Annotated in this window: 51 protein-coding genes and 1 pseudogene (2 of these 52 cut by a window edge); 46 read left to right on the top strand and 6 right to left on the bottom strand. The window is 40.8% G+C overall.

All coding sequences use genetic code 11. The annotated features are described in order from the left end of the window. The 3 genes from CWM22_07140 to CWM22_07130 all read left to right on the top strand — a co-directional run. Window positions 1-67, top strand: the 3' portion of a protein-coding gene (locus tag CWM22_07140; GenBank protein AUC91678.1) for a KH domain-containing protein. Its footprint begins 176 nt before the window's first position; 67 of the gene's 243 nt are visible here — the last part of the coding sequence; its start codon lies off the left edge, out of view; its stop codon occupies window positions 65-67. Window positions 68-142: 75 nt separating this feature from the next. Further along, on the top strand, window positions 143-1,879 hold the full coding sequence (locus CWM22_07135; GenBank protein AUC91677.1) for an ABC transporter ATP-binding protein: 1,737 nt from the start codon (window positions 143-145) through the stop codon (window positions 1,877-1,879). Window positions 1,880-1,887: 8 nt separating this feature from the next. Next, entirely contained in the window at window positions 1,888-3,657 is a 1,770-nt protein-coding gene (locus tag CWM22_07130; protein ID AUC91676.1) for an ABC transporter ATP-binding protein, read from the top strand. A 57-nt stretch (window positions 3,658-3,714) separates the two neighbouring features. Here the strand turns inward: CWM22_07130 and CWM22_07125 are convergent, their stop codons facing one another. After that, window positions 3,715-4,638, bottom strand: a complete 924-nt coding sequence (locus tag CWM22_07125) for a polysaccharide deacetylase family protein (GenBank protein AUC91675.1) — start codon at window positions 4,636-4,638, stop codon at window positions 3,715-3,717. 104 nt (window positions 4,639-4,742) lie between these two features. Between CWM22_07125 and CWM22_07120 the strand changes: the two genes are divergently transcribed. The 8 genes from CWM22_07120 to CWM22_07085 all read left to right on the top strand — a co-directional run bounded on the left by CWM22_07120 (window position 4,743) and on the right by CWM22_07085 (window position 13,505). After that, window positions 4,743-6,029: a homoserine dehydrogenase gene (locus CWM22_07120; protein ID AUC91674.1), complete on the top strand. Its 1,287-nt coding sequence runs from the start codon at window positions 4,743-4,745 to the stop codon at window positions 6,027-6,029. A 3-nt stretch (window positions 6,030-6,032) separates the two neighbouring features. After that, on the top strand, window positions 6,033-6,893 hold the full coding sequence (locus tag CWM22_07115; GenBank protein ID AUC91673.1) for a homoserine kinase: 861 nt from the start codon (window positions 6,033-6,035) through the stop codon (window positions 6,891-6,893). Window positions 6,894-7,127: 234 nt separating this feature from the next. Then, window positions 7,128-8,036, top strand: a complete 909-nt coding sequence (locus tag CWM22_07110) for a UDP-N-acetylenolpyruvoylglucosamine reductase (protein ID AUC91672.1) — start codon at window positions 7,128-7,130, stop codon at window positions 8,034-8,036. 38 nt (window positions 8,037-8,074) lie between these two features. Further along, window positions 8,075-9,229, top strand: a complete 1,155-nt coding sequence (locus CWM22_07105; GenBank protein AUC91671.1) for an ABC transporter ATP-binding protein — start codon at window positions 8,075-8,077, stop codon at window positions 9,227-9,229. Next, on the top strand, window positions 9,213-10,013 hold the full coding sequence (locus CWM22_07100; protein AUC91670.1) for an ABC transporter permease: 801 nt from the start codon (window positions 9,213-9,215) through the stop codon (window positions 10,011-10,013). The genes CWM22_07105 and CWM22_07100 overlap by 17 nt, the downstream gene beginning before the upstream one ends. After that, a complete protein-coding gene (locus tag CWM22_07095) occupies window positions 10,013-10,783 on the top strand; it encodes an ABC transporter permease (GenBank protein ID AUC91669.1) in 771 nt (256 codons plus the stop codon). Before CWM22_07100 ends, CWM22_07095 begins: the two co-directional genes overlap by 1 nt. Next, window positions 10,783-11,853 (top strand): spermidine/putrescine ABC transporter substrate-binding protein, encoded by a 1,071-nt coding sequence (locus CWM22_07090; protein AUC91668.1) that lies wholly within the window; start codon window positions 10,783-10,785, stop codon window positions 11,851-11,853. Before CWM22_07095 ends, CWM22_07090 begins: the two co-directional genes overlap by 1 nt. A 113-nt stretch (window positions 11,854-11,966) precedes the next feature. Continuing rightward, a complete protein-coding gene (locus CWM22_07085; GenBank protein ID AUC91667.1) occupies window positions 11,967-13,505 on the top strand; it encodes a ClC family H(+)/Cl(-) exchange transporter in 1,539 nt (512 codons plus the stop codon). Between the two features lie 48 nt (window positions 13,506-13,553). Here CWM22_07085 and CWM22_07080 read toward each other — a convergent pair. Further along, window positions 13,554-13,903, bottom strand: a pseudogene (locus CWM22_07080) (IS110 family transposase). A gap of 75 nt (window positions 13,904-13,978) precedes the next feature. Further along, complete coding sequence (locus CWM22_07075) at window positions 13,979-14,077, bottom strand: hypothetical protein (protein ID AUC91666.1); 99 nt, start codon at window positions 14,075-14,077, stop codon at window positions 13,979-13,981. A 315-nt stretch (window positions 14,078-14,392) separates the two neighbouring features. On the opposite strand from CWM22_07075, the gene CWM22_07070 reads away from it, so the two are divergent. Further along, window positions 14,393-15,514, top strand: a complete 1,122-nt coding sequence (locus CWM22_07070; protein AUC91665.1) for an IS110 family transposase — start codon at window positions 14,393-14,395, stop codon at window positions 15,512-15,514. Window positions 15,515-16,155: 641 nt separating this feature from the next. Further along, window positions 16,156-20,913 carry a serine protease gene (locus tag CWM22_07065; protein AUC91664.1) on the top strand — a complete coding sequence of 1,586 codons (4,758 nt, stop codon included), beginning with the start codon at window positions 16,156-16,158 and terminating at the stop codon, window positions 20,911-20,913. Window positions 20,914-21,145: 232 nt separating this feature from the next. On the opposite strand, the gene CWM22_07060 is transcribed toward CWM22_07065, so the two are convergent. Beyond that, complete coding sequence (locus tag CWM22_07060; protein ID AUC91663.1) at window positions 21,146-21,997, bottom strand: NAD(P)H-hydrate dehydratase; 852 nt, start codon at window positions 21,995-21,997, stop codon at window positions 21,146-21,148. Between the two features lie 97 nt (window positions 21,998-22,094). Here CWM22_07060 and nth point away from each other — a divergent pair, with 97 nt between their 5' ends. Further along, window positions 22,095-22,718, top strand: coding sequence for an endonuclease III (nth, locus tag CWM22_07055; protein ID AUC92862.1), 624 nt, complete (start codon window positions 22,095-22,097; stop codon window positions 22,716-22,718). A 46-nt stretch (window positions 22,719-22,764) separates the two neighbouring features. On the opposite strand, the gene CWM22_07050 is transcribed toward nth, so the two are convergent. Continuing rightward, the gene (locus CWM22_07050) at window positions 22,765-23,613 is read right to left on the bottom strand and encodes an XRE family transcriptional regulator (GenBank protein ID AUC91662.1); all 849 of its coding nucleotides are present in this window, start codon (window positions 23,611-23,613) and stop codon (window positions 22,765-22,767) included. Window positions 23,614-23,888: 275 nt separating this feature from the next. On the opposite strand from CWM22_07050, the gene CWM22_07045 reads away from it, so the two are divergent. The 29 genes from CWM22_07045 to CWM22_06905 all read left to right on the top strand — a co-directional run bounded on the left by CWM22_07045 (window position 23,889) and on the right by CWM22_06905 (window position 55,264). Then, entirely contained in the window at window positions 23,889-24,215 is a 327-nt protein-coding gene (locus CWM22_07045; protein ID AUC91661.1) for a bacteriocin, lactococcin 972 family protein, read from the top strand. Window positions 24,216-24,306: 91 nt separating this feature from the next. Beyond that, window positions 24,307-26,277 carry an ABC transporter permease gene (locus tag CWM22_07040; protein ID AUC91660.1) on the top strand — a complete coding sequence of 657 codons (1,971 nt, stop codon included), beginning with the start codon at window positions 24,307-24,309 and terminating at the stop codon, window positions 26,275-26,277. Continuing rightward, window positions 26,274-26,882: an ABC transporter ATP-binding protein gene (locus CWM22_07035; protein AUC91659.1), complete on the top strand. Its 609-nt coding sequence runs from the start codon at window positions 26,274-26,276 to the stop codon at window positions 26,880-26,882. The genes CWM22_07040 and CWM22_07035 overlap by 4 nt, the downstream gene beginning before the upstream one ends. A 310-nt stretch (window positions 26,883-27,192) precedes the next feature. After that, window positions 27,193-28,176: a GMP reductase gene (gene guaC / locus CWM22_07030; GenBank protein ID AUC91658.1), complete on the top strand. Its 984-nt coding sequence runs from the start codon at window positions 27,193-27,195 to the stop codon at window positions 28,174-28,176. A gap of 69 nt (window positions 28,177-28,245) precedes the next feature. Then, window positions 28,246-29,583, top strand: coding sequence for an MATE family efflux transporter (locus CWM22_07025; protein AUC91657.1), 1,338 nt, complete (start codon window positions 28,246-28,248; stop codon window positions 29,581-29,583). 69 nt (window positions 29,584-29,652) lie between these two features. Beyond that, entirely contained in the window at window positions 29,653-30,033 is a 381-nt protein-coding gene (locus CWM22_07020; GenBank protein ID AUC91656.1) for a hypothetical protein, read from the top strand. Window positions 30,034-30,124: 91 nt separating this feature from the next. Beyond that, window positions 30,125-30,643: a ribosome maturation factor RimM gene (locus CWM22_07015; GenBank protein AUC91655.1), complete on the top strand. Its 519-nt coding sequence runs from the start codon at window positions 30,125-30,127 to the stop codon at window positions 30,641-30,643. Beyond that, complete coding sequence (locus tag CWM22_07010; GenBank protein ID AUC91654.1) at window positions 30,633-31,358, top strand: tRNA (guanosine(37)-N1)-methyltransferase TrmD; 726 nt, start codon at window positions 30,633-30,635, stop codon at window positions 31,356-31,358. The genes CWM22_07015 and CWM22_07010 overlap by 11 nt, the downstream gene beginning before the upstream one ends. A 3-nt stretch (window positions 31,359-31,361) precedes the next feature. Continuing rightward, complete coding sequence (locus CWM22_07005; protein ID AUC91653.1) at window positions 31,362-32,444, top strand: aspartate aminotransferase; 1,083 nt, start codon at window positions 31,362-31,364, stop codon at window positions 32,442-32,444. 104 nt (window positions 32,445-32,548) lie between these two features. After that, complete coding sequence (locus CWM22_07000) at window positions 32,549-33,298, top strand: DeoR/GlpR transcriptional regulator (GenBank protein ID AUC91652.1); 750 nt, start codon at window positions 32,549-32,551, stop codon at window positions 33,296-33,298. Next, the gene (gene pfkB, locus CWM22_06995; GenBank protein AUC91651.1) at window positions 33,295-34,206 is read left to right on the top strand and encodes a 1-phosphofructokinase; all 912 of its coding nucleotides are present in this window, start codon (window positions 33,295-33,297) and stop codon (window positions 34,204-34,206) included. The genes CWM22_07000 and pfkB overlap by 4 nt, the downstream gene beginning before the upstream one ends. Beyond that, complete coding sequence (locus tag CWM22_06990; GenBank protein AUC91650.1) at window positions 34,203-36,158, top strand: PTS fructose transporter subunit IIC; 1,956 nt, start codon at window positions 34,203-34,205, stop codon at window positions 36,156-36,158. Before pfkB ends, CWM22_06990 begins: the two co-directional genes overlap by 4 nt. Before the next feature lie 191 nt (window positions 36,159-36,349). Continuing rightward, window positions 36,350-41,944 (top strand): hypothetical protein, encoded by a 5,595-nt coding sequence (locus CWM22_06985; GenBank protein ID AUC91649.1) that lies wholly within the window; start codon window positions 36,350-36,352, stop codon window positions 41,942-41,944. A gap of 131 nt (window positions 41,945-42,075) precedes the next feature. Further along, window positions 42,076-42,450, top strand: coding sequence for a DUF1149 domain-containing protein (locus CWM22_06980; protein AUC91648.1), 375 nt, complete (start codon window positions 42,076-42,078; stop codon window positions 42,448-42,450). A gap of 1 nt (window position 42,451) precedes the next feature. Continuing rightward, window positions 42,452-43,303, top strand: a complete 852-nt coding sequence (locus CWM22_06975; GenBank protein ID AUC91647.1) for an EDD domain protein — start codon at window positions 42,452-42,454, stop codon at window positions 43,301-43,303. 8 nt (window positions 43,304-43,311) lie between these two features. Further along, entirely contained in the window at window positions 43,312-44,079 is a 768-nt protein-coding gene (locus CWM22_06970; GenBank protein AUC91646.1) for a 4-hydroxy-tetrahydrodipicolinate reductase, read from the top strand. Beyond that, entirely contained in the window at window positions 44,076-45,287 is a 1,212-nt protein-coding gene (locus CWM22_06965; GenBank protein ID AUC91645.1) for a CCA tRNA nucleotidyltransferase, read from the top strand. The genes CWM22_06970 and CWM22_06965 overlap by 4 nt, the downstream gene beginning before the upstream one ends. Next, window positions 45,280-47,148, top strand: coding sequence for an ABC transporter ATP-binding protein (locus tag CWM22_06960; GenBank protein ID AUC91644.1), 1,869 nt, complete (start codon window positions 45,280-45,282; stop codon window positions 47,146-47,148). The genes CWM22_06965 and CWM22_06960 overlap by 8 nt, the downstream gene beginning before the upstream one ends. Beyond that, window positions 47,149-47,484 (top strand): hypothetical protein, encoded by a 336-nt coding sequence (locus CWM22_06955; protein ID AUC91643.1) that lies wholly within the window; start codon window positions 47,149-47,151, stop codon window positions 47,482-47,484. Window positions 47,485-47,577: 93 nt separating this feature from the next. After that, a complete protein-coding gene (locus tag CWM22_06950) occupies window positions 47,578-48,537 on the top strand; it encodes a glucokinase (GenBank protein ID AUC91642.1) in 960 nt (319 codons plus the stop codon). A gap of 124 nt (window positions 48,538-48,661) precedes the next feature. Beyond that, window positions 48,662-48,940 (top strand): hypothetical protein, encoded by a 279-nt coding sequence (locus CWM22_06945; GenBank protein AUC91641.1) that lies wholly within the window; start codon window positions 48,662-48,664, stop codon window positions 48,938-48,940. A gap of 11 nt (window positions 48,941-48,951) precedes the next feature. Further along, on the top strand, window positions 48,952-49,254 hold the full coding sequence (locus CWM22_06940; GenBank protein AUC91640.1) for a hypothetical protein: 303 nt from the start codon (window positions 48,952-48,954) through the stop codon (window positions 49,252-49,254). A 52-nt stretch (window positions 49,255-49,306) separates the two neighbouring features. Further along, window positions 49,307-50,146, top strand: a complete 840-nt coding sequence (locus tag CWM22_06935) for a thymidylate synthase (GenBank protein AUC91639.1) — start codon at window positions 49,307-49,309, stop codon at window positions 50,144-50,146. 175 nt (window positions 50,147-50,321) lie between these two features. After that, window positions 50,322-50,834, top strand: coding sequence for a dihydrofolate reductase (locus CWM22_06930; protein AUC91638.1), 513 nt, complete (start codon window positions 50,322-50,324; stop codon window positions 50,832-50,834). Between the two features lie 2 nt (window positions 50,835-50,836). Beyond that, a complete protein-coding gene (locus CWM22_06925; GenBank protein AUC91637.1) occupies window positions 50,837-51,010 on the top strand; it encodes a hypothetical protein in 174 nt (57 codons plus the stop codon). 21 nt (window positions 51,011-51,031) lie between these two features. Beyond that, a complete protein-coding gene (locus CWM22_06920; protein ID AUC91636.1) occupies window positions 51,032-52,258 on the top strand; it encodes an ATP-dependent Clp protease ATP-binding subunit ClpX in 1,227 nt (408 codons plus the stop codon). 54 nt (window positions 52,259-52,312) lie between these two features. Further along, window positions 52,313-52,900, top strand: a complete 588-nt coding sequence (engB, locus tag CWM22_06915) for a YihA family ribosome biogenesis GTP-binding protein (protein ID AUC91635.1) — start codon at window positions 52,313-52,315, stop codon at window positions 52,898-52,900. Between the two features lie 22 nt (window positions 52,901-52,922). Further along, window positions 52,923-53,336 (top strand): nucleoside-diphosphate kinase, encoded by a 414-nt coding sequence (locus tag CWM22_06910; protein AUC91634.1) that lies wholly within the window; start codon window positions 52,923-52,925, stop codon window positions 53,334-53,336. 95 nt (window positions 53,337-53,431) lie between these two features. Continuing rightward, window positions 53,432-55,264 carry an elongation factor 4 gene (locus CWM22_06905; GenBank protein AUC91633.1) on the top strand — a complete coding sequence of 611 codons (1,833 nt, stop codon included), beginning with the start codon at window positions 53,432-53,434 and terminating at the stop codon, window positions 55,262-55,264. Window positions 55,265-55,312: 48 nt separating this feature from the next. Here the strand turns inward: CWM22_06905 and CWM22_06900 are convergent, their stop codons facing one another. After that, window positions 55,313-55,495: a 4-oxalocrotonate tautomerase gene (locus tag CWM22_06900; protein ID AUC91632.1), complete on the bottom strand. Its 183-nt coding sequence runs from the start codon at window positions 55,493-55,495 to the stop codon at window positions 55,313-55,315. Window positions 55,496-55,630: 135 nt separating this feature from the next. Between CWM22_06900 and CWM22_06895 the strand changes: the two genes are divergently transcribed. The 3 genes from CWM22_06895 to CWM22_06885 all read left to right on the top strand — a co-directional run. Continuing rightward, window positions 55,631-56,953, top strand: coding sequence for a calcium-binding protein (locus tag CWM22_06895; protein ID AUC91631.1), 1,323 nt, complete (start codon window positions 55,631-55,633; stop codon window positions 56,951-56,953). Window positions 56,954-57,014: 61 nt separating this feature from the next. After that, entirely contained in the window at window positions 57,015-57,239 is a 225-nt protein-coding gene (locus tag CWM22_06890; protein AUC91630.1) for a hypothetical protein, read from the top strand. Between the two features lie 98 nt (window positions 57,240-57,337). Continuing rightward, window positions 57,338-57,671, top strand: partial view of a thymidine kinase gene (locus CWM22_06885; GenBank protein AUC91629.1) — the 5' portion only. It continues 248 nt past the right edge of the window; only the first 334 of its 582 coding nucleotides appear in the window; its start codon is at window positions 57,338-57,340; its stop codon lies beyond the right edge, outside the window.

Below are 57,671 nucleotides of genomic sequence, written 5' to 3'. Positions count from 1 at the left end.
AACGATTGTCTACTCTGTTCCAACAAGTGATAAAAAAGTTCGTTTAGTGATCGACGAGAAAGAATAGAAAGTCACCATTTGGTGGCTTTTAACGTTGACAAAGGGGCCTAGCCCCTTTTTAACATATAGAAAGGAAGAAATGATGAATCTGATTTGGACCTATTTGAAAAAATACCCCAAGTGGATTGCTTTGGACTTGTTGGGGGCTTTCCTATTCATTGTAGTTAACTTGGGCTTGCCGACATTTTTGGCAAGAATGATTGACCAAGGGATTACAAAAAACAATGTTGATCAATTATATTTCTGGGCAGGCATGATGGGCTTGATTGTTTTGCTCGGTATTGTTGGTCGAGTGACACTTGCCTATGCAGCTGGAAAGTTGACTACTAACATCGTCAAAGATATTCGAAATGATCTGTACGAAAAAATTCAGGACTATTCTCATCATGAATATGAGCAGATTGGTGTTTCTTCTCTTGTGGCTCGCATGACCAACGATGCTTTTGTTTTGATGCAGTTTGCGGAGATGGTATTGAAACTGGGAATTATCACACCTTTAATGATGATTGCCTCTGTCATCATGACCTTGGTAACCAGTCCAAGTCTGGCTTGGACAGTAGCAGTAGCCATGCCATTTTTGGTTGTTGTTATTTTCTACGTAGCCACTAAAACTCGTCCTCTTTCTGAAAAGCAACAGAAACGATTGGATACGATTAACCAATATGTTCGTGAAAATCTCATGGGCTTACGGGTCATTCGTGCCTTTACGCGTGAAGAGTTCCAAGAAACTCGTTTTGCAGAGGTCAATGAAGAATATACTGAAACATCCAAAAAACTCTTTAATTTGACAGGGCTGACAGAGCCACTATTTGTACAGATTATTATTGCCATGATAGTGGCTATTGTCTGGTTTGCCCTGCCTCCTTTGAAAGGTGGCAGTCTGCAGATTGGGGATTTGGTAGCCTTTATTGAATACAGTTTCCATGCACTTTTCTCATTCTTGCTCTTTGCTAACTTGTTTAACATGTATCCGCGTATGTCGGTGTCTAGTCAGCGTATCCAAGAAGTTTTGGACATGCCTATCTCTATTTCTAAGAATGAGGACGGTATTACTGAAACAGATACTCGTGGTTATCTGGAATTTGAAAATGTGACCTTCGCCTATCCTGGTGAGACTGAGTCGCCTGTGCTACACAATATTTCCTTCAAAGCTAAGCCTGGTGAAACGATTGCCTTTATTGGTTCAACGGGTTCTGGTAAGTCTTCCTTGGTCAACTTGATTCCACGTTTCTATGATGTGACACTAGGACGAATCTTGGTAGACGGGGTGGATGTCAGACGTTACAATCTAAAGGCACTCCGCAGCAAGATAGGCTTTATTCCGCAGAAAGCTCTGCTATTTACTGGAACCATCGCGGAAAATCTCAAATACGGGAAGATGGACGCAAGTTTGGCAGAGTTGCATGAGGCGGCGGATGTGGCCCAGGCCAGAGACTTTATCGAGAGCAAGGAAGAGCAGTTTGACACCCACTTGGCAGAGGGCGGAAGTAACCTTTCAGGTGGTCAAAAACAACGTTTGTCCATTGCCCGTGCCATTGTCAAGCAGCCGGATATCTACATCTTTGATGATTCCTTCTCTGCCTTGGACTATAAGACGGATGCAGTTTTGCGGGCTCGTTTGAAGGAAGTGACAGAGAATGCGACGGTACTGATTGTGGCTCAGCGGGTCGGGACCATTATGGATGCTGACCAGATTATCGTGCTGAACGAAGGTGAAATCGTTGGCCGCGGCACCCACAATGAATTGATGGAAAGCAATGAGATTTATCGAGAAATCGCCAATTCTCAGCTTAACCGTCAATCGTTAACAGAAGAATAGGAGGAATTATGAAGAATAGATCAGTATTTACCCGTGTTTGGGACTATTTGCGTCGTTACAAATCTTCTGTATTTTTAGCCGTTTTTCTAAAGACCATTAGCGCAGTTATGAATGCCTTAGAACCCTTTGTACTGGGACTAATCATTACAGAATTGACCAAGAATTTGTTAGACATAGCAAATGGAGTAGAAGGAGCGCAGATTAACTATTCCTACATTGCTATCATGCTTGCCATCTATGCCCTTCGCGCCCTTCTATATGAAATCGGTGCCTACGGTTCTAACTATTTTATGACCAAGGCAGTGCAGGGAGCAACTAAGGAACTACGTCAGGACTTGAGCCACAAAATTAACAAGATTCCAGTATCTTATTTTGACAAGCACCAGTATGGTGATTTACTCGGACGTTTTACAAGCGATGTGGAGACTGTTTCAAACGCCCTGCAACAAAGTTTTCTCCAGCTAGTCAATGCCGTTCTGACCCTCTCTCTAGCCATTTTCATGTGTTTCTGGTTGGATGTATCCCTAGCACTTGTAGTCGTAACCTTGGTTCCAGTGACCTATTTTGGTTCTAAGTTTGTCATGGGCAAATCCCAGCCATATTTCAAGCAGCAGGCTGATGCCCTAGGTCGTTTGAACGGCTTTGTCCAAGAAAATCTGACTGGTTTTAACGTTCTCAAACTTTACGGCCGTGAAGAAATTTCTACAGAAGAGTTTCGCCAGATTACCGCAGATTTGCAGGAAGTTGGTTTCAAGGCTAGTTTCATGTCTGGTTTGCTCATGCCTCTAGTTCACGGCTTCTCAAACATCGCCTATGTTGTCGTCGCCCTGCTATCTGGATTGAAAGTTCTTGCAGGCACATTGACGGTCGGTAATATGCAGGCTTTCGTCCAATACGTCTGGCAGATTTCTCAGCCAGTCCAAACCTTGACCCAGTTGGCACCACAGTTGCAGTCTGCCAAATCCTCCCTTGAACGCATCTTTTCAGTCTTAGATGAACTTGACGAAGAAGACGCCAATGCACTAGAGTTGACAGCTAGTCTGACCGGACAAGTTAGCTTTGAACAGGTCGAATTTGGTTATTCAGAAGACAAGCCGCTTATCCGTAACTTTAATCTGGATGTTCAACCCGGTGAGATGGTGGCCATCGTTGGTCCAACAGGGGCTGGTAAGACTACTCTTATCAACTTGCTCATGCGTTTCTACGATGTCACATCAGGTTCTATCAAGGTGGATGGTCAGGACATTCGAAATATTTCCCGTCAATCCTACCGTAGTCAATTTGGTATGGTCTTGCAGGATGCTTGGCTTTATGAAGGGACCATCAAGGAAAATCTGCGTTTTGGACGTCTGGATGCGACAGATGAGGAAATTGTGGAGGCTGCCAAAGCTGCCAACGTTGACCACTTTATCCGTACCCTGCCTGGCGGTTATAATATGGAAATGAACCAGGAATCCAGCAATATTTCCCAAGGTCAGAAACAGCTTTTGACTATTGCGCGTGCCTTGTTGGCGGATCCTGCTATTCTGATTCTTGACGAAGCGACTTCCTCAGTTGATACCCGTTTGGAACTCTTGATTCAAAAGGCCATGAAACGGTTGATGAAAGGGCGGACAAGTTTCGTTATTGCTCACCGCTTATCAACCATTCAGGAAGCTGATAAGATTTTGGTCTTGAAAGATGGACAGATTATCGAACAAGGTAACCATGAAAGTCTTTTGGCAGACAAAGGTTTCTATTATAATCTGTATCAAAGTCAGTTTAGTGAATCCAAATAAAAAAACGAACTCCCTTGTCAGTGACAGGGAGTTTTCTCATATACATGTTTGTGAAAATTAATAGGAAATTTCGGATAATAGTCCCTCAGCGGTAGTGGTTGGGAGGATGCGGACACGATTGAGAGTCAGTAATCCGTCACTAGCAGAAGCCAAGCCGTTGTTAGTAGTCACACCAAGTTTGTAGCCAGCTTGTTCAGTTAAGGCTACTGTATCTGCTGAGTATCGTCCACCAGGGTAGGCGATAGCGATGGTTTCTTGATTTAATTGGCTGTCAAGATAGGCTTTAGAGGAAGTAAGTTCATTTGTTTGATCCTCGATAGAACTATACTCTAAATCAGGATGGTTGACGGTATGCCCTTGGAAGGAGAACCCTGCGGTCTGCATTTCCTTGATTTGTTCAAGAGTAAGGTGCCCTGCTTGTCCATATTCAGTAAATCCTGTAATGACATTGTTGGTTGCCTTCATTTGATATTGCTTAAGCAATGGGTAGGCATAACTATAAAAATCCCAGAGGCTATCGTCAAAGGTTAGCCATACAACCTTTTTGCCAGCAGGAAGGACATTTTCTGTCAATACTTTATAAGCCTCTTCAGGTGATAAAGTATAGTAACCTGCATCTTGCAATGCTTTTAGATGACTTTCGAAAGTCGTTGGATCTACGATAAGATTCGCATTAGCTTCTTCCTCAGGAGCCATTACGTGAATGGCATGATACATGAGGATTGGAAGTCTGATAGGTTCAGTTTGTTGTTCCCAAATGATTTCTGTTTGTACTTCACTACTTTCTGAAGTCATAACACTCGAACTGGTTGTTGTCTCTACCGTTGAAGCTTTGGAATCACTTTGTTGCTTAGATGGCTGTTTTAGAAAGATTAGAAAAATAGATAGTAGAGTCACTACTAATAATGCGATACCAAGTAGCATTGGCACAAGTTGTTTCTTTTGTGTGCGGCTTCGACGGGCTCTTCTTGAATGTTTCATTATCTTATCTCCATAATCATATATTAAAACAATTATATCAAATTTTTTGCCAAATAGTCAGAATATTTGTTATAATGGGAGAAATACATTTTAAAGGAGAGCACATGGTAGTTAAGATAGGATTATTAGGATTTGGAACCGTTGCGAGTGGTGTGCCATTTTTATTAGAAGAAAACCAGGAAAAAATAGAGAAAGCTGCGCATGATAGTATTGAAGTTGCTAAGGTTTTGGTCAAGGATGAAGCAGAAAAAGACCGTCTCTTGGCTGCAGGTCATGACTATCATTTTGTAACAAACATTGATGACATTTTGGCTGACGAAGACATCGCCATTGTCGTTGAGCTGATGGGACGTATTGAGCCAGCAAAAACATTTATTACACGTGCCTTGGAAGCAGGCAAGCATATTGTAACAGCCAACAAGGATTTACTTGCTGTTCATGGTAGCGAACTACGTGCCTTGGCTGAAGAGAAAGGTCTTGCGCTTTATTATGAAGCTGCAGTTGCAGGTGGTATTCCAATCTTGCGTACCTTGGTTAACTCATTGGCTGCTGACAAGGTGACTCGTATCCTCGGTGTATTGAATGGTACTTCAAACTTCATGTTGACTAAGATGGTTGATGAAGGCTGGACTTACGAAAAAGCTCTTCAAACAGCACAGGAACTTGGTTATGCAGAATCTGACCCAACAAATGACGTTGAGGGGATTGATGCGGCTTACAAGGCTGTTATCCTCAGTCAATTTGCTTTCGGGATGACAGTTGATTTTGAACACGTAGCACACAAGGGTATTTCAAATATCACGCCAGAAGATGTAGCAGTGGCACAAGAGTTGGGCTATGTCATCAAACTTGTGGGTGATATTCAAGAAACTACCTCTGGTATTGCTGCCGAAGTATCTCCAACCTTCCTACCGAAAAATCATCCACTTGCAAGCGTGAATGGTGTGATGAATGCTGTATTTGTCGAATCTATCGGCATCGGCCAGTCTATGTACTATGGACCGGGCGCTGGGCAAAAACCGACTGCAACAAGTGTTATGGCTGACATTATTCGTATCGTTCGTCGCTTGAAAGACAATACTATCGGCAAAGCCTTCAATGAATACAGCCGCCCACTTCAATTGGCAGCCCCAAGCGATGTGAAGAGCGAATATTATTTCTCAATTGATGCGCCTGATAAAAATGGAAAAATGCTTCGTTTAGCAGAAATCTTCAATTCTGAAGAAATTTCCTTCAAGCAAATTCTGCAACAAGCTGCAGATGGAGAAACAGCCCGTCTAGTGATTGTGACCCATGAAATGAGTAAGACTCAGTTGGAAAATGTAACAGACAAATTGAGTAAAGAAACAGACTTTACTGTCTTAAATACCTTTAAAGTACTGGGAGAATAAGCAATGAAAATTATTATTCCAGCAACTTCAGCTAATATCGGTCCAGGATTTGATTCAGTAGGTGTTGCCCTTTCGAAATATCTAACGATTGAAGTGTTTGAAGAGACTGATGAATGGGTGATTGAGCACAATCTTGAACATGTTCCATCAGACAAGAACAATCTTTTGATCAAGACAGCTTTAAAGATTGAAAAAGGATTGCGGCCGCATCGTATCAGAATGATTAGTGATATTCCCTTGGCACGTGGTTTGGGTTCATCCAGTTCCGTTATCGTAGCTGGTATCGAATTGGCTAATCAATTAGCAGGTTTGAATATGACAGCGGATGAAAAATTGCTCAAAGCGACAGAAATTGAAGGACATCCTGATAATGTAGCCCCAGCGATTTTTGGTAATTTAGTCATCTCTAGCTATGTTAATAAGAGAGTACAGGCAGTTGTAACAGAATTCCCAGAAGCAAGTTTTGTTGCCTTTATCCCAAATTATCCTCTTCGTACAGTTGAGAGCAGGGGTGTGCTGCCATCTCAGATGGGCTATAAGAAAGCAGTGGCTGCTAGTGCCATTGCAAACGTTGCTGTTGCCAGTTTGATGGCAGGTGATCTGGAAAAAGCTGGGAAATCAATTCAGTCAGATATGTTCCATGAACCATTCCGTCAGCTACTTGTTAAGGAGTTTTGTCCAATCAAGCAAACTGCACAGGAGTTGGGAGCCTATGCAACCTACTTGTCAGGTGCCGGTCCAACAGTGATGGTATTAGCGCCCAAAGATAGGGAGGACGCTATTGTTCTAGCATTAGAGGAACTAAATCTAGACGGAACTGTCCACCGCCTTCAAGTAGATACCAAAGGGATTGCTATTGCATAGATAGTGAGAATCTATCATTTGCAAAAGTAAAAATGTTTATTTTGTTGGAGTTCGCCATCGCTACTATACGCGGTAGAAAGGGAACTCCTTTTTTGGTGCATTCCATTCTCCATTACAAAATATTGGAGCAAATTAATTTGGCTTGTGAAAGTATTTTTGTTGAATTTTATTCGTTTTCTCCTGTAATTTTTGGTATAATAAATCCTGTATATCTTAAATTGAAATGAGAAGGTTATGAAAGATAAAATTAGGCTTGAATTAGAAGGCATCGATATCCGATTCGATGAGCCTTTAAAAGAATATACCTATACAAAAGTAGGAGGAGCTGTTGATTATCTAGCTTTTCCGCGGAATCGTTACGAGATTGTTCGTATAGTAGAATTTGCTAAACGCGAAGGTATTCCATGGCAAGTATTAGGAAATTCAAGTAATATCATTGTCCGAGATGGCGGTATTCGTGGTTTTGTTATCCGTATGGATAAACTTAACTCCGTTACTGTATCAGGATACACCATTGAAGCGGAAGCAGGTGCCAATCTGATTGAAACGACAAAAGTCGCACTTTTTCATTCTTTATCAGGATTTGAATTTGCTTGTGGTATTCCGGGAAGCATTGGTGGTGCTGTCTATATGAATGCAGGTGCTTACGGAGGTGAAGTGGCACACATTCTAGTTTCAGCGCAGATTTTGACTCCAGCAGGTTATGTCGAAACGTTGGACAATCGTGAGTTGCGATTTGGCTACCGTTCTTCTATTTTGCAGGAAAACGGTGCGATTGTTTTGTCTGCAAAATTTGCCCTCAAGCCAGGAAATCATACGGTTATTCAACAAGAAATGGCTCGTTTGACACATTTACGCGAGCTCAAGCAACCTTTGGAATATCCATCTTGTGGTTCAGTCTTCAAACGTCCACTTGGTCACTTTGCAGGTCAGTTGATTATGGATGCGGGGTTAAAAGGTTATCGAATTGGTGGTGTTGAAGTATCTGAAAAACACGCAGGTTTTATGGTCAATGTCGACAATGGTACAGCAAAGGATTATGAAAATCTGATTGCACATGTGATTGATGTTGTTGAAAAATCTTCAGGAATTACACTGGAGAGAGAGGTTCGTATTATCGGTGAACTTGCTGATAAACTCTAGCCATCTGGCTCTGTTTTAAAAGAAGGAATTTATGAGAATTGAAAAAGCCAATTATTGAATTTAAGAACGTTTCAAAAGTATTTGAAGACAGTGGAACAACTGTATTAAAGGATATTAGTTTTGAATTGGAAGAAGGGAAATTTTATACCCTATTAGGAGCTTCTGGCTCAGGTAAATCAACAATTTTGAACATTATTGCTGGTTTATTGGATGCGAGTTCAGGTGATATTTATCTGGACGGTCAACGGATTAATGATGTTCCGACTAATAAACGGGATGTCCATACGGTTTTCCAGTCCTATGCCCTTTTCCCACATATGACTGTCTTTGAAAATGTGGCTTTTCCTCTTAAATTAAGAAAGGTTGATAAGGCTGAAATTGAACGCCGTGTGACAGAAGCCTTACAAATGGTCCGGCTCTCTGGTTATGAAAATCGTTCCATTCAGAAATTGTCTGGTGGTCAACGCCAGCGGGTTGCTATTGCACGTGCGATTATCAACCAGCCTCGCGTCGTCTTGCTAGATGAACCACTTTCTGCCCTGGACTTGAAACTAAGAACAGAAATGCAGTACGAACTGCGTGAATTGCAACAACGTCTAGGAATTACCTTCGTCTTCGTTACCCATGACCAAGAAGAAGCTCTGGCCATGAGTGACTGGATTTTTGTCATGAATGAAGGTGAAATTGTTCAGTCAGGAACGCCTGTAGATATTTATGATGAGCCAATCAACCATTTTGTTGCTACCTTTATTGGCGAGTCCAATATCCTGTCTGGTCGCATGATTAGAGACTATTTAGTTGAATTTAACGGCAAACGCTTCGAAGCTGTGGATGGTGGTATGCGTCCAAATGAAGACGTTCAAATCGTTATCCGTCCAGAAGACTTGCAGATTACACTTCCAGAAGAAGGTAAATTGCAGGTAAAAGTAGATACCCAGCTCTTCCGTGGGGTTCACTATGAAATCATTGCCTACGATGATTTGGGCAATGAATGGATGATTCACTCAACTCGTAAAGCTATTGTGGGAGAGGTCATCGGTCTAGACTTTGAGCCAGAAGATATTCATATCATGCGTCTTAATGAAACAGAGGAAGAATTCGATGCCCGTATCGAAGAATATGTGGAAGTGGAAGAAGTAGAAGATGGCTTGATTAACGCCATTGAGGAGGAACGCAATGAAGAAAACCTCTAGGCTTTTTGCAATTCCCTACGCCCTATGGGTCTTTCTCTTTGTACTAGCTCCAGTTGCCTTGATTATCTTCAAATCTTTCTTTGATATTCATGGCAATTTCACTTTGGCCAATTATCAGACCTATTTTAACTCGCCCAATATGACCTATCTGCGAATGAGTTTTAACTCCATTTTTTACGCAGGTATTATCACTCTGGTCACGCTTTTGGTTTCCTACCCAACAGCCTATTTCTTGACCAAACTCAAGCATAGACAGCTCTGGTTGATGCTTATTATCTTGCCAACCTGGGTCAATCTTTTGCTAAAAGCCTATGCCTTTATCGGTATTTTTGGGCAACACGGCTCTATCAACCAGTTCCTAGAATTTATTGGTCTAGGAGCTCAGCAAATTCTTTTTACAGATTTCTCCTTTATTGCTGTTGCAGCCTATATCGAGATTCCGTTTATGATTTTGCCGATCTTTAACGCCTTGGATGATTTGGATAAAAACCTAATCAATGCGAGTCGTGATTTGGGGGCAACTCCTTGGCAGACCTTCACAAAAGTTATTTTTCCTCTTTCTATGAATGGTGTCCGTTCTGGTGTACAGGCGGTTTTCATTCCAAGTCTGAGCCTCTTCATGTTGACCCGTTTGATTGGCGGTAACCGAGTGATCACGCTTGGTACAGCTATCGAACAACACTTTCTCACAACACAAAACTGGGGAATGGGCTCAACCATTGGTGTGGTCTTGATTTTGGCCATGCTCTTGATTATGTGGATGACGAAAGAGAGGAAGAAATAATGAAAAAATTTGCAAACATTTACTTAGCGGTTGCCTTCCTCCTTCTTTATTTGCCGATTTTCTATCTGATTTTCTACGCCTTTAATGAAGGTGGGGATATGAATGGATTTACAGGTTTTACCTTGGAGCATTTTTCATCTATGCTTGGCGATAGCCGACTAATGCTGATTCTGGCTCAAACCTTCTTGTTGGCCTTCTTGAGTTCTTTGATGGCGACCCTTATCGGAACTTTCGGTGCCATCTATATCTATCAGGCAAAACCTCGTTTTCAAAATGCACTCTTGTCTGTCAATAATATCTTGATGGTCGCTCCAGACGTCATGATTGGGGCAAGTTTCCTAATTCTCTTTACCATGATTGGTTTCCAGCTAGGCTTTGTCTCAGTATTGCTCAGTCATATTGCCTTTTCTATTCCAATCGTAGTATTGATGGTTTTGCCACGGCTGAAAGAGATGAACGCAGATATGATTTCAGCAGCTTATGACTTGGGTGCAACTCAGCCACAAATGCTGAAAGAAATCATGTTGCCATACCTAACACCAGCCATCATTGCAGGCTACTTCATGGCCTTTACCTATTCCTTGGATGACTTTGCTGTGACATTCTTTGTTACGGGAAATGGTTACTCAAACCTATCTGTAGAGATTTATTCTCGGGCTCGTCAAGGGATTTCTCTAGAAATCAATGCCTTGTCAACCCTAGTTTTCCTTTTCTCTATCTTATTGGTAGTGGGTTATTATTTCATCTCACGTGAAAAGGAGGCCAACTAATGAAACGATTGTATTCATTTTTTGTAGGAATTATAGCTATTGTCCTAGTTTTATGGGGAATTAGTTCAAAATTAGAAGCTGATTCAACCCAAGGGACAACTGATAAACTTGTCATCTATAACTGGGGCGATTATATTGACCCAGAATTACTCGCAGAATTCACGGCTGAAACAGGTATTCAGGTGGATTACCAGACCTTTGATTCTAACGAATCCATGTACACTAAAATCAAGCAGGGTGGAACTACCTATGACCTGGCTGTTCCTTCTGAGTATATGATTTCCAAAATGACGGAAGAAGATATGCTCGTGAAACTAGATAAATTAAAAATTGAAGGGATAGAAAATATCGATCCACGATTTATGGGCTTGAGTTTTGATAAGAACAATGACTATTCTATTCCATATTTCTGGGGGACCTTGGGGATTGTTTACAATGAAACTATGGTTGACAATCCTCCTCAAGAATGGGAAGATTTGTGGTCAGAAGAATACCGTGACAATATCATGTTAATCGACGGTGTTCGTGAGGTCATGGGCTTCGGTCTGCAATCTTTGGGTTACAGCTTAAACTCTAAAAATCCTGCAGAGATTGAAAAAGCAGCTGAACATCTTTATAATTTAACTCCAAATGTCAAAGCAATTGTTGCTGATGAGATAAAAGGTTATATGATACAAGATGCGGCAGCAATTGCTGTTTCGTTCTCAGGTGAGGCGAGTGAAATGTTAGATGGAAATGAAAATCTGCGCTATGTTGTACCATCAAAAGGTTCTAACCTTTGGTTCGATAACATGGTCATTCCAAAAACAGCAAAAAATATTGATGGAGCTTACGCCTTTATGAGTTTTATGCTTCGTCCTGAAAATGCGCTTCGCAATGCAGAATATGTTGGTTATTCAACACCAATTCCTGCAGCCAAGGCTATGCTGGATGAGGAGACTCAGAGCGATGAATCTTTCTATCCATCTGAAGAAACGATGAAGAAGATGGAAGTTTATGATAATCTTGGACCAGAGATACTTGGAATGTATAATGACCTCTATCTCCAATTCAAGATGTATCGGAAATAGTCTGATTGGACAGGTAGCAATATAAATAAAAGAATGGGAGTGAGGTTCTTTACTAAGTACTTATTGCTCCTATTTTTTGGTTATACATACTATAGAAAGGAAGGGAAATCCCAATGGAAAATCACCGGAAAGAAGTTAGTTTTATTTCTCAATCAATCCTCTACTCGGTTCTGCGTGGTAGTTTAGTTGGCATTGTCGCCGGTTTAGTGGTCGTTGCATTTCGCTTAGCCATTGAAAAACTATTTTCTGTCTTTACGCACCTCTATTCTCTGGCAACAGACAATGCAATCTATTTACTTCTTATTGGAGGGCTTTATCTGGTCATAGCTTTACTTGTTGGCAAGTTGATCAAAGACGAGCCAAATACAAAAGGTTCTGGTATACCTCAGGTGGAGGCAGAACTAAAAGGAATTATGGATTTAAACTGGTGGTCAGTCCTTTGGAGAAAATTTATCGGCGGTGTTTTATCCATTGCATCTGGTCTAATGCTGGGGCGTGAAGGTCCCAGTATTCAATTAGGAGCTGTAACGGCTAAAGGTATATCAGTTCTTCTTAAATCCAGTGAAATGGAAAGAAGGAGTTTGATTGCTAGTGGCGCTGCGGCAGGTTTGGCAGCAGCTTTCAATGCACCAATAGCAGGCCTTTTATTTGTTGTGGAGGAAGTCTATCATCAGTTTTCACGTCTGGTATGGGTCTCAGCCCTGGCAGCCAGTATCACTGCGAACTTTATTTCCTTACATTTTTTTGGATTAATGCCTGTTTTGCATATGCCGAAGGACTTACAGTTACTATCTCTTGACCAATATTGGATCTATATCTTACTTGGAGTTTTCCTTGGACTTGCTGGATATGTGTATGAAGTTGTTATCCTCAATATACAAGGTTTCTATACCCTCCTCTCAAAAATCATTCCTCTCCCAGTTCCATACTACAGTGTATTTGCCTTTTTGTTTATTATACCGATTGGTTATTTTTTCCCTAATCTGTTGGGTGGCGGGCATCATTTGATTTTAGAGCTCCCATATTTGGAACAAGGACTACTGACATTGGCAATCTTAATTTTAATTCGATTTGTATGGAGCATGATTTCCTATGGTTCTGGTCTACCAGGGGGCATCTTTTTGCCCATATTAACCTTAGGAAGTCTCCTTGGGCTTTTTGTCGCACGGTTCTTCCTTGATATTGGTTTCATCAGTCAGGAGCAGATGCTATTGTTTATTGTATTGGGAATGGCAGGCTTTTTCGCAGCGATTTCCAAAGCACCTCTAACTGCTATTATTTTAGTAACTGAAATGGTTGGAAGTTTGAACCAATTGATGGTCATCGGGTTGGTAGCTTTGAGTTCCTATGTGATGATGGACCTCTTAGGTGGCGCGCCAGTCTATGAAGCAATGTTGGAAAAAATTCTGCCAGAAGAAGTAGAACAGCAAGAACACATGACCTTAATAGAGGTTGTTGTCAACGAAACATTGGACAGAAGATTTGTTAGCGAGTTACGTTTACCGGATTCATGCTTGATCACCAGTCAAATTCATCATGGTAAGTCAAGGATTGTGAAAGGAAATAGCCAACTTTCTATGGGTGATTCCTTGCTCGTTGCAGTTCCAATCTCTCAAATTCATACCGTTCGTAGGATATTTGAGGGAGATTAGCATTTTTTTAGATTGTCTTAACAAAGAGATGAGAAAAGTCCCAATATTATAATGTTTCTGCTGTCTGGTCAACTCTCTCAATTCAGGAATGATTTCATCGGGAACGAAACTCCGAGGAAGCAGACCAATCCGCCTTCATTTGGCAATCCAGTAAGCATCTTTCTTGTCAGTTTTCTGACCTGTAGCCTTCATATGGGCTGGTTGAGCAAGTATTAGCTCGAAGTCATCACATAGAGCATGCTAGACAGGACACCAATAGACACCTGTGCTTTCCATACCAACAGCTTCCACATGAAATTGACTGAGAAAATCGTGGTAAGCACGTAGACCTTTAGTCGTTGTATCAAATGTAGCTAAGTAATGCCTTTGGACAAGTTGAGGGGAATACAAACGACAATGTCGACTTGATCTACACATGATTATCTATGACAATTCCTTCCTTCTTGTAAGTTAGAGAGCCTATCTACTGAATTTTATACTCTTCGAAAATCAAAATCAGACGTTGTTGACTTGATTTGATGAACTTCAGTTCTATCTGCATCTGCGTCGCCTAGTCTGTTTTTGATTTTCATTGAGTATTAGTCATATTCTTGAGTGTATATTGTGGTTCTTATCAGTAGGCTGGAGCAGTTTTGTCATCATAATTAACATCAATAATGCACCAACCGCAAGGCCCTCACGAGGTATATAATCTTAGTGAGGGCTTTATGCTCATTCTCATTATTCTGTGGGTAAGGACGGAGCCATCATGGATGTCTTGCTCACTCCCTTTTTATAGACAATATGTAAAGACCCCCAGTTGAGAATTCGTGGATTTACCTGTACACTAGAATAAAAAAAACAATCAACTTCTAACAGGAATTACCACACTCAATTGGAGGTCTTATATGTTTCATTTTACCACACTTTTCATCGGAATGGATGTTCACAAAGAAAGTTTTTCACTCTGCTATTATGATATGATGGCGAATCAATTCAAACATAGCACTAAAGTTGGTCCAAATGTTAGCTATATTGTGAACTATGTGAATGAGCTTCGTCGTTTATATGGTCAAGATGCAGAAGTGTTATGTGGCTACGAAGCCGGATGTCTTGGATTTACCCTATATCACCAGCTACAAGCTCACGGGATTCCCTGTATCGTGATGGCGCCTACAACGGTGATGAAGGAAGGATCTAAGCGTGTTAAGACTGATAAAAAAGATGCAGCTCAGCTCGCAAAAGCTCTGGCCTTTCGTAGCTATCGGCCTGTTCATGTTCCTACTGTTGAGGATGAACAAGTCAAAGAATATATCCGCATGAGAACAGACCACAAAGTGGCTCTGAAGAAAATCAAACAACAAATTCTTGCCTTCTGTCTCCGACATGATTTTCGCTATACCGAGGGAAGCAGTAATTGGACACAGAAACATGTCCGCTGGCTCCATTCCCTAAATCCTGATGGACTTTACGCAGAGATTTTGACAGAATACCTATTGACCTATGAGAAATTAGTAGATCAAATAGAACGGTATGATGCGCGAATTGAGCAACTGGGTCAAAGCGACAGTTATCAAGAGAAGGTCTCATGGCTCTCTTGCTTTATTGGCGTTAAAACACTAACCGCACTTTCCATTGTGACGGAAATCGGTGATTTTAACCGCTTTGCGACAGCTCAACATTTTGCTTCCTATCTTGGGCTAACTCCTAACGAAAATTCTAGCGGTGACAAGGAGAGAAGAGGTGCTATCACCAAAGCTGGGAATAGCCATGTGAGACGACTTCTGATAGAAGCTGCACAATCATTGGCTAAGGGGACGATTGGGTATAAATCCAAAGAATTGAAACGGAGACAAAGTGGAAACCGAGTGGAGGTGATTGCTTATGCGGATAAGGCTAATGAACGCTTAAGAAGACGTTATCGCACACTTGTTCTAGGAAAAAATAAGAAACAAAATGTTGCTAAAACAGCTATTGCACGAGAATTGTCTGGTTTTATTTGGGGGATGATGACAGGAAGAATAGCTTGAAGTTAGCGCTTGTTTTCATGTACACTTTTGACCATTAAGTTTTATCATCGCAGAGCGATGAGGAATCCCTATTTCTATCCAAAATCACTGGGTGAATTTGGACAGAAATAAGGATTGAAATCATGTTTGAATGGAAAGTATCTTGAAGGAGTTTAGGACTTCAAGGTTTGAGTCATCTACGAAATGACTAAGTGGCACAATTGTGATCCACGCTTATAGAGAGTAGGACTCGCGGCAGAACCATTGACCTGTAGGTAACCAATCCACGAATATCAGAGTGGCCAATGCCCGAAGCTAAGAACTAGGCTCTTTCTAGATACTTTTCATTTTTTAATCAGTTCGATTGTTTTTACTTGACAAAGGGCTTTACATATCAGTCATTTGAATTAACTTTGATACATCGTCACTTTCGGATTGCCGTACTCTAGTACTGCCTGCCCTCAGTTCCTTGTCTGAAAGCTAATTCATTTGACTATAGTGTGCATTATCTGTATCTATGGTTATAGATATTATTGATAGCTAGTTATAGTTTGAATAAATAACTGAATTTTCAGAATATACTTGCAATACTGATAATTTTGTGTTTTAATATATTTATTGGTTTTGCCAATAATGAAGGAGAAAAACTAGGAGGAAAAGTTATGAAAAAGAAAGAAACTTTCTCACTTCGGAAGTATAAAATTGGAACTGTGTCTGTTCTTTTGGGTGCAGTTTTTTTGTTTGCAGGTGCACCATCGGTAGCTGCAGATGAATTGACAAGCCTAGTAGAGACTAAGGTGGAAACAACTGTTCCTGACGCAATCGTCAGCGAATCAACCTCAGAAAGTCCCGTTGTCGAGGAGTTAGTTGACACTTCTGTGGAGGCTACCCCAACTGATGTAACCACTACAGATAATGTAGAGGAAACACTTGGCTCAGAAGCTCTTGAAAACATCACAAATACAGAAGTAGAAGCGACTCAACCAGCTGTAGAAACTCCAGCTATTTCAGAGAAAAAAGTAGAAGAAGAGGAGAAGCTTGCCGTAGCAGATGAGACTACTGCTATTACTAATCAGGAAGAAGCGAAACCACAAAACATTGATAGTAATACGATCATTACAGTACCTAAAGTTTGGGATAGTGGTTACAAGGGCGAAGGAACAGTAGTTGCAATCATTGATTCCGGTCTTGACGTTGATCACGATGTATTGCATATTTCAGATCTCTCAACTGCAAAATATAAATCAGAAAAAGAGATAGAAGCAGCTAAAGAAGCAGCAGGAATTACCTACGGTGAATGGTTTAACGATAAGGTTGTATTTGGTTATAACTATGTTGATGTGAATACTGTCTTGAAAGAAGAAGACAAACGCTCACACGGTATGCACGTAACGAGTATTGCCACAGGAAATCCGACACAACCAGTCGCTGGACAATTAATGTATGGTGTAGCTCCTGAAGCGCAAGTCATGTTTATGCGTGTATTCTCAGACCTCAAAGCTACAACAGGCGCAGCATTGTACGTAAAGGCGATTGAAGATGCTGTAAAATTGGGTGCAGATAGCATCAACCTCAGCCTGGGAGGAGCTAATGGTTCTGTTGTTAACATGGATGAAAATGTGACTGCAGCAATCGAGGCTGCTCGTCGTGCAGGGGTTTCTGTTGTTATTGCAGCTGGTAATGATGGAACATTTGGTTCAGGTCATTCTAATCCGTCAGCCGATTATCCAGATTATGGCTTAGTCGGTGCACCTTCAACAGCTCGCGATGCAATTTCTGTCGCTTCTTACAATAACACAACGGTTGGTAGTAAAGTAATTAATATCATTGGCTTAGAAAACAATGCTGACTTGAATTACGGTAAAAGTTCGTTTGATAATCCAGAGAAAAGTCCCGTACCATTTGAAATCGGGAAAGAATATGAATATGTCTATGCGGGAATCGGTCAAGCTTCGGATTTTGATGGTCTAGATTTGACTGGAAAACTTGCACTCATCAAACGTGGAACGATTACCTTCTCAGAAAAAATAGCCAATGCAACAGCTGCAGGTGCAGTAGGGGTGGTCATTTTCAATAGCCGTCCAGGTGAAGCCAATGTAAGCATGCAACTTGATGATACAGCTATTGCAATTCCATCTGTCTTCATTCCATTGGAATTTGGTGAAGCTTTGGCAGCTAACTCATATAAGATTGCGTTCAATAACGAAACGGATATTCGCCCTAACCCAGAAGCAGGTCTTCTTTCAGATTTTTCAAGTTGGGGTCTGTCAGCGGATGGCGAGCTAAAACCAGACTTAGCTGCTCCAGGTGGTGCTATTTATGCAGCCATCAATGATAATGACTATGCCAACATGCAGGGAACAAGTATGGCTTCACCACACGTAGCAGGAGCAGCCGTACTAGTAAAACAATATTTACAGGCAACTTACCCTACTAAGTCCCCTCAAGAAATCGAAGCCTTAGTAAAACACTTGCTTATGTCTACTGCTAAAGCACATGTGAACAAAGAAACAACAGCCTACACTTCCCCTCGCCAACAAGGTGCAGGTATCATCGATACTGCGGCAGCTATTTCTACAGGTTTATATTTGACTGGCGAAGACGGTTATGGCAGCATTACCTTGGGAAATGTTGAGGATACATTCAGCTTTACGGTCACACTTCATAACATTACAAACGAAGATAAGACTTTAAACTACTCAACGCAATTAACAACGGATACTGTCCAAAACGGATTGATCACCTTGGCTCCGCGTCTATTAGCAGAGATTCCTGGCGGTAAGGTGACTGTGCAAGCCAATTCAAGTACAACTGTTACAATTAATGTCGATGCAGCAAGCTTTGCAGAAGAATTGACAGGTTTAATGAAAAACGGTTACTATCTTGAAGGTTTTGTTCGATTTACAGATGTAGCCGATGGCGGTGATATTGTCAGCATTCCATACGTTGGTTTCCGTGGGGAATTCCAAAAACTAGCCGTTCTAGAAGAGCCGATTTACAATCTTATTGCCGATGGTAAGGGGGGCTTCTACTTTGAACCTGTTACAGCACAACCAGATACTGTTGATATCAGCCATCACTACACAGGTCTTGTTACAGGAAGTACGGAGTTAATCTATTCTACAGACAAACGATCTGACTTTGCGATCAAGACACTTGGTACATTTAAAAATGAAGCAGGATACTTTGTTTTAGAGCTTGATGAGTCCGGTAAGCCTCATTTAGCTATCTCACCAAATGGAGATGACAACCAAGACTCGCTCGCTTTCAAAGGTGTCTTCTTGAGAAATTATACGGATTTAGTCGCAAGCGTCTATGCTGCAGATGATACTGAGCGAACAAATCCACTTTGGGAAAGTCAACCACAGTCAGGCAATAAGAACTTCTATAGTGGTGATCCTAAAAATCCAAAATCAAGCATTATTTACCCTACTGAATGGAATGGGACAGACAGCGAGGGAAATGCTTTAGCAGATGGTAAGTATCAATACGTTTTGACCTACTCATCTGAAGTTCCAGGTGCAGCAGTACAAACTATGATTTTCGATGTTATCATCGATAGAGAATCACCAGTTATCACCACAGCTACCTATGATGAAACAAACTTTACATTTAACCCTCGTCCAGCCATTGAAAAAGGAGAATCCGGTCTATATCGCGAGCAAGTATTCTACCTTGTAGCGGATGCAAGCGGTGTGACAACTATTCCTTCCTTATTAGAAAATGGTGATGTAACCGTTTCTGATAACAAGGTATTTGTGGCACAAAACGACGATGGCTCCTTTACATTGCCTCTTGATCTTGCAGATATTTCAAAATTCTACTACACAGTAGAGGATTATGCTGGTAACATCAGCTATGAAAAAGTAGAGAATCTGATCAGTATCGGCAATGAAAAAGGGTTGGTAACTGTCAATATTCTTGATAAAGATACAAATAGTCCTGCACCAATACTTTTCTCTTACTCAGTCACCGATGAAACAGGCAAGATTGTTGCAGAATTACCACGATATGCCGGCGATACTAGCGTTCTTAAGCTACCATTTGGTACTTACACCTTTGATTTATTCTTATATGATACAGAATGGTCAAGCCTAGCAGGTGAAACCAAAGCAGTCGTGACGATTTCGGAAGAAAATAGCACTGCCGAGGTGAATTTCTATGTGACTTTGAAAGATAAGGCCAACTTGCTGGTAGATATTGATGCATTACTACCTTCTGGTTCAACCATCCAACTGGTAACTGCTGATGGTCAGACTATTCAGCTACCAAATGCTAAATATTCTAAGACCGATTATGGTAAATTTGTACCAGTTGGTACCTACACTATCCTTCCAACCCTCCCAGAAGGCTATGAATTTTGGGAAGAATTAGACGTAGTAGTACTTGCAAACCAGTCAAATGTTAAGAAATTAACCTTGATTAATAAAGTTGCTTTGAAAGAACTGATTGCTGAACTTGCTGGACTTGAAGAAACAGCGCGTTATTACAATGCTAGTCCAGAACTTCAAACTGCCTATGTTAAAGCATTAGAAGATGCCAATGCAGTATATGCCAACAAACACAATCAGGCACAAGTAGATTCAGCAGTTGCCAGTCTTGTGGCAGCGAGAGAGCAGCTAAACGGTCAGGCTACCGATACGGAAAAACTGATTGCTGAAGTATCAAACTACACACCGACTCAGGCAAACTTTATTTATTATAATGCTGAAAATACCAAACAAATTGCCTATGATACAGCTGTTCGTTCGGCACAACTTGTATTGAACCAAGAGAATGTAACACAGGCAGTTGTCAACCAAGCGTTGGCAGACTTGTTAGCAGCAAAAGCCGGCTTAGATGGTCAAAAGACTGATATTTCAGCCCTTCGTAGCGCAGTATCCGTTTCTTCCGTATTAAAAGCGACAGATGCTAAGTATCTCAATGCATCTGAAAACGTGAAACAAGCTTATGACCAGGCAGTTGAAGCAGCGAAAGCGATTCTAGCTGACGAATCTGCAAGCCAAGCAAGTGTCGATCAAGCTCTAGCCGTTCTGACAAGCGCTCAGGCAGAACTGGATGGTGTTGCTACTTCAACAAATGATGCCAAAGAGCCAGTAAATACTGCCACTGACAAAAAAGATGAAGGCACTGTAACGGCTCCACCTATAGACTCAGAAAAAGTTGATGTACAGGCACCTCCTGTAAAAGATACTGGGAATTCAGGATATGTACCGATAGGGCAGAAGCCAAACCCTCAACCAACTTTACCTCGTCCAGTCACTTTGCAAGCTAGTCTATCTAGCCCTAATCAAGAAAAACAGGTGACTCAACTACCAAATACTGGAGACAATGATACGAGATACTATCTTGTTCTTGGTGTCATTATTGGGCTAGGGACTCTGTTGGTAAGCAAACGACGTCATAAAGAAGAAGTCTAAGAAAATATAGTCATACTCTTCGAAAATCAAAATTATCCGTTGTCAACTTGCCTTGATGAGTGAAAAGCTCCAGTGGAGGTTTTCAGCCTGTTACCTTGAAATAAGATAGTAACAGAGTTCTATCTTCGGCTTCGTTTTCTAGGCAACTTTTGATTTGCATTGAGTAGCATTTTCTACCATTTGTCAGGCTTTAATCACGAGTTTGTTATATAAAAGACCGCTTAATCATTGATTAGGCGGTTGTTTGTGTTTGAAATTGAAGCATTGTCTTTTGGATGTTTCTTGAGACATCAGTTGGCTTTACAAGATAATAATCTTGAGCCAGTTGGTCAGCAATATAGGAGTGGAGGTAGGTTGCTACAAGGATTCTTTCATATAGTTGAACATGGGGAAATTGTACAGCGAATCCTGCAATCATACCTGCAAGAGTATCTCCCATACCTCCTGTTGCTTGGTAGGGACCACCAGCTCCTATTGGGGTGACTTGGTTTGGCTGGGTTTTTAGGATTTGAGTAGCGGAACTTTTAGCTACAAGGATTGTATTTTCTTGAAAAGATTGCAAGGCTTCAAGATTTCTTTGGTTTGTTTGGTCAGCAATTGGAATGGCTGATAACCGTTCCCATTCTTTCTGGTGGGGTGTCAGGATGACTTGTTTACACGGGAAGTTCTTTCTGTTTTGCTTTGCGACTAAGGTAAGGGCTGAGCCGTCAAGAACTAAAATCTGCTGGTCAGATAAATGTTCAAAAACAAAGTCCAATAACTGTTCAGCTCTGCTATTTTCCCCCAAACCTGGACCAATCAATACCAAGTCAGCATTTTCTAAGCTACTTATCAGCAAGGCTTGATCGTCAAATGAAAATGCCATGGCTTCAGGCAGATGACTATGTAAGGCTGGTATGTTATCTTTTTCAGTAGCAACAGTTACCAAGCCTGCTCCACTGTTGACGCTTGCTAGTGCGGCCATGATAATCGCTCCACCATAGGGATACAGTCCACCAATCAGCAAGACTCGACCATAGCTTCCCTTATGGCTGTTGCGTGGCCTTGCTTGAATGACCTTTCTACAGAGTTCTTGTAAGTCCATACATATTCCCCCTTTTCTTTTTATTATACCATGAGGAATGAGGTTTATGACAATCCAGATTTTAGATAAATCCAAGTTTTCATGCTATAATGAATTCATGGTATTATCAAAAAAACGTGCAAGAAAAGTTATTGAAGAAATCATCGCTCTATATCCTGATGCTAAGCCTAGCTTGGACTTTCGAAATCACTTTGAGTTGGTATGTGCAGTGCTCTTATCTGCTCAAACTACAGATGCTGCGGTGAATAAGGCAACACCTGGTTTGTTCGCAGCTTTCCCTACGCCCCAAGCCATGGCGGCAGCAGAAGTGAAGGATATTGAGCCTTATATTTCTCGTTTGGGTTTGTACCGAAACAAGGCAAAGTTTTTAAAAGACTGTGCCCAGCAGTTGATGGAACGGCATAATGGCATTGTTCCTCAAACTCGTGAGGAATTAGAAGCCTTGGCAGGAGTGGGAAGAAAAACGGCCAATGTTGTTTTAAGTGTCGGTTTCGGAATTCCCGCCTTCGCAGTTGATACCCACGTGGGACGGATTTGTAAACACCACGATATTGTCAAAAAATCGGCTACACCCCTGGAAACAGAAAAGCGAGTCATGGAAGTCTTACCTCCTGAACTCTGGCTCCCTGCTCATCAAGCTATGATTTATTTTGGTCGTGAGGTTTGCCATCCTAAGAACCCTGAATGCGAAAAATTCCCACAATTATATGAATTTGATTAAAAAAGCGTTGGCTACAGTATGAACTGTAAGCAACGCTTTTTTTCTATCATCTAAATTGTTCAATTTCTTTTTTTGCAATCGAAAGATAGCCTGTTTCTTCCATCAATTCAAGCAGTTGGAGTCCTTTTTCGATTAGTTCGTCATTATCTGTGCAGATACCGTAGCGGACTTGGGCAAAAGCCAGTATATCATACCGTCTTTCTTCTTTTGATAAGCATAGAATTCTATCTAAGATAAGACGACAATCTTTCTTACGATTGTGATAAAGATAGAGGGTACTTAGATTTTCTAATATTGTCAGTTGTCTGGTTTTGGTGTTTACAAAATCCTTGTATTTATCAAGTGTTTTTAAGATACCTTCTGTGACTAGGTTTACCGAATCAATGGGGAAGAAGTAGAGAATGGTATTGAGCATGCGAATGTCGCTCCAGTACCAGTTGTCTCGCTTTTCCAGTTCCTTCCAGATTTTTTCAGTTAGTTTTTTGGTGCTTTCCTCAATATCCTCTATACCAGACTTTCTGACCTTGTACATGATTTCTGACAGTTCAGATAGATGTTGGATGGGTAAATCTTGGTGGGTCTTTAAGTAGTCTTGGCACTTTTTGAGTAATACCTTAAATCCCTCTGGATTGGTAGAATGGACTTGCCCAGCGAAGTCTGTAAAGATTTCCTGCCGTTTGCTGGGCTGGTGGTAGTTACAGATATAGTCAAATTCTGCAAAGTCCATGTCCAGCTGCTGGAGGAGAAAGTGCATGGTTTCGTAGCGAGGGGTAGATTGCCCTTTTTCAAAGCTGATTAGGGCTTGGCGACTGATGCCTTTGCCGACAACTTCTGTCTGTTTTATGCCCTTACTCTCACGAATCTGCTTATATACTTTGCCAATATCCCATCTCATGCGAGTTCCTCCCGAATAAGTGTAAAAAAACTTGACAGTTTTTCCAATTTTATAAATAGTAGTATATCATTGTTTTAAGAAAAAGGAAAGGAGAAAAGATATGGTTGATTTGGCTCAATTGATAGGTCTTTTTGATTATTTTCTGTGGAAAGTATTGCTTTAAGTGCAGGAAATGTTGACATTGTGATTAATGTGAATTGTTGAATGATAGTATATGCGTGCAAGTCAACTATACTATTTGCTTTTTGTGAAAGATAAATGCTGGAGGTATAAGTATGAAAAGATTATTAACATGTTTAGTAGCAACAAGTGTTGTAGCAACTGGTCTTTTAGTAGGTTCTAATTCAGTTGAAGCTGAAACTCGTCATCCCCACCCAACTTATACAGATACTTGGAATTTTGGGGTTACCAATGATGGTTGGGCTTACTCACATTATTATTTGGAAGCACCAGTTCGTTTGGGGAGCAGTGCGACAGTTACCGATTTCTGGGGTAATGTGAAATCATATAAGGCAGCCAATTATGGTTGGGCTATAGCAGGAGCCAAAAAGAATTGGGATTGGATTCAAGCAAAAGCTTACTATGGTTGGTATTGGTTCTAGAAATATGACTGAAGGGTGAGGAAGACATCTTTGCCCTTCCTTAGTATTGGAGGAATATATGAAGTGGAGAGCATCCCTTATAAGTGTGTTTATGGTGCTATTATCCGTTTTATCATTTGGAGCTGTGAAGGAATTTGGGAATGACATAAAGTATCCAGCACAGGCTGCATTTTCACTTATCAATAGTGGTGGGGCAGTGGATAAGACAGCAGTATTCTCAAGTATAGAATCTCTGGCTCAAGAATATGATATACAAGTTTATCGCCCATTTATTGATAAAAATGGTGAACAGGCTACTTTTGTCTTTCATCCAACAAAAAATGATGAGTCCTATGTCACCAATATAGATAGCTTGTTGAATAGCGATGTGAGTGGAATGTATTATACCAGCAAGTCTGTACCTGCTGCTTTTCGAGAACAACTTGAATCCTATGGGTTAATTGTTCAAGCTGCGGATATTAGTTGGTATATGATACCTGTCTATTTTTTATTTACTAATTTGCGTTCTTTGGCAGTATGGACCTTATTTTTTGTTTTTGCCTTGGGATTATTAGCAGTAAAATTAATGTACGCCAAGCAGGCTATGATTTACAGAAGTTTGGGGCAGTTCGGTGCTATTCAACAAAAACATATTTTACAAGATATTGGTAGTCTGCTGTTCAATTATATGATATTATTGCTCGGCTTTATCCTTTACCAAGGTACTTTTTCTAATGTATTCGTCAAAACCTACTTACTTTTAATGGGGGTTAATAGTCTTATTCTTTTGGGGATTACCTGTTTTGTAAATGGAATTTATGGCTTGAATATCCGATGGATTAAACCGATTTCAATCTTAAAAAATAAGCCAGCCACCCGATTTGTTCTTTGGGTATGGTTAGTAGGTATTTGCCTTTCGACAAGTATTTTTGGACTGACACTACATAAAAGTTTAGATATGATTGCTCGTTCCCACAGCCAGATAGAAGTATTGGATAAGTGGGAAGTTGCTAAAGGTTTCGCCACTATTACTTGGTTTAATAGTATGAGCGAAAACATGGATGCCAATCATCAGATTGATGGTCAGTTTATGAAAGAACAAACTGAAAAATACCGAATGTTTATACAATCCTTTGAGCAAGAGGATATGCTCTATTCAGCACCCTCTGCTTTTGGTGAGGCAACAAGTAGTCATCTTCCAGTGCCCCTACAAGAAGAATTAAATGCCAATGGTATCAAACCTCAACTTGCTAGTGCTATCCGATATGTTAACAAAGGTTTTATCGAAAAGAATAAACAGCTGTACCCAACTAATCAGTATGGCAATCCGTCAACTGAAAGCGTAGGCATCATTTATATCCCAGAGAATCAATTAGAAAATACCGAGAATGTTCGTGCCATTGTTGCACATGAATGGTTTCAATACAGTAGTCTAAGTGCGTCGGATTTAACGGTACAACCAGTTCCTAGTCAACAAAAGACATTTTTATTTAACCACACGGGCGATGAACATGAGCTATTTACGACACAAGAAAAGACAGACGCTATTTTAGTAGCGTTAAATGTTGACTATTTTACCGAGGATGCTTTGGAAACAGCTTTTTTAAATATTGCGCATGTAGGAATCTTTAAACAATCCATTATTCAAGAAAAGATTACTAGCGCAGGGCTCACAAATTTTTCTAGTTTGACAAATGTTGCTGAGAAACTCCTTCTTGAACGCAATCGTCTGAATAGCCAACTAACAGGAAGTGTGATTGCCCTAACTATTCTATTTATCTGCCAACTGTTTATCATGTATGAATATGTAACTACTATTATGAAAAAATGTGCAAAAAAACTAGCTATCTACAGTTTATTGGGAAGTCAGAACTACCAAGTGATTTTGCGGAACTTACTCCCTATATTGGTAATAAATGGAATTTCTGCAGTAGTAGTTTGGCTTTTGACACTCCACCCATCTGTTGTTTTTTTAGTTTGGGGAATGTTTATGCTGGAGTTGCTAATTATGTCACTCCTATCTTATCATTTGGTGATGAAAAAACGAGTTCAGATAATAAAAGGAGATTTTGAAGCAGTATGATTGAAGTTAGAAATATTGAAAAAAGTTACGGTAAAAAGAAAATTTTTAGGGATGTGAACATTGATTTTCATACAAATACCTCATATGCTATTATTGGTCCGTCTGGGTCAGGGAAAAGTACCTTCTTAAATGCAGTAGCTCGATTGGAGAAACCAGATAAGGGAACCATCCGAATTGATGGGAAAGATATTTGGAAGATGAAAGAGCAGGACTATTTTAAAAACCATCTTGGCTATGTCTTTCAAAACTATGCCTTGATTGAGGAAGAAACGGTGTGGGACAACCTGAAAATGTTAGCCAAGAAAGAAGAGGTTGTTACAGCCTTACGACAGGTTGGTTTAGATGAATCCTATCTAAAGCATAAAATCTACGAACTTTCTGGAGGACAGGCCCAACGCGTATCCATCGCTAGACTACTGCTGAAAAAAGCGAGAGTAATATTAGCAGATGAACCAACAGGTGCTTTGGATAAGAAGACAGGAAACGAGATTATTCTGCTACTTTTAGGGTTGGTATCTCCTGAAACAGTCCTTATTGTTGCGACGCATGATGAAGAAGTTTGCAAACAAGTTGATACCGTCATTGACTTGTCAAATTTACTATAATGAAATAAAAGATCAAAGAAAATCTTCAGTTTTTGGAGATTTTTTTCGTTTTCTTGTCAGAAATGCCTAGCTAAATCAGAACGTTTTTTAAATTTTTCTAGAAAAATACTATCAAAACGAAACTATACGAATGTTCAGATAGATTCTATTTAAATATTTTCTATAAAAACGAATATTACATTGCAAATACTCTTTGATATTGACAAAACACAAACAATAAGATATAATCTTAGATGTCGGTTAAGGAAAAGCGAACAAAATATCGTTTCCTAATACAAAAATCATTAAAAAACGAACTGAGGAGAAAGCCATGTTTAATGAAACGCCTGTTTTTGACTACGAAGATATCCAGTTGATTCCTAATAAATGCATCATCAATAGCCGTTCGGAGGCAGATACATCTGTCACTCTTGGAAAATATAGCTTTAAATTACCAGTTGTTCCAGCTAATATGCAGACTATTATTGATGAAGATGTGGCAGAAATGCTTGCCAAAGAAGGGTATTTCTATATCATGCATCGTTTCGATGAAGCTGGTCGTATTCCATTTATCAAACGCATGCACGAGCAAGGTTTGATTGCCTCCATTTCGGTTGGTGTAAAAGACTATGAGTACGACTTTGTTTCTAGTTTAAAAGCTGACGCACCTGAGTTTATTACCATTGACATCGCACATGGGCATGCTGACAGTGTCATTAAGATGATCAAGCATATCAAGAAAGAATTGCCTGAGACTTTTGTTATTGCTGGAAATGTCGGCACGCCTGAAGCTGTTCGTGAATTGGAAAATGCTGGTGCAGATGCGACAAAAGTTGGTATTGGTCCTGGTAAGGTCTGCATCACCAAGGTCAAGACTGGTTTTGGTACTGGCGGTTGGCAGCTGGCTGCCCTTCGTTGGTGTGCAAAGGCTGCTCGTAAGCCAATTATTGCGGATGGCGGTATTCGCACCCACGGAGATATTGCCAAATCCATCCGCTTTGGTGCAAGTATGGTCATGATTGGCTCGCTCTTTGCCGGTCACATTGAAAGCCCAGGAAAGACCGTAGAAGTGGACGGCAAACAGTTTAAAGAATACTACGGTTCAGCATCTGAATACCAAAAAGGTGCCTATAAAAACGTAGAAGGTAAAAAAATTCTCCTGCCAGCCAAAGGCCACTTGAAAGATACGCTGGTTGAAATGGAGCAAGATTTGCAGTCATCTATTTCTTATGCAGGAGGACGTGACATTACCAGCTTGAAGCATGTGGACTATGTTATCGTGAAAAACTCTATCTGGAATGGTGACTCTATCTAGTCAAAGAGGACTTGCAATGCAGGTCCTTTTCTTGTTACAATATTTATATAAAATTGAAAGAGAATAAGTATGTACCAAACAAGAAATAACAAAGAGAAGCTCTGGCTCTTTATCAAAATATTTTTGCCCATTTTAATTTACCAATTTGCTAATTACTCGGCATCTTTTATCGATACCATGATGACTGGTCAGTATAGTACTATGGATTTGGCAGGTGTTTCCATGGCAACAAGTCTTTGGAATCCGCTTTTTTCATTTCTAACAGGGATTGTATCTGCATTGGTCCCAATCATCGCTCAATATTTAGGAAAAGGTGAAAGAGATAAGATTCGCCAGGAGTTTCATCAGTTTGTCTATCTAGCCATCGGATTAACCATTTTACTCTTATGTTCGGTCCTTTTTATTGCTATTCCAGCCCTTGAACGTTTTGAACTTGATGAATCTGTTTTTCAAGTTGGTCGGCAGTACCTCTATTTTATTTCCATTGGTATCCTGCCTCTCTTGCTCTTTAGTGTCTGTCGCTCTTTTTTCGACGCCCTCGGTTTGACTCAGCTATCCATGTACCTCATGTTGCTCCTTGTCCCATTTAACAGTCTATTTAACTATCTCTTGATTTATGGGAAAATGGGCCTCCCGGCCCTAGGCGGAGCTGGAGCTGGATTGGGTACTGCTTTAGCTTACTGGGCCGTGTTACTCGTAATTGTCCTTGTCATGTGCAAAAATAAGACTATTGCATCTTATCAGATTTGGCGGTGGAGTCCGATTGACCTTTCTTTATTGAAGGAAGGCTTGAAAATTGGTTTGCCGATTGGTTTGCAAGTCTTTGCAGAAGTAGCAATTTTTGCAGTAGTAGGGCTCTACATGGCAAAATTTTCAGCACAGATTATAGCAGCCCACCAGTCAGCTATGAACTTTGCGACATTATTATATGCCTTTCCTGCCTCAGTTTCTTCAGCCCTAGCTATTGTCATTGCTTATGAAGTAGGGGCTAAACGACCACAGGATGTGAAAGCCTACAGCCGTCTGGGACGCTTGGTTGCACTTGGTTTTGCAGGCCTAACACTCACTTTCCTTTATTTTTTCCGCTCCAAAGTTGCCTACCTTTATGGTAATGACGCAGAATTTATCCGTCTGACCTCGCATTTTCTAAGCTTTGCCCTCATGTTCCAATTGGCAGATGCCTTTACAGCACCTATTCAGGGGATTTTACGTGGTTACAAGGATACGACTGTTCCATTTATACTTGGTTTGGTTGCCTATTGGTCCATGACCTTCCCAGTCGCATTCTTGCTTGAAAGATTTTTCCAAATGGGTCCAGAAGCCTATTGGATCGGTCTTATTTCAGGGATTTTTGTCTGCGGAATAGCCCTAAGATTGCGTTTGAGGAAAATTGCTAGCAGTCAATAGATTTCGATGTTTTTGCTTGACAGATTTTCTGAGCTTGATATAATTTACTAAAAAAGGGTGGGTTTTATTATGAAAAAGAAATGGTTGATTTTTGTTGTTTTATCTTGTATTTCCTTGTTGCTTGGGTATCAATTTTTGAAGAAAACTGAAATTCGTTTACCTCAAGCCGACCAGATTGTAATTAGTAATCAGGATGGTGGAGAGCTAAGAACTCTAAAAGGTAGTGAAATGAGCGATTTTTTGTCGGAGCTTTCCCAAATTCATCCCTATCTTTTCAAAGATGCTAGCACCAATGATCAGCCAGTCGGGGTAGAGGAATATTATCGACTAACCTTTCAACCCAATAACAAAATAGCCTATCTATATGAAAAGAATGGTAAGACCTATTTGGAATTTCCTTATGAGTTGACAGTTAGGACCAAAAAGTCCTTGTCTGAGTTAATAGATTAGAAGAAGTCGGAGCAATCTGGCTTTTTTCTTTGCTTGAGAAAATAGCCTCCTCATGTTAAAATAAAAAGATAGAAAATCAGATGGAGAAATTATGAATTATTTTAACGTAGGAAAGATTGTTAACACGCAAGGCCTACAAGGGGAAATGCGTGTTTTGTCTGTGACCGATTTTGCAGAAGAACGTTTTAAAAAAGGGGCAAAGCTTGCACTTTTTGATGACAAGGATCAGTTTGTCATGGAAGTGGAAATTGCTAGTCACCGTAAGGCTAAGAACTTTGATATTATCAAGTTTAAGGGCATGTACCATATCAACGATATTGAAAAGTACAAGGGCTTTAGTTTGAAAATTGCCGAGGAAAACTTGACCGACCTTGAAGATGGTGAGTTTTATTACCATGAAATTATCGGCTTGGATGTCTATGAGAATGATACTCTGATCGGACAAATCAAGGAAATCTTGCAGCCAGGCGCTAATGATGTTTGGGTTGTCAAACGCAAAGGGAAGAAAGACTTGCTCTTGCCTTACATTCCGCCCGTTGTCTTGAACATTGATATTCCAAACAATCGCGTAGATGTGGAATTGCTTGAGGGCTTGGACGATGAGAATTGATATTTTGACCCTCTTCCCAGAAATGTTTGCTCCGCTAGAACATTCTATCGTGGGCAAGGCACGTGACAAGGGCTTGCTAGAAATCAACTACCATAATTTCCGTGAGAAAGCTGAAAAAGCTCGCCATGTGGATGATGAGCCCTACGGTGGTGGTCAAGGGATGTTGCTTCGAGCTCAACCGATTTTTGACACCATGGATAGCATTGAACAAACCAAGCCCCGTGTTATCCTATTGGATCCCGCTGGGCGTACTTTCAATCAGGCCTATGCCGAAGAATTGTCACAGGAAGAGCAGCTTATTTTCATTTGCGGTCACTATGAAGGATATGATGAGCGGATTAAGACCTTGGTAACAGATGAGATTTCTCTTGGAGACTATGTTCTGACAGGTGGAGAGTTGGCAGCTATGACCATGATTGATGCCACTGTTCGTTTAATTCCAGAGGTGATTGGCAAGGAAGTCAGCCATACGGATGATAGTTTTTCTTCTGGTCTACTAGAATATCCTCAGTACACTCGTCCCTACGAATATAGAGGGATGGTAGTGCCAGATGTTCTCATGAGTGGCCACCATGAAAATATTCGAATATGGCGTCTGGAAGAAAGCCTACGCAAAACCTATCAACGTCGTCCAGACTTGTTGGAAAATTACAACTTTACAGCTGAAGAGTTAACTATTTTTGAAAAAATCAAAGCAGAAGACACAGTTGATTAGACTGTGTTTTTCTTGCTAGAAGGAGAAATGATGAAACGCAAGGTATTTGAACATTACCAACCTTATAAGTTAGGAAAAATTGCTAAATACGACTTGGGCAATAATGAAAATCGTATTATCGACTGGTCCTTTTTACCGCAAAAGACCTTAGAGAGCTTAGAAGTTGGTCAATTGAGCTTTTACGGTGACAATACTTACTCAGAGTTGATTGAGAAATATGCGGCCTATCTTGGAGTGAATCCCAAACAAGTAACAGTAGGTGTGGGCTCTGATCACCTTATTCACATGATTGTTTCCACCTTTATGGAAAAGGATGATACTTTTTTGACTGTCAATCCAGACTTCTTCATGTATGAAACCTATAATCACATGCATGGTAGCCGTTTTGAAGCCATTGACTTGGAAGCAAAAAACGATACACTCGTCCTGCCAGTAGAGAAATTGTTGGCGCGTGCGGAGGAGGTGAAGGCAAAGATAATCATGCTTTCCAATCCTAACAATCCCTCTTCAGTAGCTTATTCACTAGAAGATTTGGAGAAATTGGCTATTTCTTTTAAAGGGCTACTCGTTGTAGATGAGGCTTACATTGAATTTGCAAATGTCGAAAGCTTCATCAGTCGTCTGCCACAATTTGACAATGTTTTAGTTTTACGGACCTTATCAAAGGCTTTTGGACTTGCAGGTTTACGAGTTGGCATTGCTGTAGGAAGTGAAGAGTTAATTTATGAATTGGACAAGGTCATTCCCCCATTCAGCTTGTCAAACTTGACTGCAAAAATGGCAGCCGTTGCATTGAATTATACAGACAAAGTTTTAGAAACAGTGGGAGTAATTCAGAATTTGCGAGAAGAAATGATTTTATTCTTGCAAGGGTTAGATAACTGTCAAGTTCTACCTAGTCAGGCTAGTTTTGTAACGTTTAAAGCACCGTGGGCAGAAGAATTTTATCAGCAAGCCTTGGCACAGGATTGGAATTTCAAATATTATCCAACAGGTAAATTAGAGGGGCATATTCGCCTATCTATTGGCCGTCCAGAAGAAATGGACATGATGAAAAAAATGATTGAGAAACTAGTGGAAGCGTAGATTTCTGCTAGTTTTTTTGTTTTTTTTGAAATAAAATGATAGAAAATGATTGACAATGACAGAAAATCGTGTATAATGATTTTTGTAAACGATTGCAGGAGGTGTTGGACATTCTCAAATCAGAACGAAAACAGATTATATTGGAGCGAATACACTCTCAACAGTTTGTTCGGCTAGAGGAATTAATTGAAGTTCTTGATACATCTGAGTCTACTGTACGTAGGGATTTGGACGAGTTGGAAAACGAAGGTAAGCTTCGTCGTGTACACGGCGGTGCGGAAGCACCTGCTAATTTGCAACTGGAAGAATCCATTCTTGAAAAATCTGTCAAAAACGTTCAAGAAAAACGGATGATTGCTGAAAGAGCAGCACAGTTAATCATGGACGGCGATGTGATTTTTGTAGACGCAGGGACGACAACCGGTGTCTTGATTGACTATCTCCAACAGGATAATCTAACAGTCGTGACCAATTCCATTCACCATGCTGTCAAGTTGGTTGAACGCAAGATAAAGACCATTATTATAGGTGGTTATGTCAAGCAATCAACCGATGCTTCAGTAGGTGCTATGGCTTTGGAACAAATTCGACAGCTCAATTTTGATAAGGCATTTCTGGGGATGAATGGTATTGATAAAAACTATTTTACAACGCCAGATATTGAGGAAGCGACCATCAAACGCACTATCATAGACAATGCCAAAGAAAGTTATGTTTTGGCAGATGCTTCTAAAATTGGTCAATTCTCCTTTGTTAAAGTTGCGGCAATCGAAAAATCCAACATTATCTGCCAATCTTCAGAAAGCAGTTTGTTGGATATCATAAAAGAGAAAACGAGGGTAATCGAGGTATGATTTATACAGTTACGCTCAATCCAGCGATTGACTATATCGTTCGTTTAGAACATGTCGAGACGGGCAGTGTCAATCGTATGGAGAGCGACGATAAGTATGCCGGCGGTAAGGGAATTAACGTTAGCCGTGTTTTGAAGCGCTTGGGCTATCCGAATACAGCAACGGGTTTCCTTGGGGGATTCACAGGTCAGTTCATCAAAGATGGATTGATTGCCGAAGGAATTGATACTGATTTTGTTCAGGTTGATCAAGATACACGTATTAACGTGAAAATCAAGGCTGACCAAGAAACGGAAATCAACGGATTGGGTCCGATTGTGACCGATACACAGTTGGCAGAACTAGAAATGGTTTTGGCTGGCTTGACTAAAGATGACACAGTTGTCTTTGCTGGGTCTGCTCCAGCTAGTCTTGGAAACGAAGTCTACAATAGGCTGATTCCTGTGGCGAAAAAAGCAGGAGCGCAAGTGGTCTGTGACTTTGAAGGTCAAACACTTCTAGACTCACTAGCACACCAGCCACTCTTGGTCAAGCCGAACAACCATGAATTGGAAGCTATTTTCAATGTTGAATTGAATGGTATGGCAGACATCGAGACCTATGCTAAGAAAATCTTAGACATGGGAGCTCAGAATGTGATCATTTCTATGGCAGGGGATGGGGCTTTGTTGGTCACTCCAGCAGCTACTTACTTTGCCAAACCAATCAAGGGAACAGTGAAAAACTCTGTCGGAGCCGGAGACTCCATGGTGGCAGGTTTTACAGGTGAATACGTTCGCTCACAAGACCCAATCGAAGCTCTCAAATGGGGAGTTGCTTGCGGTACAGCAACAGCCTTTTCAGACGATTTGGCAAGTATCGAATTTATTAAGGAAACTTATGAAAAAGTTGAGGTAGAAACACTATGAAAATTCAAGACGTTTTGAAAAAAGATGTCATGTTGCTTGATTTACAAGCAACAAGCAAGGAAGCGGTCATCGATGAAATGATTGCTAGCTTGGTAGAAAAAGGATACGTAACAGATTTTGACGTATTCAAAACAGGTATCATGAACCGTGAAGCACAAACAACTACTGGTCTTGGCGACGGTATTGCAATGCCACATGCTAAGAATGCAGCTGTAAAAGAGGCAACTGTTCTCTTTGCTAAATCAAATAAGGGTGTTGATTACGCAAGTCTTGACGGTCAACCAACTGACTTGTTCTTCATGATTGCAGCTCCAGAAGGTGCAAACGATACACACTTGGCTGCCCTTGCTGAATTGTCAAAATACTTGATGAAAGCTGGTTTTGCAGATAGACTTCGTGCGGCAACAAATCCAGAAGAAGTGATTGCAGTATTCGATACAGCTGAAACCGCTGACAAGGCAACTGAAGAAGTAGTTGCAGCTCCAAGTGGTGACCGTCCATTTATCGTTGCTGTTACAGCATGTACAACAGGTATTGCTCACACATACATGGCGGAAGAAGCACTTAAGAAGCAGGCGGCTGAAATGGGTGTTGACATCAAGGTTGAAACAAACGGTGCTTCAGGTGTTGGAAACAAACTAACCGCTGAAGATATCGAGAATGCGGCAGGTGTTATCATCGCAGCAGATAAGGCTGTTGATATGCCTCGTTTCAATGGTAAGCCATTGGTATCTCGTCCAGTTGCAGCTGGTATCAAACAACCAGAAGAATTGATTAACATCATCTTGGATGGTAAAGCTTCAGCCTACACAGCGACAGAAGGAGCAGCTACTGTGGAATCTTCAGAAAAACTAAGTCTTGGTAAAGCCTTCTATAAACACTTGATGAGCGGTGTTTCTCAAATGTTGCCATTCGTTATTGGTGGCGGTATCTTGATTGCCCTTGCTTTCTTGTTTGATAACTTGCTTGGTGTACCAAGCGACAGCCTTAGTAACTTAGGATCTTATAATGAAATAGCTTCTATGTTCATGAAGGTTGGTCAGGCAGCCTTCGGTTTCATGTTGCCACTTCTTGCAGGGTATATTGCTTACTCTATCGCTGAAAAACCAGGTTTGGTTGCAGGTTTCGTAGCTGGTGCCATCGCCAACAGCGGTCTTGCATTTGGCAAAATCCCTTACGCAGCTGGTGGTGAAGAAACCCTTGCCCTTGCTGGTGTATCATCTGGTTTCTTGGGTGCTCTTGTTGGTGGTTTCCTTGCTGGTGGTGTAGTTCTTGTTCTTCGCAACGCTTTGCGCAACCTTCCAAAATCACTTCAAGGTTTGAACGCTATCTTGCTCTTGCCACTTTTAGGTACAGCTATCACTGGTTTCTTGATGTTCTTTGTCAACATCCCAATGGCAGCAATCAACACAGGTATGAACAACTTCCTTGCAGGTCTTGAAGGTAGCTCTGCTATTCTCCTCGGCCTTGTCCTCGGTGGTATGATGGCAGTTGATATGGGTGGCCCAGTTAACAAGGCAGCTTATGTCTTTGGTACTGGTACACTTGCAGCAACAGTTTCAAATGGCGGTTCAGTTGCTATGGCAGCAGTTATGGCCGGTGGTATGGTTCCTCCGTTGGCAATCTTTGTAGCGACACTCTTGTTCAAGAACAAGTTCACGCAAGAAGAGCGTAACTCAGGTTTGACAAACATCGTTATGGGTCTTTCATTCATCACTGAAGGTGCAATTCCATTCGGTGCTGCTGACCCAGCTCGTGCAATCCCAAGCTTTATCGCTGGTTCTGCCCTTGCAGGTGCCTTGGTTGGTTTGTCAGGCATCCAATTGATGGCTCCTCACGGTGGTATCTTCGTTATCGCTTTGACTTCTAACCCACTTCTTTACCTTGCTTATGTAGCAATTGGTGCAGTAGTATCAGGTGTTCTTTACGGCGTACTTCGTAAAGCTAAATAAGATTGTAAACCTTGTCATTTGACGAGGTTTTTTCATCTGGAAAATGCTATAATTAGATCAAGATATAAATAATTATGTAAACAATACCAAATATAGTATATTGAGCCATATTTTGTTTGCTTTAAAACAGTATATTATTAGAAAAATATGCTATACTTTTAAGTAAGAAGAAACAAACGAAGGAGCTTCATATGTTTTGGAAGGAAAAGCAAAATAAGTTTTCTATTCGCAAATTTAATAGAGGCGTTGCATCAGTTATTATTGGTATGACTGCCGCCTTATTTTTTGTACCAAATTTGGCTATTAAAGCAGAATTGACAGCTCTTGCCCATACAAATGTAGCAAGAGAACAGATTTCCTATAAATATGTCCTTTATTCGGAACTGACATCAGATGAGAAGGCACGAATTCAAGCGACCATTCCAGCAAGGCAGGTTGGGGATACCCATACTTACTATATGGTCTATCGGCCAAAGACAAATTTGCCTCAAACAGGAGATATACCGACTTTTACAAGTAGTCTGGTTGGTTTAGGGCTATTGATTATCGGTCTATCTCTTACAAAAGATAGGAAAAAACGAATTGTTAGAAGTCTGATTATTTTAACTGCTACAGGTAGTCTTTCAGTGGCTGCAATTTCTACAGGTAGCCTCTCAGGTTTTGATAAACAATTTAGCCTTGCCATAGGTGAAGCTTTGCCACAAGCAGTGATTTCTATAGATCAACATGAATTTGTAGGTTATATTTTAGAAGGGCATGTTAATTCTGAAGCAATCACAGTTAGCGAAGCAATTATTGATGAGCAAGGGTCATCGAGCGAATTGATATTGCCAAATATATTGGTTGAGGGAATATCTAAGCATTCAGAAGCTCCCATTGTTGATGATATTATTCCTGAGGAACCAACAGCGCCTGTTGTCCCAAGTGAACCAATAACTGAACAACCAGAAGCCCCCGTTCCACCAGCTACAGAAGATGAAGTTCAACCTGAGGAACCAACAGCGCCTGTTGCCCCAAGTTCTCCAGTTACTGAACAGCCAGAAGAACCGGAAACTCCCGTTCCACCATCAACAGAAGATGAAGTTCAACCCGAGGAACCAACAGATCCAGTTGTCCCAAGTTCTCCAGTTACGGAAGAGCCAAAAGTACCTGAAACACCAGTTTCTCCAACGGTTAAGGATGAAGTTCAACCCGAGGAACCAACAGCGCCAGTTGTCCCAAGTTCTCCAGTTACGGAAGAGCCAAAAGTACCTGAAACACCAGTTTCTCCAACGGTTGAGGATGAAGTTCAACCCGAGGAACCAACAGCGCCTGTTGTCCCAAGTTCTCCAGTTACGGAAGAACCCGAGGTTCCAGTCACTCCCGTTCCACCATCAACAGAAGATGAAGTTCAACCTGAGGAACCAACAGCGCCTGTTGTCCCAAGTGAACCGGTTACTGAACAGCCAGAAGAACCAGAAACTCCCGTTCCACCATCAACAGAAGTCGAAGTTCAACCCGAGGAACCAACAGCGCCAGTTGTCCCAAGTTCTCCAGTTACGGAACAACCAGAAGAACCGGAAACTCCCGTTCCACCATCAACAGAAGATGAAGTTCTCCCCGAGGAACCAACAGCGCCAGTTGTCCCAAGTTCTCCAAGTGAACCAATAACGGAACAACCAGAAGAACCTATTAAAACCAAACCGGAGTTAGATTTATCAATTCTTAAAGAAAATGTAGATGATAAGAGTGTAGAACTAAGCTATACACTGACAGATAGTGATTCCACATTTGTCAAGGTTTTGGTATCTCTATACAAAGGGGATGAATTAGTCACAGAAAAAGAAATTCTAACAAAAGAAGAGCTATACAAGGTTCAATTTGCTAACCTACTACTGAACACTGAATATAAAGTTAAAACACGATTTGCCTATAATTTAGGTAGTGATGATGTGGAAGAAGAGCTCGGAACAGAAAAATTTGAACTAGAAAATAAATTACTGGAATTACGAGAATACAAGAGTATTGAGCTGTATCAAGTTGATGAATTTGGCGAGAAAACAAGGGTCACAGCCTTGACTAGCGCTCCAATTTCTTCAGAAAACTACCTTGTTAAGATTTCTACTGTAAACAATAAAGAATTCTACCTCCCCGTCGATAACTTCGAGAATGATGTCAATGGCATTAAGGTGAGCATTATTCATCCAAAATTAGTAAAATTTAATCAGAACAATTCTAGTTTCGATGAACACCATACCTTTACAGTTGACAAGCTTGTCTTACAAGAGGGGGCCTACAGTAAATTTAGTGAATTAGTAGATGCCATCAATAACAATCCTAGTGGAACTTATTATCTAGCTGCTGATATGGTTGTTGATAAGGAGGTTTCGACCGACACCTACATTACCAAAGAATTTACTGGAAGTCTGAAGAGCCTAGGTGGGCAAAAGGCCTACTCGATTTTACAGTTAGATAGACCGCTTTTCAGCACTCTTAAAAATGCTAGGATTGAAAATATCTCCTTGAAAGATGTGAGCATTAAAAATGATCAAACAGCAGTAGCTGCCTTAGCAAGAAAAGCAGATAAGGCTACCATTGATAAGGTCTCTGTTTCAGGAAATATTACGGCCAAACAAAATATTGCTGGTTTGGTTTACGAAGCAACAAATGGTACAAGCATTAGTAATTCCATTGTTAATGTGAACCTAAGCAATACAGCAAGTCATGAAACTTATCATATTGGTGGTGTTACAGGGATTTTAAATAGTTCAACCATTGATAAGGTGCGAGCTACTGTTGCGATTGATGCCAAAACTGCAAGTGGACGTGGACAAGGAATTGGAGGAATTGTAGCAAACGCGCAAGGTGCTGTGATAAAAAATTCCTATGTCACTGGAAATATCCATGCGACAGAAACTGCTGATACTGGAGGTGTTGTAGGTACAGCTAGGATGTCTGTCTTGAATAATATAGCAACAGGTGCATCTGTTACCAATGGGGGTATCATCGCTTCGGGTCAAAATGCCTATGCAACTGTAGGGTCCACCATAAGCAATCTGTATAGTGTTGAAGGTCATGCAGCAGGCCAACCAAATCCTACCATTCAGTCTACAAGCCTTTCTCAAGAAGCCGTGCTAGAGAAAATCAAGGCATGGGGAATTCCAACAACACCAACCACAACAGAACAGGAAAATAGCGACAGTCAGTCGAATTCAGTGCAGACCATTGATTATAACCAGGTTCAAAATGCTCGGGCTAAACGAAGAACTGCCTATGAAAACACGTCTAAGTTGTTGCCATTCTATGACCGGAATACTATTGTTAAATATGGTAACTTGATTGATGAAGCAAGTAATCTCTATAGCAAGCCTATCCAGTCAGTTCTGACCTTGAATGAGGATGGAGTAGCAACAAATATCTATGACCAACACGCTTCCTTGACCAAATTACTGATCCATTATGAAGATGGAACTTCAGAAGTTCTACCTTTGGTATTTAAGGGAGAGTACGGTAACACCAAGGTTGTTGAATACCGCTTAGGTGAACAACTCCTCTATACACCAGAACAATTACTATCTCTGGAAACCAGTCTCATCGATGAACTAGTGACAGCATTTTCTCAGGTTGATCTTTACAGCCAAGAGATGGCTGACATCTTACATATCCAAACTACAGACAAGAACGCCAAACTAAAAGACTTGTACTTAGATGAATCCTTTGCAGAAGTCAAAGACAAACTCGAATTCCATATCAAAGGTTTGCTGGCTAATAGACAGGTAGTTGATACCACAAGCAAGGCTGTCAGGGATGTCATTAAAAAAGAATTCTTGGCAGATAAAGAAAAAATTATGTTCGCCCTTGCCTACCTCAATAGGCTATATGGCATTAAATATGGAGATACCAATATCAAGAATATTGTGCTCCATCATGCGGATTTCTATAAGCGTCAATTAGATACTCTAGGCTGGTTGAAGTCATTTACAGATAAAATCACCAAGGATACAGATCAGTATTATGTTTCACAACAAGGCTACGAAGATATGTATTTTGACAGATTAACACTTGCCAATAATGCAGAAATTCATAAAGAACGTTTTGGGGCACTCTCTAGTCAACTTGGAACAGTTCGTGATTTCTTGGAATACAATATGAAATTGTTCTTGGGGGAAACCGATTCAAGGAAGTGGTTTAAAGAAGCGACCAATGCCTTTGTTTATGAAATTCCATCTAATGCAAACTCTAGCATTGACACCAGTCTATATAGTCATCTGGGACGTATTCCACGCTATGAAAAATACTACTTGCCATTGCTGAATATCAAGGAGAAGGATGATATTTTCGTAATGAGCTCAATGGCAACAGTAGCCTTTGGTGGTTATGGAAGATATGTGGATACGGCTTTGAAAAAGACCAATCCGGAACAATACTACCAAGAAGTTAAGACAGTACAGACAAGTCTGATACCGAAACACGGAAAACGATTAGGTGACTTTTTGGATATGTGGTATCAGATGGCAGATTCTAATCTGAGAGACAAGTTTATCCAACGCTCAACTGAAATTTGGGATGGTTACTGGATTAAGGATTCAAATGCATTTGAAGACCAAACTGATAAACGTCGTTGGGCAGATAAGTATGACCAGGAATACCGCTATGTTCAGGAGTTGGCAGGTGCCTTGAATGAATGGCATAGAAAATCGAATGATAGTGCCTTTTCAGACACAGTAACCTTTGTAAAATTCTCAAATCGGGACATGCTATCGGATTTAGGTGATTCGACCTTGAGCCATGAATTGGTCCATAACTATGATGAAACTATCATGTTGGATGGTTATAAGCGTCGTCCTGGTCAAGATGCAGAATCCTATGCTATGGGCTTGTTGCAGTCATCAGCTGGTGGAGGTATTTATTACTATGGATTTAATTTCATGAATGAACATAGTCCAAATACCCCACACAATGTTTCAAGTAGTCGCTTCAAAACAAAAGAGGATTTGCAAACCTATCTAAAAGGAATCTTTGATGTTACCTACCTCTTGGATGCGGTTGAAATCGAAGCGATTGCTGCTAAGGGGAAAGAGGCCTATCCTTACTTCTTTAACAAAATAGAGTTGGTCCCAGCCACTGAAGCACCTACCAATCAGTCCCTTATCTATCAGAACGCTCATGACCGTATTAGAAAATTAAGTGACGAGGAACTGGCTAATCTGAATATTGCGACTATCAACGATGCGATTGACCATGCACTAGTTGCCAAATCCTCACTTTTGCCGGAACAAGACTATTTGCGTGAAAATTTGAAGAACTATTATTTCGTACCGCTTTATTATCCGATTTATGCAGGCTTGCAAAATAATAGTGGTACTGTCGGTGGTTTACAATTCCGTAAGACAGCCTTGGAACTTCTTGCTGCAAAAGGTTGGGAAGAAGGCTTTATTCCTTATGCAACAGACAAGCTAAAAGCGGAAGCAGAGGCGGCAGGTCGTCCATTATCCGATCAGTTTATTTTTGAAAAAATATTTGCTAATCAATATGCGGATTATACAAGCTTCAAAAAAGCTATGTACAAAGAGCGCTGGGATAAGAAGGATAGACTGAAAGCCATCACGATTAGCTTCAATGGTCAGACTGAGACAATAGATAATATTGAAACGCTGAGTAGGCTGATGGCGGAGGCAGTTGATAAAGATTATCAGGCCACTAAGAATAAGCAAGCAGGATTTAATCGCCAAGGTTTGAAAGATGCTATTTTGAAAGCCTATGTCAAGCTAACAGATAGTTTCAGTTCCTCTATATTTGGAGAATGATGGAAGTCTGCTCTATATACAAAATGGGAAGAAATTGAAAGATAATATTTTCGGTTTCTTCCTTTTATTTTTTAAATCTTCAATACATTATGGTATAATATGCATAATATTGTTTATAGGAGAAGTTAGAAATGGAAATCATTCGCGATAAAGAATTTGTCAATCAGTATCATTTTGATGCCCGCAATCACGCGTGGGAAAAAGAGAACGGAATTCCGGAAACAAAATTGAAAGTTGACTTTCAATTGATTGAGCAAAATCGTGCGGAAAATCGAACATCCATGATTACCATTTTGCGCTTTATGATTGTACTAGAACATTTTGTGATTTCAGGTGCCATGAGTCAGGCCGTTCACTTACCAAATCGATTGGTAGAAGAGCCAACTGAATTTACTGATGAGGAAAAACGTGTTTTGGTAGAGCCTCTTTTGGACATTTTAAAACGAATGACTTATGAGGTTACTGAAATCGCCTTTGATGCACCAGGAGTGAATTTGGAGTTTTAATATGAAATTAGCAGTTATAACTGACTCATCGGCTGTTTTGAATGTCCAAAGTATTGAGCGGGATGACCTGTTTGTCCTAAGTATTCCAGTCAGCATCGATGGGGAAAATTATATCGAAGGGCAAAATTTGACGGTTGAAGAGTTTTATCAAAAAATGGCTTCATCGAAAGAATTACCTAAAACAAGTCAACCGAGTTTGATGGAATTGGAAGAAATTCTTAGAGGCTTGAAAGATAAAGGCTATACACACGCACTTGGCTTATTCTTGTCATCAGGTATTTCAGGTTTTTATCAAAATATTCAATATTTGGCTGATGAATTTGAAGGATTAACCATTGCCTTTCCAGATACCAAAATCACATCGGCTCCTTTAGGCATGATGGTAGAAAATGTTCTCAAATGGGCTGACTCTGGACTTAGTTTTGAAGAAATTACTGGGAAATTGGACCAAGAAATTGGGAAGACAACAGCCTTTATCATGGTCGATGACCTCAATCACTTGGTAAAAGGTGGTCGCTTGTCCAATGGTGCAGCCTTGTTAGGCAATCTCTTGAGCATCAAACCGATTCTGTATTTTACAGGTGAGGGTAAGATTGAAGTGTATGAAAAAGTGCGGACTGAGAAAAAGGCCATTAAACGCCTCTTGGAAATCCTCCAAGAACAAACGACCGAAGGACAATATCAGATTGCTATCATTCATGCCAACGCACCTGAAAAGGCTGAAAACTTTAAACAGCAATTGGAAGAAGCAGGTGTCGGTAGCGATTGGCCAATCGTGTCATTTGGTTCAGTTATCGGTACACACTTGGGAGAAGGGGCAGTGGCCTTTGGTATTTCTCCCATTATTGAATAGGAGTTTGCATGACAATTAAGGTAATTATCGCAGGATTTAAAGGGAAAATGGGCTCAACAGCTGTTGAGATGGTCAAAGGCGACGCAGCACTTAGTCTGGCTGCCTTGGTGGATCCCTTTGCGACAGAAACAGAAGTAGATGGTGTTCCTGTTTTCAAGACCAAAGAAGAAGTTGCCAGCCTAGAAGCTGATGTCTGGGTGGATTTTACAACGCCAAAATTTGCCTATGAAAATACTCGTTTTGCCTTGGAAAATGGTTTCGCACCTGTGGTTGGAACGACAGGATTTACCCCTGAAGAAATCGAGGAATTGACTGCCTTATCTGCTGAGAAGGGTTTGGGCGGCTTGATTGCTCCTAACTTTGCTATTGGCGCTATCTTGCTCATGCAATTTGCAGCACAGGCAGCCAAGTATTTCCCAAATCTTGAAATCATCGAATTACACCACGATAAGAAGAAGGATGCACCGAGTGGTACTGCTGTCAAAACGGCCGAACTCATTTCACAAGTCCGTCAGTCACAGACACAAGGTGCAGCGGATGAAGAAGAACTGATTGCTGGCGCTCGCGGTGCAGAATTTGACGGCTTCCGTATCCACTCAGTACGCTTGCCAGGCCTTGTTGCCCATCAGGAAGTGATTTTTGGTGCGCAAGGTGAAGGCTTGACCATTCGTCATGACTCTTATGATCGTATTTCCTTTATGGGCGGTGTCAATCTCGGCATTAAAGAGGTAGTCAAACGCTCACAACTCGTTTATGGTTTGGAACACTTATTATGAAATTAAACAATCTGCCTTCTGAGTTTCAGGAGGCTTTGCCGATTTTAGAGAAAATTAAAGCAGCTGGTTACGAGGCTTACTTTGTTGGTGGCTCCGTGCGTGATGCCATTCTCGGTAGGCCTATTCATGATGTCGATATTGCGACATCCAGCTACCCTCAGGAAACGAAACAAATCTTTTCACGGACTATTGATGTCGGAATTGAACACGGTACGGTGCTAGTATTAGAGGGGAAAAAGGAGTATGAAATTACCACCTTTCGGACAGAGGAGGAGTATGTGGACTTCCGTAGGCCGAGTCAGGTTTCCTTTGTGCGTTCCTTGGAAGAGGACCTCAAACGCCGAGACTTCACGGTCAACGCTTTTGCCCTTGATGAAGAAGCACAGATTATTGACCTCTTTGATGGGATGACCGACTTGGAAAACCGTATCCTGCGTGCTGTAGGCATCCCTGCTGAGCGTTTCAACGAAGATGCCCTCCGTATCATGCGTGGATTTCGCTTTGCAGCGACCTTGGACTTTGAGATTGAGCCGACGACATTTATAGCTATGGTTGAAACCGCACCGCTCTTGGAAAAAATCTCTGTAGAACGCAGTTTTATCGAGTTTGATAAACTCTTGATGGCGGATTTTTGGCGAAAAGGCTTGCGCGCTATGATTGATTCCAAGGCTTATGATTTCTTGCCTGATTTAGCTGGAAAAAGTGATGAATTAGAGACCATGCTAACAAGTCTGACAGAGGAATTTCGCTTTTCGACTTCTGAACAAGCTTGGGCCATGCTCTTTGTCTGCCTAGGTATTGATAACATCAAGTCCTTCCTGAAAAAATGGAAAACCAGCAATGATTTCCAACGCAGCGTGGTCAAGTTGGTAGAGATTTATCAGCTTCGCCAAGCAGGACCTGTTACCAAGCAAATCTGTTTCAAGTATGGCAAAGACCTCTTGTACTTGGTAGAGGAACTCCGTCAGGCACAGGGCTTGGATACGGATTTTGATGGAATTGACTGCATTGATCAATCCCTGACCATCCATGACAAGCATGAAATTGTGGTTAATGGAGGACATCTGATGCAGGCATTTGACCTCAAACCAGGTCCAGTTTTGGGAAATCTACTCAAGCAGGTTGAGTATGAGATCGTTGAGGGAAATTTGCCTAATGAAGAGCAAGCGATTATGACATTTGTGAAAGGAATCTTAGAGAATGAGTGATTTTATCGTTGAACACCTGACCAAGTCTGTCGGGGACAAGACGGTTTTTGCAGACCTTTCCTTTATCATCCACCAAGGCGACCGAATCGGGATTATCGGGGTCAATGGTACAGGAAAGACGACTTTGTTGGATGTTCTGTCAGGTCGCATCGGTTTTGACGGAGACGTGTCGCCTTTTCGCACTAAAAACGCCTATAAAATCGCCTATCTGACACAGGAACCTGATTTTGATGAAAGTAAGACAGTTTTAGACACCGTTCTTTCATCTGACCTTCGTGAAACCCAGCTGATTCGTGAATACGAATTGCTCTTATCTCATTACGATGAAGCCAGTCAAGCAAGATTGGAGAAAGTCATGGCTGAGATGGATTCTCTCAATGCTTGGGAGATTGAAAGCCAGGTCAAGACTGTTCTGTCAAAACTTGGTCTGACAGACCTCAACAAAACCGTTGCTGAGTTATCAGGGGGTCTACGTAGACGAGTCCAATTGGCCCAAGTCCTCCTTGGCAATGCTGACTTGCTCTTGCTGGATGAACCGACTAACCACCTGGACATTGATACCATTGAGTGGTTGACGACTTTCTTGAAAAATACTAAAAAGTCTGTTCTCTTTATTACCCACGATCGCTATTTCTTGGACAATGTGGCGACACGGATTTTTGAATTGGACCGCGCCAGCTTAACCGAATATCAGGGCAATTACCAGGACTATGTTCGCTTAAAGGCAGAACAGGACGAGCGAGATGCCGCCCTTCGCCATAAGAAAGAGCAGCTCTACAAACAAGAGTTGGCTTGGATGCGCAGACAACCTCAAGCTCGTGCTACCAAGCAACAGGCTCGTATCAATCGTTTCCATGACCTCAAAGGCGATTTAGCCAACAAGATAGACGATAGCGAACTGGAAATCAATTTTGAAACCTCTCGTATCGGCAAAAAAGTCATTAACTTTGAAAATGTCAGCTTTTCCTATCCTGACAAGCCCATTTTAGCAGACTTTAACCTGCTCATTCAAAACAAGGACCGCATAGGAATTGTCGGTGATAATGGAAAAGGAAAATCCACTTTGCTCAATCTGATTGCAGGTGATTTGCAGGCAGACAGCGGTAAGGTAGATATTGGTGAAACCATCCGTATCGGCTACTTCTCGCAAACAATTAAAGGACTAGACGAAAGCAAGCGGGTCATCAATTTCTTGCAGGAAGTAGCAGAAGAAGCAAAAACGACTTCTGGTATGGTTTCTATCGCAGAACTCTTGGAGCAATTCCTCTTCCCACGCAATACCCACGGTACCTTGATTGAAAAGTTGTCTGGCGGGGAGAAGAAGCGACTTTATTTGCTGAAGATTCTCTTGCAACGGCCCAATGTTCTCTTACTAGATGAGCCGACCAACGACTTGGACATAGCGACTCTGACAGTCTTGGAACATTTCTTGCAGGGCTTTACTGGTCCAGTCATTACCGTTAGTCACGACCGTTATTTCTTGGACAAGGTTGCGACCAAAATCCTCGCTTTCGAAGATAGCGGCATTCAGACCTTCTTTGGCAACTACACAGACTATCTGGATGAGAAGGCCTTTCTGGCTTCCAGCTCTGCCATTTCCTTGGAAAAACCAAAGGAGAAAACCGAGAAAATCAAAGAGAACAAGAAGCGGATGTCCTACTTTGAGAAGCAGGAATGGGCAACCATCGAAGAGGATATTGCTGGCTTGGAGGAGCGGATTGCGGCAATCGAGGCGGAAATGCTGACCTGTGGTAGTGATTTTACAAAATTGTCCGATTTGCAGAAGGAATTGGATGAGAAAAACGACCTGCTCTTGGAAAAATATGAGCGGTATGAGTATCTGAGCGAGTTGGAGGGCTAGATGAAAGTTCTTGTCATGTCTTATATGGTCATCTATCTTTTGGTGACCTTGGGAGCGGCTTTGTTTAGCTATCTAAAGACCAAAAAAATGAATACATTGCGCTTGATTTTAACTATCCTATCCATGATATTGCTGACAAGCACCTTGTATTTTTATAGTCAGTCTTATCACGACTTGCAGATGTTGGGCTTTGCTATGGGCTTTACCTTCATCTCCACTCTTTTTCTCTATAATGGAACAAAAGAAGGTAGTAATTTTACGACAGTTATGCTCTTTTCCATTGGAAGGTTTATCTTACATATTCAATTTTTAATTTTGCTCTATCTATTTCGTTAGGGCAAATTTTTTATCCGTTCAATTTTTTGAAAAGGCTTTACGCAAACCTTTGCATTATGTTATAATAAAGAAAATACATTTGAGGTGATGATTATGTCTAAAAAAATTATTGGTATTGACCTTGGGGGAACTTCTGTTAAATTGGCCATCTTGACTACTGAGGGAGAAATTCAAGAAAAATGGTCTATCAAGACAAATATATTAGACGATGGAAGTCATATTGTTCCTGATATTATTGACAGTATCAAGCAGCGATTTGAAACCCATGGTTTGACAAAAGATGACTTTTTGGGTGTTGGTATGGGGTCTCCTGGTGTCGTTGATAGCGAAGCTGGTACGGTTATCGGTGCCTATAACCTCAACTGGAAGACCTTGCAATTGGTTAAAGATCAGTTTGAATCTGCGCTTGGTTTACCATTCTTTATCGACAATGATGCAAACGTAGCGGCTCTCGGTGAGCAGTGGGTTGGTGCTGGTAATAACAATCCCAACGTTGTCTTTATGACGCTTGGTACAGGTGTTGGTGGCGGTGTCATCGCTGCTGGAAACTTGATTCGTGGGGTCAAAGGTGCTGGTGGTGAATTAGGTCATATCACAGTTGACTTTGATGAGCCATTTGCATGTACTTGTGGTAAGAAAGGTTGTCTAGAAACAGTTGCTTCAGCGACAGGTATTGTTAACCTCAGCCGTCGCTATGCTGATCAATACGCTGGCGATGCAAAACTCAAACAAATGATTGATGATGGGCAAGACGTAACGGCTAAAGATGTCTTTGATTTGGCAAAAGAAGGTGATGATTTGGCTTTGATTGTCTACCGTCACTTCTCTGAGTATTTAGGTGTGGCATGTGCTAACATTGCTGCAGTCCTCAATCCAGCCTACATCGTTCTGGGTGGCGGTGTATCAGCTGCAGGAGAGTTCTTATTGGATGGCGTTTGCAAGGTCTTTGCTGAAAATAGCTTCCCACAAATCAAGGAAAGTACACAAATTGTTTTGGCAACACGTGGTAATGATGCAGGTGTATTAGGTGCAGCATCACTTGTCTTAAAATAATAACTGAAGCAGGGGAAACTCTGCTTTTTTCTAATCCGCTGTCACACTTTCTTTATATACATATATTGAAATTCGGTTGATAAAAGGGTACAATAATAGTGAAAAGAGAAAGGAGTGTTGGTGTATGAAACAAGTAAGTATGCCTAAACTAATTGACTATCTAACTATAGTCGGGCTTTTGATTTTACTGTCTGCCTTTTTCCTTGATTACTGGATTCGTGACTGGTTTTTCCCGTCCAGCTGGGGAAACGTAGCAACCATGTTGATTCTCCCTCTACTGGGAGCTCTAATTCTTATACTGTCTATCTATTATAAAAAATTGTGGACTGGTTTGATTAGTATCTTCTTAATGATTTCATTTCCTCTGATATTCGGTATTGGCTACTTTATATTTGGCCCCTAGAAGGAGTGGTTATGAACCTGACTTTACTAAAAAGATTAAATCTAGTTTTGTATGGTATCGCATTTTTTCTCTTCGTCATGCTATTTTTGCCAATAGGGCAATGGTTTGATATTGTAAATGTGAATTTTAAACTAACATTTTTCATCATTCCATTTTTCGGACTAGCCAGCTTACCAACAGCTATTTACACTAAAAATGTTCGTCAGATATTGTTGAGTGTTCTCTTGGTTGCTTTGTATTTTATATTGTTCAGCCTAATAACTGCCCTATCTGGTTTGTTCCACCTTAATTTTTATTCATTCTTTTTCAAATGAGAACTCCGGTGCAAAACTGGAGTTTTTTGCTAGAATTTGCTATACTAAGACCATGACTAAAGCAGATATTATTTTTAAAGAAAACATTCGTAAGATTATGGAAGAGGGCGTTTTTTCAGAAAATGCTCGCCCACGTTACAAGGATGGAAACGTTGCTAATTCTAAGTATATTACTGGTTCCTTTGCTGAGTATGATTTGGCCAAGGGCGAGTTTCCTATTACAACACTTAGACCTATTCCAATTAAGTCGGCCATCAAGGAAATTCTCTGGATTTACCAAGACCAGACCAATGATTTGTCGGTTTTACAGGAAAAATACGGTGTCCAGTATTGGAATGATTGGGAAGTTGAAGGAACAGGCACAATCGGTGAACGTTATGGTGCTATCGTGAAAAAGCATGACATCATTTCAAAAATCCTCAAGCACTTGGAAGAAAATCCATGGAACCGTCGCAATGTGATTTCTTTGTGGGATTATGAAGCATTTGACCAATCCGCGGGTCTTTTGCCATGTGCCTTTCAAACCATGTTTGACGTTCGGCGAGTGGATGGGGAGATTTATCTGGATGCAACTCTAACTCAACGGTCAAATGATATGTTGGTAGCCCATCATATCAACGCTATGCAGTATGTAGCCCTTCAAATGATGATTGCTAAACATTTTGGCTGGAAGGTAGGGAAGTTTTTCTATTTCATCAACAATCTTCACATCTATGACAATCAGTTTGAACAGGCTGAAGAATTACTCCGTCGCACACCATCTGAAGTTGAGCCACGTTTGGTCTTAAATGTTCCTGACGGTACCAATTTCTTTGATATAAAAGCAGAAGATTTTGAGTTGGTGGACTACAATCCAGTTAAACCGCAGTTAAAATTCGATTTAGCGATTTAAGATGAGGGGGGCTTTCCAGCACCAGCGAGATTCACATTCTACGAATCTCGGAATCTTCCCTATCTCTGAGGTGTCGGTGAAAGTTTCAGCATGATAAAAATTTGCGCTTGGCCTACTTGGTAAGTGCATTTTTCATGTTTTTTTGATAGAATGATAGGACGGAAAGTGAGAGAAAATGACAAAGAAAATTGTTGCAATTTGGGCTCAGGATGAAAATGGTTTGATTGGAAAGGGAGATAAACTACCTTGGTCTTTACCAGCTGATCAGGCTCATTTTAAGGAAACGACAAGTGGTCATGCCATGGTGATGGGACGTATAACCTTTGATGGCATGGGAAAACGTGCACTTCCAAATCGACATACCTTAGTATTGACCACCGATAAAAGCTATCAAGCGGAGAGTGACCGGGTCACAGTCCTACATGGTGTTGAAGAAGTTCTGGACTGGCACCACCAACAAGGAGGAACCTTGTTTGTCCTTGGTGGTGGACAAATTTTTACTGCCTTTGCACACTACATTGAAGAATTGATTGTAACAGATATTCAGGGGCAATTTGAAGGTGATAGTTTCTTCCCAGAAACTTTTCCAATGGAAAAATTCCAGCTACAAAGTGAACAGTTTCGTCCAAAAGATGAAGCCAACCCCGTTGATTTCATCATAAAAAACTATAAAAGAAGAGAGAAATAGGCATGGAGAGAAGTTTATTCGGTTTGTTTACAGCATTTCTATGTGGAATATGCGTTCTTTGTGCAATTCAAGCCTTTAAAAAGAAACGATTTGGTTTAGCGATATTATTTTTATTGAATGCTTTTACCAATTTAGTCAATAGTATCCATGCAGTTTATGGATTTTTGTTTAGATAAGTGATATGAAAGAGGAGATAGATGGCTGTTAAGCATAATCATGAATTGATTTATTGCTCATTTTGCGGGAAAAATCAAGAAGAAGTTAAAAAAATTATTGCAGGAAACAATGTTTTCATTTGTAATGAGTGTGTAGAGTTAGCTCAAGAAATCATTCGTGAAGAACTAGCAGAAGAAGTGTTGACAGACTTGGCTGACACACCTAAGCCACAGGAATTGCTCGATATTTTAAACAATTATGTCATTGGACAAGATCGTGCTAAACGTGCCTTGGCAGTTGCTGTCTACAACCACTACAAACGGATCAATTTCCAAGATAGTCGTGATGAGAACGATGTTGATTTGCAAAAATCAAACATTCTCATGATTGGTCCAACAGGCTCTGGTAAGACATTTTTGGCTCAAACCTTGGCTAAAAGTCTGAATGTTCCATTTGCCATTGCGGACGCAACCGCTCTTACTGAAGCTGGTTATGTGGGTGAAGATGTCGAAAACATCCTTCTCAAACTCTTGCAGGCGGCGGATTTTAATATCGACCGCGCAGAACGAGGGATTATCTATGTGGATGAAATTGATAAAATTGCCAAAAAAGGTGAAAATGTGTCCATTACCCGCGACGTCTCAGGCGAAGGTGTTCAACAGGCTCTCTTAAAAATTATAGAGGGAACGGTTGCTAGTGTGCCACCACAAGGCGGACGCAAACATCCAAACCAAGAAATGATTCACGTGGACACCAAAAATATCCTGTTTATCGTTGGCGGTGCATTTGATGGTATCGAAGAAATCGTCAAACAGCGTCTCGGTGAAAAAATCATCGGTTTTGGTCATAATAATCGTGCTATTGATGAAAAAGAATCATACATGCAACATATCATTGCAGACGATATTCAAAAATTCGGTATCATTCCAGAGTTGATTGGTCGCTTGCCTGTATTTGCAGCTTTGGACCAATTGACAACAGAGGATTTGGTACGCATTTTGACGGAACCGAAGAATGCTCTTGTAAAACAATACCAGACACTCTTGTCTTATGATGACGTCGAGCTTGACTTTGATGAGGACGCCTTGTTAGCAATTGCAGAAAAAGCAATTGAACGTAAGACTGGTGCTCGTGGACTTCGCTCCATCATTGAAGAAACGATGTTGGATGTCATGTTTGAGGTGCCAGGCCAAGATAACGTTAAACGTGTTCGTGTAACAAAAGCAGCAGTAGACGGTAAGGAAAAGCCTTTACTAGAAACTGCATAAAAAATAAAGGGTGGAAACTGATTGTTTTCTACCCTTATTTATGAAAGGTATAAAATGGAAATCAACACACATAATGCTGAGATTTTGCTCAGTGCTGTTTCAAAAGCCCAGTATCCGGGCGATGACATTCCAGAAATTGCCCTTGCCGGGCGATCTAACGTTGGAAAGTCCTCATTTATCAATACTCTTCTAGGAAGAAAAAATCTTGCACGTACGTCAGGAAAACCAGGAAAGACTCAACAACTCAATTTTTATAATATAGATGATAAAATTCGATTTGTAGATGTTCCAGGTTATGGCTATGCTAAAGTGTCCAAAACGGAGCGTGCTAAGTGGGGCAAAATGATTGAAGAGTATTTGACAACACGAGAAAATCTACGTGTTGTGGTGAGTTTAGTAGACATGCGTCACGAGCCATCAGCAGATGATGTTCAAATGTATGATTTCTTGAAATATTATGAAATTCCTGTTATTATTGTGGCAACGAAGGCTGATAAAATCCCACGAGGAAAGTGGAATAAGCACGAGTCGATGATTAAAAAGAAATTGGATTTTGATAAAAATGATCGATTCGTTATCTTTTCTTCTGAGACTCGTCACGGATACGATCAGGCATGGGATGCTATCTTAAGTAACATCTAATAAACAGTTCAGGAGAAAAATCATGGAACGTACTTTCTTCATCATCAAACCAGATGCTCTTAAGCGTGGACTTGCAGGACAAATTCTTTCACGTATCGAACGCAGGGGATTTCAAATCCAAGATTTAAAAATGGTTACAGCGACAGAAGAGCTAATCAGTCAACATTATGATCATTTGACAGATAAACCTTTCTTCCCGCAATTAGTACAATATATGACGAGCGGGCCGATGATAGCTGGCATTATAGAAGGGCCAGAAGTTATCAAATCTTGGCGAGATATGATGGGAGCTACCAATCCAGTCAACGCCCTACCTGGGACTATACGTGGAGATTTTGCGACAGCGCCCGTTGAGGGAATTGTGGCAAATGTCGTTCATGGCTCAGATAGTGCAGAAGCAGCCGAACGCGAGATCGGTCTTTGGCTGGGAAAATAGCAGAGCAGACACCTAGTTTTCTAGGTGTTTTTCTTATGGAAAATTATCACTAAATCTGATATAATGAGGAGTAATACCCTTGTAGAGGAAGAAACATGAATTTAGAAGATTTGAAAAAACGACAGGAGAAAATTCGTAATTTCTCCATTATTGCCCACATCGACCATGGTAAATCAACCTTGGCTGACCGTATTCTTGAGAAGACAGAAACAGTTTCCAGCCGTGAAATGCAAGCCCAGTTGCTGGATAGTATGGACTTGGAACGCGAGCGTGGTATCACAATTAAACTCAACGCAATCGAACTCAACTATACAGCTAAAGATGGAGAGACATACATTTTCCACTTGATTGACACACCAGGACACGTTGACTTTACCTATGAGGTATCGCGTTCGTTGGCTGCCTGTGAGGGAGCAATTTTAGTGGTGGATGCTGCTCAAGGGATTGAAGCACAGACCTTGGCTAACGTTTATCTAGCCTTGGACAATGATTTGGAAATCTTGCCAATCATTAACAAGATTGACCTGCCAGCAGCAGACCCAGAGCGTGTTCGTCAGGAAATCGAAGATGTGATTGGTTTGGATGCTTCTGAAGCAGTGCCAACATCAGCCAAGGCAGGTATTGGTATCGAGGAAATCTTGGAGCAGATTGTGGAGAAGGTTCCAGCACCGACTGGTGATGTCGAAGCTCCATTGCAAGCCTTGATTTTTGACTCGGTTTACGATCCGTATCGAGGCGTTATCCTGCAAGTTCGTATTGTCAACGGTGTGGTAAAACCTGGCGATACTATTCAGATGATGAGCAATGGCAAGACCTTTGATGTGACGGAAGTAGGTATCTTCACACCAAAAGCAATCGGTCGTGATTACTTGGCGACTGGTGATGTTGGTTACATTGCAGCCTCCATCAAGACAGTTGCCGACACCCGTGTCGGTGATACGGTGACCTTAGCTGAAAATCCTGCTAGTGAGCCACTAGCGGGCTACAAGCAGATGAACCCAATGGTCTTTGCGGGTATCTATCCAATCGATTCCAACAAGTACAATGACCTTCGTGAAGCCTTGGAAAAACTCCAGCTAAACGATGCCAGCTTGCAGTTTGAACCTGAAACATCACAGGCACTCGGATTTGGTTTCCGTTGTGGATTCTTGGGACTTTTGCACATGGATGTTATCCAAGAACGAATTGAGCGTGAATTTAACATTGACCTTATCATGACAGCTCCGTCGGTGGTTTACCATGTCAATATGACGGACGGTGAAATGATTGATGTAGCCAACCCATCCGAATTCCCAGACCCAACCAAGATCGCCACTATCGAAGAGCCTTACGTTAAGGCACAAATCATGGTACCACAGGAATACGTCGGTGCAGTCATGGAATTGGCTCAACGCAAGCGTGGTGACTTTGTGACTATGGATTACATCGATGATAATCGTGTCAATGTCATCTACCAAATTCCACTGGCGGAGATTGTTTTTGACTTCTTTGATAAGCTTAAGTCATCCACTCGTGGTTATGCCAGCTTCGACTATGAGATTTCTGAATACCGTTCATCCAAGTTGGTGAAAATGGATATTCTCCTCAATGGCGATAAGGTCGATGCCCTCAGCTTTATCGTCCACAAGGAATTTGCCTACGAACGTGGGAAAATTATCGTGGACAAACTCAAGAAAATCATTCCGCGTCAACAGTTTGAAGTACCAATACAAGCAGCTATCGGTCAAAAAATCGTGGCTCGGAGTGACATCAAGGCCCTTCGTAAGAACGTTTTGGCCAAGTGTTATGGCGGTGATGTTTCCCGTAAACGCAAACTCCTTGAAAAACAAAAAGCCGGTAAAAAACGGATGAAAGCCATCGGATCCGTCGAAGTTCCTCAGGAAGCCTTCCTCAGCGTACTCAGCATGGATGAAGATGACAAGAAATAAGATTTGATACAAAGAAACACTCCTGCATTCTGGCAAGAGTGTTTTCTCTTATTTGCGTTTCATCTCGCCTTGTGGGTAGTAAGTTCCCTCAGGCATATCATTGATGAAGACATGAATGGCTTCTTTGGGTGCGTTTGTATTGCGTGATACCACCTCAGTTACTTCACGCGCAAGGGCAATTTTTTGTTCCTCTGTGCGTCCTTCAAATAAATCAATACGTACAAATGGCATAGCTAACCTCCGAATAATTTTTGTATATTTTACCATAGTTTTTTACAATATCCAAGAATTTTTCTAGAAGTTATTGTAAGACTTATTTTTTACATGTTATAATAATCCATATAAAAATAGTTGAGGTTAGAGAATATGTTTAATAGATGGTCAAATCACTCAAAACATTTGGAATCTATTCCGAGAATTAAAAAAATTTTTAATCGCAAGACTGCAATGGCCATTGGAGGTTTAGGAATTACAACAGTTGTTGGCGGTCAGTTAATGACAGCTGAGTTACCTATGAAAGATCAGATTTATGATAAATCTATTGAGGTAGTCCTTAAACAGTTTGAGGAAGCTGGGTTTGAAAAAGTTGAAACCATTAAAATAAGCAATATTGAATATGGCGAGAATATTGATGATACTTTTGTGAAGATTGTATCTGTTGATGGGGAGGATTGGAAAGAAGGAAGAGTTTTGAAATCGACTCCCGTTACAATCACCTATCATGCTGCTACTGATGATGCAGTAGAATTAGCATTTTCTTCAAAGAAACTTTCGGAAATTGAGGAGAAATTGGATGATGCAGGATTCGAGAATGTGAGTAAGAGTCCAATACTTTTAGTAGAGAAAGGCAATATTGATAAAAAAGACACAGTAGATAAGATTGAGATCGGTTCATCGACCTACACAAGTGGATACTTTTACTCTAAAAAACTTCCAATTACAATTACTTATTTTGATGTCAGTCCAGATAATATTGAATTTCCAACAACTCTTGATACAACTGGAAATTGGAAGGAGTTGGAAAAACAACTAACCACTGCAGGTTTTTCAAATGTAAAATGGACTGCAGTAGCTGATAAGGATAAAACCAAGCATGAGAAAATAAGAAAAATTACTGTAAATGGTGAGAATATAGAAAATCTTTCAAATATCGAACCTGTCGTTAAAAAACAAATCCCTATCGAAGTTACTTACTCAGATTTTTCTAGTTTTGCTGAATTACCGGTCTCTCTAACGACAACCACTGTAGCAGATACCAAGCAACTATTTACAAACAATGGCTTTAATCAGGTATCTGAGACCTCAATTGAAACCAATGAAATAGGTAAGAATGGCCAAATTCAGAGTGTGGAAATTAATGGAAAGAACTTTAACGAAATAAATGATAAAGTTATCAGAAAAGATAGTGAAATTATCATTAAGTATTGGAATGCCGAAAAGGCAATCGTTGAGAAAGCACGTAAAGAAGAAGAGGCTAGACTTGCTGCTGAAGCACAAAAAGCAGCTCAGGCTCAGTCCCAAGCACAAAATCAAGCTCAAATTCAACAATTCGCAGGAACATCGGCTGGAACTGTGTATTATAAAAATTGTACAGCCGCTCGAAATGCTGGAGCAGCTCCTGTACGTATTGGAGATCCAGGATATGCACCACACTTAGATCGTGATGGTGATGGGATTGGTTGTGAATAGGGAAGCATTGACATCGCTTACAATTTGTGCTATTCTATACTTACATAGGAGGTAATGACTTATGAACTATGTTTATCGTATGGTGTTTTCATTCCTGCTTGCCGGTCTGTTTTTGTATCTAGTAGTAACTGTTTTTAACAAAAGTGTATGGGAAGGACCATTATTGATCACATTCTCCTTTTTCAGCTTAATCTATGGATGTGTCATGCTATACAAGTGGAAACCAAAAGCTGCTAAAATTATTTTTGAGTGTGTCGGAAATTTCTTATCATTACCTTGGTCCTAATAACAAACAAGCTCAAATCGGGCTTGTTTTTCTATTTCCTAAATGGTCAAATTATGATAAAATGGAAAGAGTGAAATTTTAAGATTGGAAAGAGAAAAGTGGCTCAATTATATTATAAATATGGGACGATGAATTCTGGCAAAACCATTGAAATTCTTAAAGTAGCCCATAACTATGAAGAGCAAGGCAAGCCCGTTGTCATCATGACCTCTGCCTTGGATACTCGTGATGCCTTTGGCGTTGTTTCAAGCCGTATTGGTATGCGACGTGAAGCGGTAGCGATTGACGATGATATGGATATCTTTGGTTTTATCGAAAAAATGGAACCGCGTCCTTACTGTGTTCTCATTGATGAAGCACAATTTCTTCGACGTCATCATGTCTACGCCCTTGCTCGCGTAGTCGATGAATTAGATGTGCCCGTTATGGCTT

Source organism: Streptococcus suis (genome assembly GCA_002831545.1).
In the GTDB taxonomy this organism is placed as follows: Bacteria; Bacillota; Bacilli; order Lactobacillales; family Streptococcaceae; genus Streptococcus; species Streptococcus suis_P.
This window is presented reverse-complemented; position numbering and strand designations above follow the sequence as displayed.

Coding starts and splice junctions, on each gene's coding strand:
- CWM22_07020 (AUC91656.1), top strand. CDS start 29,653: ATGAAAAAGAAATGGTTGATTTTTGTTGTTTTATCTTGTATTTCCTTG.
- CWM22_06985 (AUC91649.1), top strand. CDS start 36,350: ATGTTTTGGAAGGAAAAGCAAAATAAGTTTTCTATTCGCAAATTTAAT.
- CWM22_07070 (AUC91665.1), top strand. CDS start 14,393: ATGTTTCATTTTACCACACTTTTCATCGGAATGGATGTTCACAAAGAA.
- CWM22_06910 (AUC91634.1), top strand. CDS start 52,923: ATGGAACGTACTTTCTTCATCATCAAACCAGATGCTCTTAAGCGTGGA.
- CWM22_07135 (AUC91677.1), top strand. CDS start 143: ATGAATCTGATTTGGACCTATTTGAAAAAATACCCCAAGTGGATTGCT.
- CWM22_07090 (AUC91668.1), top strand. CDS start 10,783: ATGAAACGATTGTATTCATTTTTTGTAGGAATTATAGCTATTGTCCTA.
- CWM22_06980 (AUC91648.1), top strand. CDS start 42,076: ATGGAAATCATTCGCGATAAAGAATTTGTCAATCAGTATCATTTTGAT.
- CWM22_07035 (AUC91659.1), top strand. CDS start 26,274: ATGATTGAAGTTAGAAATATTGAAAAAAGTTACGGTAAAAAGAAAATT.
- CWM22_06965 (AUC91645.1), top strand. CDS start 44,076: ATGAAATTAAACAATCTGCCTTCTGAGTTTCAGGAGGCTTTGCCGATT.
- CWM22_06945 (AUC91641.1), top strand. CDS start 48,662: ATGAAACAAGTAAGTATGCCTAAACTAATTGACTATCTAACTATAGTC.
- CWM22_07075 (AUC91666.1), bottom strand. CDS start 14,077: ATGAAAATCAAAAACAGACTAGGCGACGCAGATGCAGATAGAACTGAA.
- CWM22_07125 (AUC91675.1), bottom strand. CDS start 4,638: ATGAAACATTCAAGAAGAGCCCGTCGAAGCCGCACACAAAAGAAACAA.
- CWM22_06900 (AUC91632.1), bottom strand. CDS start 55,495: ATGCCATTTGTACGTATTGATTTATTTGAAGGACGCACAGAGGAACAA.
- CWM22_06895 (AUC91631.1), top strand. CDS start 55,631: ATGTTTAATAGATGGTCAAATCACTCAAAACATTTGGAATCTATTCCG.
- CWM22_07120 (AUC91674.1), top strand. CDS start 4,743: ATGGTAGTTAAGATAGGATTATTAGGATTTGGAACCGTTGCGAGTGGT.
- CWM22_06890 (AUC91630.1), top strand. CDS start 57,015: ATGAACTATGTTTATCGTATGGTGTTTTCATTCCTGCTTGCCGGTCTG.
- CWM22_06975 (AUC91647.1), top strand. CDS start 42,452: ATGAAATTAGCAGTTATAACTGACTCATCGGCTGTTTTGAATGTCCAA.
- CWM22_06950 (AUC91642.1), top strand. CDS start 47,578: ATGTCTAAAAAAATTATTGGTATTGACCTTGGGGGAACTTCTGTTAAA.
- CWM22_06970 (AUC91646.1), top strand. CDS start 43,312: ATGACAATTAAGGTAATTATCGCAGGATTTAAAGGGAAAATGGGCTCA.
- CWM22_07065 (AUC91664.1), top strand. CDS start 16,156: ATGAAAAAGAAAGAAACTTTCTCACTTCGGAAGTATAAAATTGGAACT.
- CWM22_06955 (AUC91643.1), top strand. CDS start 47,149: ATGAAAGTTCTTGTCATGTCTTATATGGTCATCTATCTTTTGGTGACC.
- CWM22_07025 (AUC91657.1), top strand. CDS start 28,246: ATGTACCAAACAAGAAATAACAAAGAGAAGCTCTGGCTCTTTATCAAA.
- CWM22_06920 (AUC91636.1), top strand. CDS start 51,032: ATGGCTGTTAAGCATAATCATGAATTGATTTATTGCTCATTTTGCGGG.
- guaC (AUC91658.1), top strand. CDS start 27,193: ATGTTTAATGAAACGCCTGTTTTTGACTACGAAGATATCCAGTTGATT.
- engB (AUC91635.1), top strand. CDS start 52,313: ATGGAAATCAACACACATAATGCTGAGATTTTGCTCAGTGCTGTTTCA.
- CWM22_06940 (AUC91640.1), top strand. CDS start 48,952: ATGAACCTGACTTTACTAAAAAGATTAAATCTAGTTTTGTATGGTATC.
- CWM22_07115 (AUC91673.1), top strand. CDS start 6,033: ATGAAAATTATTATTCCAGCAACTTCAGCTAATATCGGTCCAGGATTT.
- CWM22_07130 (AUC91676.1), top strand. CDS start 1,888: ATGAAGAATAGATCAGTATTTACCCGTGTTTGGGACTATTTGCGTCGT.
- CWM22_06905 (AUC91633.1), top strand. CDS start 53,432: ATGAATTTAGAAGATTTGAAAAAACGACAGGAGAAAATTCGTAATTTC.
- nth (AUC92862.1), top strand. CDS start 22,095: ATGGTATTATCAAAAAAACGTGCAAGAAAAGTTATTGAAGAAATCATC.
- CWM22_07015 (AUC91655.1), top strand. CDS start 30,125: ATGAATTATTTTAACGTAGGAAAGATTGTTAACACGCAAGGCCTACAA.
- CWM22_06930 (AUC91638.1), top strand. CDS start 50,322: ATGACAAAGAAAATTGTTGCAATTTGGGCTCAGGATGAAAATGGTTTG.
- pfkB (AUC91651.1), top strand. CDS start 33,295: ATGATTTATACAGTTACGCTCAATCCAGCGATTGACTATATCGTTCGT.
- CWM22_07100 (AUC91670.1), top strand. CDS start 9,213: ATGAAGAAAACCTCTAGGCTTTTTGCAATTCCCTACGCCCTATGGGTC.
- CWM22_06960 (AUC91644.1), top strand. CDS start 45,280: ATGAGTGATTTTATCGTTGAACACCTGACCAAGTCTGTCGGGGACAAG.
- CWM22_06935 (AUC91639.1), top strand. CDS start 49,307: ATGACTAAAGCAGATATTATTTTTAAAGAAAACATTCGTAAGATTATG.
- CWM22_07040 (AUC91660.1), top strand. CDS start 24,307: ATGGTGCTATTATCCGTTTTATCATTTGGAGCTGTGAAGGAATTTGGG.
- CWM22_07085 (AUC91667.1), top strand. CDS start 11,967: ATGGAAAATCACCGGAAAGAAGTTAGTTTTATTTCTCAATCAATCCTC.
- CWM22_07045 (AUC91661.1), top strand. CDS start 23,889: ATGAAAAGATTATTAACATGTTTAGTAGCAACAAGTGTTGTAGCAACT.
- CWM22_06925 (AUC91637.1), top strand. CDS start 50,837: ATGGAGAGAAGTTTATTCGGTTTGTTTACAGCATTTCTATGTGGAATA.
- CWM22_07095 (AUC91669.1), top strand. CDS start 10,013: ATGAAAAAATTTGCAAACATTTACTTAGCGGTTGCCTTCCTCCTTCTT.
- CWM22_06990 (AUC91650.1), top strand. CDS start 34,203: ATGAAAATTCAAGACGTTTTGAAAAAAGATGTCATGTTGCTTGATTTA.
- CWM22_07010 (AUC91654.1), top strand. CDS start 30,633: ATGAGAATTGATATTTTGACCCTCTTCCCAGAAATGTTTGCTCCGCTA.
- CWM22_07060 (AUC91663.1), bottom strand. CDS start 21,997: ATGGACTTACAAGAACTCTGTAGAAAGGTCATTCAAGCAAGGCCACGC.
- CWM22_07110 (AUC91672.1), top strand. CDS start 7,128: ATGAAAGATAAAATTAGGCTTGAATTAGAAGGCATCGATATCCGATTC.
- CWM22_07050 (AUC91662.1), bottom strand. CDS start 23,613: ATGAGATGGGATATTGGCAAAGTATATAAGCAGATTCGTGAGAGTAAG.